This is a genomic window from Rhizobium phaseoli, from assembly GCF_010668805.1.
Lineage (GTDB): Bacteria > Pseudomonadota > Alphaproteobacteria > Rhizobiales > Rhizobiaceae > Rhizobium > Rhizobium phaseoli_A.
This window is the reverse complement of the sequence record NZ_WUFT01000016.1, coordinates 57,672-115,342: the sequence shown is the minus strand read 5'-3', so window position 1 is coordinate 115,342 and position 57,671 is coordinate 57,672. Positions and strand designations below refer to the sequence as shown.

The 57,671-nt window shown below is 59.1% G+C and carries 46 protein-coding genes and 1 pseudogene (1 of these 47 only partly in view); 24 read left to right on the top strand and 23 right to left on the bottom strand.

Annotated features, from left to right (window positions below; genetic code table 11):
- Window positions 1-98: 98 nt before the first annotated feature.
- Complete coding sequence (locus GR197_RS23370; protein ID WP_164013868.1) at window positions 99-614, bottom strand: DUF4405 domain-containing protein; 516 nt, start codon at window positions 612-614, stop codon at window positions 99-101.
- A 301-nt stretch (window positions 615-915) separates the two neighbouring features.
- On the opposite strand from GR197_RS23370, the gene GR197_RS23365 reads away from it, so the two are divergent.
- Window positions 916-1,938, top strand: coding sequence for a class I SAM-dependent methyltransferase (locus GR197_RS23365; RefSeq protein ID WP_164013866.1), 1,023 nt, complete (start codon window positions 916-918; stop codon window positions 1,936-1,938).
- A gap of 326 nt (window positions 1,939-2,264) precedes the next feature.
- Here the strand turns inward: GR197_RS23365 and GR197_RS23360 are convergent, their stop codons facing one another.
- Both GR197_RS23360 and GR197_RS23355 read right to left on the bottom strand, forming a co-directional pair.
- Complete coding sequence (locus tag GR197_RS23360; protein ID WP_164013864.1) at window positions 2,265-2,648, bottom strand: DUF202 domain-containing protein; 384 nt, start codon at window positions 2,646-2,648, stop codon at window positions 2,265-2,267.
- A gap of 21 nt (window positions 2,649-2,669) precedes the next feature.
- Window positions 2,670-3,002 carry a hypothetical protein gene (locus GR197_RS23355; protein WP_164013862.1) on the bottom strand — a complete coding sequence of 111 codons (333 nt, stop codon included), beginning with the start codon at window positions 3,000-3,002 and terminating at the stop codon, window positions 2,670-2,672.
- A 132-nt stretch (window positions 3,003-3,134) separates the two neighbouring features.
- Between GR197_RS23355 and GR197_RS23350 the strand changes: the two genes are divergently transcribed.
- The 4 genes from GR197_RS23350 (at window position 3,135) to GR197_RS23335 (ending at window position 9,605) form a co-directional block, all read left to right on the top strand.
- Window positions 3,135-5,369 (top strand): cation:proton antiporter, encoded by a 2,235-nt coding sequence (locus GR197_RS23350; protein ID WP_246724669.1) that lies wholly within the window; start codon window positions 3,135-3,137, stop codon window positions 5,367-5,369.
- Between the two features lie 294 nt (window positions 5,370-5,663).
- Entirely contained in the window at window positions 5,664-6,677 is a 1,014-nt protein-coding gene (locus tag GR197_RS23345) for an ATP-dependent DNA ligase (RefSeq protein WP_164013858.1), read from the top strand.
- Window positions 6,678-6,970: 293 nt separating this feature from the next.
- Window positions 6,971-7,753 carry a glucose 1-dehydrogenase gene (locus tag GR197_RS23340; RefSeq protein WP_164013856.1) on the top strand — a complete coding sequence of 261 codons (783 nt, stop codon included), beginning with the start codon at window positions 6,971-6,973 and terminating at the stop codon, window positions 7,751-7,753.
- A 7-nt stretch (window positions 7,754-7,760) separates the two neighbouring features.
- Window positions 7,761-9,605: a glycoside hydrolase family 15 protein gene (locus tag GR197_RS23335; RefSeq protein WP_164013854.1), complete on the top strand. Its 1,845-nt coding sequence runs from the start codon at window positions 7,761-7,763 to the stop codon at window positions 9,603-9,605.
- Window positions 9,606-9,797: 192 nt separating this feature from the next.
- Here the strand turns inward: GR197_RS23335 and GR197_RS23330 are convergent, their stop codons facing one another.
- Window positions 9,798-10,835, bottom strand: coding sequence for a phosphatidylglycerol lysyltransferase domain-containing protein (locus GR197_RS23330; protein ID WP_164013852.1), 1,038 nt, complete (start codon window positions 10,833-10,835; stop codon window positions 9,798-9,800).
- Between the two features lie 77 nt (window positions 10,836-10,912).
- Here GR197_RS23330 and GR197_RS23325 point away from each other — a divergent pair, with 77 nt between their 5' ends.
- Window positions 10,913-12,061, top strand: coding sequence for an NAD(P)-binding domain-containing protein (locus GR197_RS23325; protein WP_164013850.1), 1,149 nt, complete (start codon window positions 10,913-10,915; stop codon window positions 12,059-12,061).
- Window positions 12,062-12,297: 236 nt separating this feature from the next.
- Here GR197_RS23325 and GR197_RS23320 read toward each other — a convergent pair whose 3' ends face one another.
- From GR197_RS23320 to GR197_RS23305, 4 genes are read right to left on the bottom strand one after another with little or no spacing between them, the layout of a single operon-like run.
- A complete protein-coding gene (locus GR197_RS23320; RefSeq protein WP_164013848.1) occupies window positions 12,298-13,161 on the bottom strand; it encodes an efflux RND transporter periplasmic adaptor subunit in 864 nt (287 codons plus the stop codon).
- On the bottom strand, window positions 13,158-13,367 hold the full coding sequence (locus tag GR197_RS23315) for a DUF1656 domain-containing protein (RefSeq protein ID WP_164013846.1): 210 nt from the start codon (window positions 13,365-13,367) through the stop codon (window positions 13,158-13,160). The genes GR197_RS23320 and GR197_RS23315 overlap by 4 nt, the downstream gene beginning before the upstream one ends.
- Window positions 13,368-13,373: 6 nt before the next feature.
- On the bottom strand, window positions 13,374-15,443 hold the full coding sequence (locus GR197_RS23310; RefSeq protein ID WP_164013844.1) for an FUSC family protein: 2,070 nt from the start codon (window positions 15,441-15,443) through the stop codon (window positions 13,374-13,376).
- On the bottom strand, window positions 15,440-15,916 hold the full coding sequence (locus GR197_RS23305) for a MarR family winged helix-turn-helix transcriptional regulator (protein WP_164013842.1): 477 nt from the start codon (window positions 15,914-15,916) through the stop codon (window positions 15,440-15,442). Before GR197_RS23305 ends, GR197_RS23310 begins: the two co-directional genes overlap by 4 nt.
- Window positions 15,917-16,341: 425 nt before the next feature.
- Here GR197_RS23305 and GR197_RS23300 point away from each other — a divergent pair, with 425 nt between their 5' ends.
- The 4 genes and pseudogenes from GR197_RS23300 to GR197_RS32470 form a co-directional block, all read left to right on the top strand.
- The gene (locus GR197_RS23300) at window positions 16,342-17,100 is read left to right on the top strand and encodes an ImuA family protein (protein ID WP_164013840.1); all 759 of its coding nucleotides are present in this window, start codon (window positions 16,342-16,344) and stop codon (window positions 17,098-17,100) included.
- Window positions 17,015-18,532, top strand: a complete 1,518-nt coding sequence (locus tag GR197_RS23295) for a Y-family DNA polymerase (protein ID WP_164013838.1) — start codon at window positions 17,015-17,017, stop codon at window positions 18,530-18,532. Before GR197_RS23300 ends, GR197_RS23295 begins: the two co-directional genes overlap by 86 nt.
- Complete coding sequence (locus GR197_RS23290) at window positions 18,529-21,789, top strand: error-prone DNA polymerase (RefSeq protein WP_164013836.1); 3,261 nt, start codon at window positions 18,529-18,531, stop codon at window positions 21,787-21,789. Before GR197_RS23295 ends, GR197_RS23290 begins: the two co-directional genes overlap by 4 nt.
- A gap of 488 nt (window positions 21,790-22,277) precedes the next feature.
- Window positions 22,278-22,421 (top strand): annotated as a pseudogene (locus GR197_RS32470) (zinc-binding dehydrogenase); the annotation flags it as partial.
- Window positions 22,422-22,487: 66 nt separating this feature from the next.
- On the opposite strand, the gene GR197_RS23280 reads toward GR197_RS32470, so the two are convergent.
- Window positions 22,488-24,389, bottom strand: coding sequence for a KUP/HAK/KT family potassium transporter (locus tag GR197_RS23280; RefSeq protein WP_164013833.1), 1,902 nt, complete (start codon window positions 24,387-24,389; stop codon window positions 22,488-22,490).
- A gap of 423 nt (window positions 24,390-24,812) precedes the next feature.
- Between GR197_RS23280 and GR197_RS23275 the strand changes: the two genes are divergently transcribed.
- From GR197_RS23275 to rsgA, 10 genes are all read left to right on the top strand, one after another.
- Window positions 24,813-25,280, top strand: coding sequence for an Hsp20 family protein (locus tag GR197_RS23275; RefSeq protein WP_164013831.1), 468 nt, complete (start codon window positions 24,813-24,815; stop codon window positions 25,278-25,280).
- A gap of 67 nt (window positions 25,281-25,347) precedes the next feature.
- Window positions 25,348-25,647: a DUF982 domain-containing protein gene (locus tag GR197_RS23270; RefSeq protein WP_164013830.1), complete on the top strand. Its 300-nt coding sequence runs from the start codon at window positions 25,348-25,350 to the stop codon at window positions 25,645-25,647.
- A 465-nt stretch (window positions 25,648-26,112) separates the two neighbouring features.
- A complete protein-coding gene (locus tag GR197_RS23265) occupies window positions 26,113-26,904 on the top strand; it encodes a DeoR family transcriptional regulator (RefSeq protein WP_164013828.1) in 792 nt (263 codons plus the stop codon).
- Complete coding sequence (locus GR197_RS23260; RefSeq protein WP_164013826.1) at window positions 26,904-27,863, top strand: N-acetylglucosamine kinase; 960 nt, start codon at window positions 26,904-26,906, stop codon at window positions 27,861-27,863. The genes GR197_RS23265 and GR197_RS23260 overlap by 1 nt, the downstream gene beginning before the upstream one ends.
- Window positions 27,864-27,895: 32 nt before the next feature.
- Window positions 27,896-29,152, top strand: a complete 1,257-nt coding sequence (locus GR197_RS23255) for an ABC transporter substrate-binding protein (RefSeq protein ID WP_164013824.1) — start codon at window positions 27,896-27,898, stop codon at window positions 29,150-29,152.
- Entirely contained in the window at window positions 29,149-30,066 is a 918-nt protein-coding gene (locus GR197_RS23250; protein WP_164013822.1) for a carbohydrate ABC transporter permease, read from the top strand. The genes GR197_RS23255 and GR197_RS23250 overlap by 4 nt, the downstream gene beginning before the upstream one ends.
- 23 nt (window positions 30,067-30,089) lie before the next feature.
- Window positions 30,090-30,923 (top strand): carbohydrate ABC transporter permease, encoded by an 834-nt coding sequence (locus GR197_RS23245; RefSeq protein ID WP_204330356.1) that lies wholly within the window; start codon window positions 30,090-30,092, stop codon window positions 30,921-30,923.
- Window positions 30,924-30,934: 11 nt separating this feature from the next.
- Window positions 30,935-31,888 (top strand): SIS domain-containing protein, encoded by a 954-nt coding sequence (locus GR197_RS23240; RefSeq protein ID WP_164013817.1) that lies wholly within the window; start codon window positions 30,935-30,937, stop codon window positions 31,886-31,888.
- Between the two features lie 303 nt (window positions 31,889-32,191).
- Window positions 32,192-32,458, top strand: coding sequence for a DUF2277 domain-containing protein (locus tag GR197_RS23235; RefSeq protein WP_164013898.1), 267 nt, complete (start codon window positions 32,192-32,194; stop codon window positions 32,456-32,458).
- Window positions 32,459-33,211: 753 nt separating this feature from the next.
- The gene (gene rsgA / locus GR197_RS23230) at window positions 33,212-34,234 is read left to right on the top strand and encodes a ribosome small subunit-dependent GTPase A (RefSeq protein ID WP_164013815.1); all 1,023 of its coding nucleotides are present in this window, start codon (window positions 33,212-33,214) and stop codon (window positions 34,232-34,234) included.
- 437 nt (window positions 34,235-34,671) lie between these two features.
- On the opposite strand, the gene GR197_RS23225 is transcribed toward rsgA, so the two are convergent.
- The 3 genes from GR197_RS23225 to GR197_RS23215 all read right to left on the bottom strand — a co-directional run bounded on the left by GR197_RS23225 (window position 34,672) and on the right by GR197_RS23215 (window position 36,421).
- Window positions 34,672-35,529: a DUF1236 domain-containing protein gene (locus GR197_RS23225; RefSeq protein WP_164013814.1), complete on the bottom strand. Its 858-nt coding sequence runs from the start codon at window positions 35,527-35,529 to the stop codon at window positions 34,672-34,674.
- A gap of 95 nt (window positions 35,530-35,624) precedes the next feature.
- Window positions 35,625-36,020, bottom strand: a complete 396-nt coding sequence (locus GR197_RS23220; protein WP_164013811.1) for a DUF1236 domain-containing protein — start codon at window positions 36,018-36,020, stop codon at window positions 35,625-35,627.
- Window positions 36,021-36,148: 128 nt separating this feature from the next.
- Complete coding sequence (locus tag GR197_RS23215; protein ID WP_164013809.1) at window positions 36,149-36,421, bottom strand: BON domain-containing protein; 273 nt, start codon at window positions 36,419-36,421, stop codon at window positions 36,149-36,151.
- 324 nt (window positions 36,422-36,745) lie between these two features.
- Here GR197_RS23215 and GR197_RS23210 point away from each other — a divergent pair, with 324 nt between their 5' ends.
- Window positions 36,746-37,042, top strand: a complete 297-nt coding sequence (locus GR197_RS23210) for a response regulator (protein ID WP_348643294.1) — start codon at window positions 36,746-36,748, stop codon at window positions 37,040-37,042.
- Between the two features lie 139 nt (window positions 37,043-37,181).
- Here the strand turns inward: GR197_RS23210 and GR197_RS23205 are convergent, their stop codons facing one another.
- From GR197_RS23205 to GR197_RS23180, 7 genes are all read right to left on the bottom strand, one after another.
- Complete coding sequence (locus GR197_RS23205) at window positions 37,182-37,556, bottom strand: response regulator (protein WP_164013807.1); 375 nt, start codon at window positions 37,554-37,556, stop codon at window positions 37,182-37,184.
- Window positions 37,553-39,739, bottom strand: coding sequence for a PAS domain-containing sensor histidine kinase (locus GR197_RS23200; protein WP_164013805.1), 2,187 nt, complete (start codon window positions 39,737-39,739; stop codon window positions 37,553-37,555). The genes GR197_RS23205 and GR197_RS23200 overlap by 4 nt, the downstream gene beginning before the upstream one ends.
- Before the next feature lie 312 nt (window positions 39,740-40,051).
- Window positions 40,052-41,350, bottom strand: coding sequence for a mechanosensitive ion channel family protein (locus GR197_RS23195; RefSeq protein WP_164013803.1), 1,299 nt, complete (start codon window positions 41,348-41,350; stop codon window positions 40,052-40,054).
- A gap of 436 nt (window positions 41,351-41,786) precedes the next feature.
- On the bottom strand, window positions 41,787-42,035 hold the full coding sequence (locus GR197_RS32460; RefSeq protein WP_246724667.1) for a hypothetical protein: 249 nt from the start codon (window positions 42,033-42,035) through the stop codon (window positions 41,787-41,789).
- Entirely contained in the window at window positions 41,999-42,214 is a 216-nt protein-coding gene (locus GR197_RS32455) for a hypothetical protein (RefSeq protein ID WP_246724666.1), read from the bottom strand. The genes GR197_RS32460 and GR197_RS32455 overlap by 37 nt, the downstream gene beginning before the upstream one ends.
- A 146-nt stretch (window positions 42,215-42,360) precedes the next feature.
- A complete protein-coding gene (locus GR197_RS23185; RefSeq protein WP_164013801.1) occupies window positions 42,361-42,879 on the bottom strand; it encodes a metallophosphoesterase family protein in 519 nt (172 codons plus the stop codon).
- A 214-nt stretch (window positions 42,880-43,093) separates the two neighbouring features.
- Window positions 43,094-43,399, bottom strand: coding sequence for a hypothetical protein (locus tag GR197_RS23180; protein ID WP_164013799.1), 306 nt, complete (start codon window positions 43,397-43,399; stop codon window positions 43,094-43,096).
- A 298-nt stretch (window positions 43,400-43,697) separates the two neighbouring features.
- On the opposite strand from GR197_RS23180, the gene GR197_RS23175 reads away from it, so the two are divergent.
- A complete protein-coding gene (locus tag GR197_RS23175) occupies window positions 43,698-43,934 on the top strand; it encodes a BrnA antitoxin family protein (protein ID WP_164013896.1) in 237 nt (78 codons plus the stop codon).
- A 248-nt stretch (window positions 43,935-44,182) separates the two neighbouring features.
- On the opposite strand, the gene GR197_RS23170 is transcribed toward GR197_RS23175, so the two are convergent.
- Complete coding sequence (locus GR197_RS23170) at window positions 44,183-44,638, bottom strand: hypothetical protein (RefSeq protein WP_164013894.1); 456 nt, start codon at window positions 44,636-44,638, stop codon at window positions 44,183-44,185.
- Window positions 44,639-45,083: 445 nt separating this feature from the next.
- Here GR197_RS23170 and GR197_RS23165 point away from each other — a divergent pair, with 445 nt between their 5' ends.
- The gene (locus GR197_RS23165) at window positions 45,084-46,352 is read left to right on the top strand and encodes a metallophosphoesterase family protein (RefSeq protein ID WP_164013797.1); all 1,269 of its coding nucleotides are present in this window, start codon (window positions 45,084-45,086) and stop codon (window positions 46,350-46,352) included.
- On the top strand, window positions 46,353-49,844 hold the full coding sequence (locus GR197_RS23160) for an AAA family ATPase (protein ID WP_164013795.1): 3,492 nt from the start codon (window positions 46,353-46,355) through the stop codon (window positions 49,842-49,844). It abuts the gene before it with no gap.
- A gap of 149 nt (window positions 49,845-49,993) precedes the next feature.
- On the opposite strand, the gene GR197_RS23155 is transcribed toward GR197_RS23160, so the two are convergent.
- The 3 genes from GR197_RS23155 to GR197_RS23145 form a co-directional block, all read right to left on the bottom strand.
- Window positions 49,994-50,872, bottom strand: coding sequence for an NAD(P)H-binding protein (locus GR197_RS23155; protein ID WP_164013892.1), 879 nt, complete (start codon window positions 50,870-50,872; stop codon window positions 49,994-49,996).
- A 166-nt stretch (window positions 50,873-51,038) separates the two neighbouring features.
- Window positions 51,039-53,330, bottom strand: a complete 2,292-nt coding sequence (locus tag GR197_RS23150) for a transglycosylase domain-containing protein (RefSeq protein WP_246724665.1) — start codon at window positions 53,328-53,330, stop codon at window positions 51,039-51,041.
- Between the two features lie 49 nt (window positions 53,331-53,379).
- Window positions 53,380-57,671, bottom strand: partial view of an alpha-2-macroglobulin gene (locus tag GR197_RS23145; protein ID WP_164013793.1) — the 3' portion only. 1,678 nt of this gene lie beyond the right edge of the window; only the last 4,292 of its 5,970 coding nucleotides appear in the window; its start codon lies beyond the right edge, outside the window — the gene reads right to left on this strand; it ends in the stop codon at window positions 53,380-53,382.

The following is a 57,671-nucleotide window of genomic DNA, read 5'->3' as shown; positions in this document are numbered from 1 at the left end:
TCGGGCCCGTCCGTGAAGACACGATGAGTGGCCTTGCGTCAAACCTTGGCAGCAATAACGCAAGAGGAACAGGATCCTGTTAGCATTTGCACTCCCCTTCAAGGCTCGCGGGAGTGGCGCAATAGGCTTTGCACTAATTCTGCCTCATTCTTCCCGGAGCGTGATGCAATCTCTGTCATGGAAAGGTCAGACGATGCCGCCGAAAACCCGTCCATTTGCAGTCCTGTGACCAAGTCTTCGGTCTGCTTTCCCAAAAGGGAAGCAACCTGGGAAGGCGGGTTCTTGAGGATAACGCTGGCGAACGCAATCTGCGGCGGACCCCCAGCCCTGCGTCCTTCCGGATGCGAAGTCGGAATGAAGTAGTAAAGGGCGGCCGCCAACGAGATCGCGAGTGCTACCGCCATCGGAGTGCGGCTGAAGTAGTTGGAGAAAGATCGCCAATTTTTCCAAAGGTGCAGCAAGAACGGCAGGATCAGGACCATGCTTAGCCATTCATGCATGCCATGGAAAGCGCCTGGCCCAATGTGGAAGAAGAGAGCAATCCCGGAGACCAACGACACAAGAAATAGCCCGGTAATGAACGGCGTCGCGTAGCGGTGTAACGAAGCTTGCATCAGATACCTCACGTTTGCACGTAACGAGTGCTCGCATTAGCTGCTGCTCATGAACAGTTAAATACTTGTAAGGTTCCAGGACGCGTGGCCCCCTCGGATCGAAAGGTCCGCCCCAATGTTTTCGAGTGGACCAAGAGTGCGGTTCGCGCTGCAGCCTGCGGGCGAGGAGGAGAAATCGCACAACGTCGGCGGCCGCACCTGATAAGGTTAGGGCGGTAAGTATTGTAGAATATGCCAAGGTACACATAATTCTGCGGCTGGCGCTGCCAGGGAAGAACGATCAGGGCTCCGGGGTATCCCAATGGAAACAATCGTCGAGGACGCCAATGCCGGCGTCGTGTCCCCCGAACTCGTGGTCGATGCACTGTTTGCATGCCGAAAGACGGCGGCGATCAGGGCCGCTATCGAGCTTGATCTGTTTACACATATCGGCGAGGGCAAAACGGCAGCCTTGCTGGCGTCGGCAACAAGCGCCTCGGAGCGTGGAGTGCGCATCCTGTGCGACTACCTTGTGGTCAACGGTTTTCTGACAAAGGAGAGTGGGGAGTACCGGATGACTCCGGCGACCAGAATGTTCCTCGATCGCAATTCGCCGGCCTATATGGGCTCCGCTGTCGAGTTCGTCGCCGCACCCGAAATACTTGATAATTTTCTGCGCGATCCGGCCGCGATCGTACGAAACGGGGGTTCGGCCGGGCTTGCGAACATGTCGTCAGACAATCCCGTCTGGTTGAAATTTGCGCGCGGCATGGGCTCCTTTACCGGGCTCAGCGCCAAAATACTGGCTGGTGAAATCTCCGGCTGGCCGAGGTCTCCCAAAAAGGTTTTGGACATCGCTGCAGGTCCGGGCATTTTCGGGATCGAAATTGCGAAAGCCTTTCCATCGGCGGAGATAGTCGCCATCGATTGGGCCGCCGTATTGGAGCTGTCGCAGCAGAATGCGGAAAAGGCCGGGGTGGCTGACAGATATCGGACGATTGCCGGCAGTGCCTTCGATGTCGAGTGGGGCACGGGTTATGATCTCGTCCTGCTTCCAAATTTCCTGCACCACTTCGATCTGCCGGCGTGCGCCCAGCTGTTGCGAAAGATCATCGCGAGCCTTGCAGAGGATGGTCGGATTGTCGCGGTCGATTTCGTGCCGCACGAGGATCGCGTGTCGCCGCCTTTTCCGGCAGCGTTCTCCTGGGAAATGCTCGCCAGTACCCCGGCGGGCCAGGCTTATACGCAAAGTGAGCTGACTGAGATGGCAAGACAGGCTGGTCTTGCCGGCGTCACGGTCATACCGATGCCGCCAACTCCTTCAAGTATCATTCTGTTTGAATAGCCGGTCGACCGTCGACGCGTCGCCGCGCTCACAGTGCCGCGTCGCTCAGGCCATCAAATCCACGGCGTGATGTGGTGCTGCGCAGCCGAAATGTCTCCGCAACCCGCGTCAGACCTTGATCGAAACGTGTCAATGGCCTCCTGTTCCGGCCTGCCTGTTTGCTGCGGTAAAGCCCGGGAGCATTCAAAACGCGCCTTGGGGTGTTAGCAAACATTGCCCGGTGGCCCCAGAGGTTCGATGTCAATCTTGTTCAACTGACCGCCGTTACGTTGGCGTCGGGTTGAAGAGCTCGCGTCTTCGAAGTGGGGGCACAATCCGGGCACCGTTCACCCCGGGGAGCCCGAGCGCCCGAACCAGACCCCAAATAGTGTGGCAATGGAAACGATGACCAGGAAGCCGCTGACAACTAAAAGCAAGACGCTCGGTATCTTTTTCACGTCAGGCTCCGGTGGGGGCGGCCCCGGTCGAAACTCCCTGATGACGGCAACGATAAAACAAAAGGCACTGAAGGCGACAAGGATAGTGCCAGTCGTAACGATCAGGATCTCCGGAACAACGTCTGCGAGCAATGCTTTCGCGCCGATGCCGCTTGCGAGCGCTGTCAGCCCGGTTCTCATCCAAGCGGCATAGGTACGCTCCGCCGCATAAATGGTGCGGTCTGCGGCAAGCACCGTGCGACGTTCGGGACCCTGGTGATTGTCTTCACTCACTTGATGGCCCCTCGTAGGTCTTTAGCCGATTGCAACGTCGATGGCCGTTCGCTCGATTTCGGCGCTTCGATGGATGGGCGTTCTTGAGGAGGAACCGAGAAGGGCATCCAACTCTTTGCGATCGGCGCCGAACCGCACGATATAACGCGCGGCTTGCTGAACGCCGATCTGATAGCGTTTTGCGAGTTCCTCGGACGAGTATTGCTCGTTGGTCATGACGCAACTCCTTTCGAGAAGAAATTCATTTTGGGCTGCGGCAGTTCCATGGCCTTGAAAATCATTCGCCCGATAGGGGCGGCGCGCTAGGGAATACCCCCTTTCTTTCACCCAGTTGAGATTGGCGATGCTTGCCAAATTGAACCTGGTCAAGCCACGGCGGAAGGAACTGTGAAGGCTACTCTTCGTTTGGTATCGAATTCTGGGGGACGTCTCTTGATGACAACTAGCATAAACTCGCCACGGATATCCCCATGGACGGTGCCGTTGATGGCGATCTGCACCCTTGTCAGCTACAATCTGGCGTGGGCGGCAGAACAAAAATCCTCTGCTCCGTCGGAGGCCTTGTTCCTCATTCAGATCATTGTGCTCGTCGTCGTGGGGAGACTGCTTGGCGAGCTGATGGTCCGGATGGGCCAGCCTTCGATCATGGGCCAGATCATCGGCGGTATTCTGCTTGGACCGTCCGTCTTCGGACTGCTGTTGCCGGGCGCCCAGTCTGCGCTTTTTCCAGAGCAAGACACCCAGAAGGCAATGACGGACGCGGTCGGGCAACTTGGCATCCTATTTCTCCTTCTCCTGGCCGGCATGGAAACAGATCTCGCGCTGGCGATCCGATTGCGACGCGCTGCGGCCGGCGTCTCGCTAACTGGGATCGCCATTCCCTTTGCCTTGGGATTTGCTGCCGGCGAGTTTATGCCGTCTGCTCTGCTGCCAAACGCAGGTGAACGTCTGGTCACCTCGCTCTTTCTCGGCACAGCCCTTTCCATCTCGTCAGTCAAGATCGTTGCCTCCGTCGTGCGCGAGATGGATTTTATGCGTCGCAATGTCGGACAGCTCATCGTCGCCTCCGCGATCATTGACGACACCGTCGGCTGGGTCATTATCGCAGTGACATTCAGCTTGGCCAAAAACGGTACGGTTGATCTTTCCACGCTCGCTCAAAGCGTGATCGGTACGCTCGCCTTCATGGCGTTCAGCTTTACGATCGGGCGGCGCATAGTGTTCGAGATCATTCGCTGGACCAACGACAATTTCAAGAGTGACTTACCGGTTCTGAGCGCCATCATCGCGATCATGGGCGCGATGGCGATCGCGACCAACGCAATCGGCGTTCATACCGTGCTCGGTGCCTTCGTTGCCGGGATTCTGGTAGGTCAGTCACCGATCCTCACACGCCAGATTGAAGGACAACTGCGCGCATTGACGACGGCGCTGTTCATGCCGGTCTTCTTCGGCCTGACCGGCCTTCATACGGATTTGAGTGTGCTTGCCGATCCATCGACGTTGCTTCTTGCGGTAGGATTGGTCCTGATTGCCAGTTTGGGCAAGTTCGGCGGAGCCTTCGTCGGATCGAAGATCGGAGGCTTTTCGAACGCGGAAGCGATAGCGCTTGGCTGCGGCATGAACGCCCGTGGCTCGACAGAGGTAATCGTTGCCTCAATCGGCTTGTCGGTGGGCGTCCTGGACCAGCGGCTCTTCTCGGTCATCGTTGCGATGGCAGTCGTGACAACAATGGCGATGCCGCCAACCCTTCGCTGGGCGTTGGCGCGGTTGCCGATGCGCGAGGAAGAAAAGGAGCGGCTCGCCTCGGAGGCTTTTGAGAAGGACAGCTTCCTGTCGAAGTTCGAACGCATTCTGCTCGCCATCGATCATTCGTCAAACGGCGACCTCGCTGCGCGACTTTCAGGTCACTTTGCTGCGCTGAGAAAGATGCCGGTGACGGTTCTCGATGTCGAAGAGGATGACAGCCCCGCAGAAAAGCAGCCTGATGCGGGCACTGGCTCGGACAGTCGGGCCAAGGAGATCAGTCAGCGCGTTCAATCTACCGCGGAGAAAGCCGTTGAAACTCAGGCGGCGGTGGGGGAGAGCAGCGAGGCGGTTGGTGAACTTCATATCAGCGTCCGCAAGAAGGACGCTGAGCTTCACAAAGTGCTGACCGAGACTTCGGAGAAGGGGCACGATCTCATGTTCGTGGGGATCGAGCCTACGACGGGCGCAAAAGGCGGTTACGCAGATCGACTGGCGTCGATGATCTCGGCCTTCGCCGGCACAACAGCAATCATCACATCGCGTGGGCGTCTGCCAGAAAAAGACGCCGATCTTCGCATTCTTGTGCCCGTCAGCGGCACTGAGCGATCGATGAAAGCTGCCGAATTCGCTCTCGTTGTCGCGAAAGCCACCGGGTCGACGATCACGGCCGTCTACTTCCGGGAGACCAGGCAGGCAACACTGGTATCCCGGGTGAGCGATGTGAGCGACACTCACAGGGCCGCATTCCGAAAGCTCGATCAGATCGCTGCTTTTCACGGGGTTGATATCGACAAGGTCGTGTCGACAGGCTCGTCGCCGGAACTTGCCATCCTCAAACACGCGCGTCGCGGGCGGTTCAACCTCATCATTCTCGGCGTGAGCAGGCGTGCCGGTGAGGATCTGTCTTACGGTACAGTTGCAGACACGCTCCTTGAAACGGCCGATCGATCGTTCGTTTTTGTCGAGACATGAAGTGTGACCGCCGAGGACATTGGACATTCTGGCAGGTGAGCTGGTTAGTTGCTTACCCGGTTTACATCCCACCGGCGACTTCCGTGTGCTAAAACGCAGGAAGTTTTCGACCGATACTATCGGACGAGGGTGCCAGCCTTGGAACCTTCGTCTGCGTTTGGGCATTGCGCTAGGAGCCCATCAGCAGGAGGAACCGGTGCTGCCAAAAACGACGAAAGTTTTGGAAGATTATCGCCATGGCGAGTGGCTGGAGCAGGTTTTACTGTTTGCCAAATCCTCGATGGCGGCCTCGTGATGCGTGCGTCAAGCGAGCCGAAGTTTGGGCTGTCCCTCGAGATCGAACCAATGGAAGCCCGGTCCGCCGAAGGCTTGCCAGAAGGCCCGGGTTGGCAATTCGAGCCCAAATGGGATGGTTTTCGCTGTCTCGTGTTCAAGGAAGGCAGCGCCGCGGACCTGCGGGCGAAGTCGGGCAAGCCACTTGGGCGCTATTTTCCCGAGGTCTTAGAATTCTTTTCAAAACTGCCGGCCGAGCGTTTCGTCGTCGACGGGGAACTGGTGATCGACATCGACGGCAAACTTGCGTTTGACGCATTGCAGATGCGGCTGCACCCGGCCGAAAGCCGCGTCCGGAAACTTTCCGCGCAAACCCCTGCAAAACTGGTCGTATTCGATATGCTGATGGCCCACGATGGTGTTCCTATCCTTGATCAGGACCTGGAGTTTCGCCGCGCTGCTTTGGAGGCCTTTGCAAAGGATGCCGTAAATCCAGGGCGTCTGATCTTATCGCCCTTCACGCGCGATCGCGTTGAAGCAACACGCTGGCTGTCGGCATCGGGTGCTGATACCGATGGCGTCGTGTGCAAGCGCGTTGACGGGCCCTACCTTCCAGGCGAGCGGGCCATGGTGAAGGTTAAGAGGTTGAGGACGGTCGACTGCGTGGTCGGCGGCTTTCGGTATGAGCGTAATAGCGACCTCGTTGGCTCTCTTCTGCTCGGCCTCTACAACGATCAAGGGGAGCTCGACCATGTTGGCTTCACGTCCACGATCACCGATGCCGAGCGACCGGAACTGACGGCGAAACTTGAAGCGCTGCGAGGCGGGGCGGGATTTACCGGCAAGGCACCGGGTGGCCCAAGCCGATGGAGCACAAGTCGGTCGTCGGATTGGGAGCCATTGAAGCTAGAACTGGTTGTCGAAGTTCGCTTCGACCATGTGACCGGCCACCGGTTCAGGCATGGCACGAAGCTGCTTCGATGGCGCCCCGACAAGCGTCCGACGCAGTGCAAGATTAAGCAGGTCGATCAATAATATGGCGACAGGCGCAGCTGCCTGAGCGGCTCGGCGCGCATGAAACACTGGCATGAAGAGCTCTGCTTCCTCGTGCGCTCCCCGGCGCTTTGCGGCGCTGGATACGCCCTGCGAAAGATCGCAGCAGCAAGGTTCGAGACTTGCGGAAGCCTGATCATCCTATAGATCATCCATTCATGACGTCCTCCGTCTTTTGATAGGCTTGACGCCGGTCCGCTGGCTCGGAACAACGCACTTCCTCTTGGCGTTTACTCGGTTGTGGCGCGTGAAGCGCCGGTTGATGGATTCAGCGAATGGATCTCGGGCTGACGAATAAACGTGTTCTCGTCACAGGAGGCAACTCCGGTCTGGGAGCTGCGATCGCGAAAGCCTTCGCCGCCGAGGGTGCAAGAGTTGCGATCAACTATCTGATCAACCCAAAACAATCCGATACGCTCGTGAAGGAATTCACCGCCGCCGGTGGCGAGGCCCTTCAACTGATGGCTGATATCAGCGACCCGGGAGCGGTCGAGGCGATGTTCAGTGCCATTGACGATGCCTGGGGTGGTATCGACATATTGGTCAATAACGCGGGTATCGACGGCGAATACGGGTTCGGCTGGGAAGCCGATCCCGATGCCTGGGGCAAGGTCATCGACGTCAACCTGAAGGGGACATATCTGTGCGCCCACCAAGCCCTGAAACGCATGGTCGCTCAGAGGTCGGGCGTGGTGCTCAACACCACAAGCGTTCATGAGGTGATCGCATGGGCCGGCTACAGCGCTTATACGGCCAGCAAGGCGGGCGTCTCGATGATGTCCAAGTCGCTAGCCCAGGAAGCGGCGCCTCATGGCGTTCGCGTTCTCTGCGTCGCGCCGGGAGCGATCCGCACGCCAATCAATCAGGCGGTCTGGCAGGATGCTGAGGGCTACAGGGATTTACTGACGAAGATCCCACTGGGCCGTATTGGCGAACCCGAGGATGTCGCAAACATTGCCGTCATGCTGGCGTCCGATGCCGCCAGCTACATTACCGGGACGACGATCTTTGTGGATGGAGGTATGACCGACTACCCCTCCTTTGCGCATGGTGGGTGATTGGCACATGGCGAGGCGCATCGAGGACTATGGACTAATCGGCAATATGTTGTCCGCAGCGCTTGTGGGTAGGGATGGATCAATCGATTGGCTATGCCTGCCGCGGTTCGATTCTCCCGCCTGCTTTGCGGCACTGCTCGGCACCCCCGATAACGGCCGCTGGAAGATCGCGCCAGTCGGTAAAAGCGAAACGAGCCGGCGCTACGTTCCCGATACTGCAATCCTGGAAACCCGGTTCGAGACGGCGACCGGCGCCGTTACGCTGACGGACTTCATGCCGATCAACGAAGGCGACTGTCATGTCGATTTGATCCGCATTGTGACCGGTATTTCGGGTACTGTCGAAATGGATATGGAACTCGTGCTGAGGTTCGAAAACGGTCAGGCGGTGCCTTGGGTGCGGCGCAAGGACTACGGCCTGAGCGCGATTGCCGGTCCCAACGCCGTCGAACTCCATACTGACCTGAAGCTCAAAGGCCGCAACATGAAGACGTGTGCGCGCTTTTCCGTGACGGCCGGCGACGCCGTGCCATTGACGATGTCGTACCACCCTTCGAACGATCAGCCGCACTTCGTCCGCGATCGCTTGGAGGAACTCGATCGAGCGACAATCTGGTGGCGGGAATGGGTAAAGCACGGAAGCTTTGAAGATATGCCGGACGCGTGGCGCGCACCTGTCGTCCGCTCGCTCATCACCCTTAAGATGCTAATTTATGCCCCGACGGGTGGGATCGTCGCTGCGCCCACCACCTCGCTTCCCGAGAAGATCGGCGGCTCGCGCAACTGGGACTATCGTTATTGCTGGCTGCGCGATTCAGCACTGACGCTATATGCATTGCTGAATTCGGGATATCGCCAGGAAGCGGAGGATTGGCGGAAATGGCTGCTGCGCGCAGTGGCAGGCGCTCCGGAGCAACTCCAGATCATGTACGGGATTGCCGGAGAGCGCTGGCTGCCTGAGTTCGAAGTGCCCTGGCTGAAAGGCTATGAAGGAAGCACTCCCGTCAGGATCGGCAACGACGCTGCCAACCAGATGCAAATCGACGTCTATGGCGAACTGATCGACACCCTCAACGCAGCGCGCCACGCCGAGCTGCAGCCGCAAGAGGAGGCCTGGCGGCTGCAAAAGGTGCTGCTCGCTCACCTGGTGACTGCTTGGCAAACGCCGGATCGCGGCATTTGGGAGGTCCGCGGGCAGGCGCGTGCATTCACTCACTCGCGCATGATGGCTTGGGTGGCATTCGACCGAGCCGTCGTCTGCACAGAGCGGTACGGTCTTGAGGGTCCGGTGGCGAAGTGGCGTGAGGTGCGTCAACAAATTCATGAGGAAATCTGCACCAAGGGCTTCGATGAGAAAAAGAACAGCTTCGTCCAATATTACGGCGGTGAGACGCTGGATGCGAGCCTACTGCTGATGCCGCAGGTCGGTTTTCTACCAGCCGACGACCCGCGCGTTGCCGGTACAATCGCAGCAGTGGAGCGGGAGCTCCTGCAGGGCGGGCTCGTCATGCGCTACTCCACCAACGGGACCGACGACGGGGTCGGTGGCGACGAAGGAGCATTCCTGGCGTGCAGCTTCTGGCTCGCTGATGCGTATGTGCTCACCGGGCGCCGGCAGGATGCGCACACGTTGTTTGACCGCTTGCTCGGCCTTCGTAACGATCTAGGCCTACTTGCAGAGGAGTTCGACACCGTCGGCTGCCGCCTCTTGGGCAATTTCCCGCAAGCCTTTTCGCACATCGGCCTGATCAACACCGCGCATAATCTTGTCAGCGCGGGAGGACCGGCGCGGCAGCGGGCTGAAAAGACCGCCCCGAGCAAGCCACACAAGGTTTCCCCCGGTGGGTTGTAGGCCACGCCGATACCGCACTGAGACTTTTGCGGGCGTTGCCGCATGGCATGGCGGTTTCTGAGGCGCCACATTCCAACGACGACGGAGTCGGATGCTTGGACCGTGTGGCAAGTGATTGAAGAGACCGCGTCTCGCTGTCGTCACGACCATCGCCGATCCTCCCACAGGCGGACACAAAGACAATCTCGTCTGCTAAAAGGTCTTCAGCAGCCGCAACAGCGCCAGAGTTTCCGTTGGCGTCCCCCGTTTGAAGGCAATGTAAGTTTGAATCTCATTGCCGTGAAACCTGCGTTTGAATGCAGCTTGGCCCTGAACGTTGAAGATCCGGCGGTTAACCAGCGGCGACAGGAAGGCGCGCTGATAGAGGTAACGCCAAACGGTGCTCTCGAGAAATTGGCTTTTCTCGACGCCCGCCAGCGGCGACAAGCCGAGAGTCATGATCTCGGATCCTTCTTGTCTAAAACGATCGGCGGCATATTTCGTGAGCCCGATTTCAGCATGTGCTGTTGTGCCCGGGATTTTTCGCTTGAAAGCTGCCGTGTACCCCACGGCTTTGCCGTCACGAAAGAGTGGGTCGAAATCGAGCAGTGCGATTGGCTTTGAATGGGGTGACAAAAGAACAAACCGCCGCATGCCGGGCGTTAGGGACAGACGAAATGGTCGGTTCAAAAACCGCATCTCGCGGCGCCGAACGATTCTTCCAGCGCGCCAATCGTCAGAAATCTTCGAAAGCTCAGGAGCGAATTCGCCATCTCCGCACTCGTGTATAAAATAGCCGTTCTTATTCAGCCAACGTTCGGAATAACGGAGAGTTTCATTGCGTTTCCCCTTGAACGAGTGGGTCGGCAATGGAAGGGCGCTGTCTTTACCCATTTGATTAAGACGATAACCGTGCGATGCAAGCTCCGCGGCGGTTGGAGCGTGAACTTGAACGAAACAAGGCTTTCCGGATCGGGCGATGAATTGCGCGATGTAATGGGCCTTTCGGTCTGGGCTCGCGATTGGATCACCGAGCGCAAAAACATGACCCATTTTTGTAGCGTAGGCGATGTAGCCGTGTTCATCGCCAAAGTGGTTAAGATCAGGCTGAACCGCCGTGGAGTAGGCCAATGAAAAATCGCCGTACTGGCGACAAAGTGACAGCCGCTGTTCGACCGTCAGGTTTGGCGACGGTATTGCGGGTATGCTCCGATCAAGACAGGAATCGATAAAGTTTCTCAGGTGCGCCATTCAGAACATTTCAAGTCGGAGTTTTGTACCGTCGATGGGTTCTAAAAGAATGTCAATAAGAATCAACTGGATATATCGTGATACCAACAAGTGAGACTGAATCCACCGTAGTCGTGGGCGCCGGTACGGCCGGTTTGATTGCCGCTTTCGAATTGCGGCAAGTTGGAATATTCCCACGGATATTCGAGAGGGCGAGCCGAGTTGGTGATCAATGGCGTGCGAGGCATCCTCAGCTCACGCTCAATACTCACCGGGATCTTTCTTACTTGCCGAGCATGCGATATCCAGTAGGGACGCCGGCGTTTCCAAAGCGCGATGCAGTGGTCGCCCACCTTGAAGACTTCGTTGCCAAAGAATCGATGCCAATCGAATTTGGGGTGGAGGTCGATCACATATCGATCAGCGACGGAGTTTATCAACTTGCGACGAACAAAGGGACGGTCATAGCCCGGAACATTGTCATCGCGACGGGCCGAGACCGCAAACCAATCATACCTGCCTGGACTGGCCTTGAACGTTTCAAAGGCAAGGTCATCCATGCGGCGGAGTTTGGCAGCCCTCGCGATTATGATGGGAAACGCGTTCTTGTCGTCGGATCCGGGAATTCTGGATTTGATATCCTTAATCATCTGGCGAAGCAAAATACGGCCGCTCTTTGGCTGTCGTCAAGACATAGCCCGACGCTCGTGCCAAAGCGCGTTTTCGGTGTAACCGTCCATCGGCTTTCCCCCTTGCTAGCCTACTTTCCCACGCGACTGGTCGATGCAGCACTGGTCGCCACGAGCTATGTGGCTTTCGGCGACCTGAAGCGATTTGGTATAGGAAAGCCGTTGACCGGCGGCGCAACCCGGCTGAAAGAAGGTACAGCACTGGGATCAGATGATGGCGCCGTAAAGGCAATCAAAGCGGGGACAATAAAGGTCCTGCCCGAAGTGCAATCGTTTGACGAGGATCACGTCTATTTCAAAGACGGTCAAGCCTGCTTGCCAGATATCGTTATTTCGGCGACGGGGTACGCGTCTGATCTCGAACGAATCGTCGGCAACCTCGATCTGCTAGATAAACAGGGCCGAACCCTGATCAATGGAGCGCAACAATTATCGCATCTTCCCGGGCTTTATTTTATCGGCATGCGAGCGAGCATTATTGGCGATATTGGAAGTGCAAAAGTTCAGGGGCGCGCAATCGCGAGAGCAATAAGGCGTCGCCTTGCGACGGAAATATGATCCTATGGCTGTGGCCGTTTAAGCGAGCGCATTGCTGTCTGCGCGCACCTTGGATCTCCCTCTCGATCGCGGGAGTGATGTCTGAAGCCAACCGAGCAGCGCGTGGTTCACTTCGCGATCAGCACGAAGGCGGCCTCGTTGAGTTTCGGCGATTTGAAGGTCGAACTGCTGGTATCAGGTCTGATCGCCCTCAATTGACGAATGGTTAGATCTGCCGCCAGCGCTCGAACTCTCTGTCAACTCTTGCCCACCTCGACCGTCGCCGTCAGACCTGCAATCAGCCGGACATCGTCTGGCACATTGTCGATGCTGATGCGCACTGGCACGCGCTGGGCAAGGCGCACCCAGCTGAAGGTGGGGTTGATGTTGGCGAGCAGGCCGGTGCCTGCGGTGCGTTCGCGGTCCTCGATGCCGGTTGCGATGCTTTCGACATGGCCCTGAAGGCTCTGGGACTGGCCCATCAGGTGAATCGAAACCTTGTCGCCGGGGTGGATGCGCGGCAGCTTGGTTTCCTCGAAATAGCCTTCGACACGCAGCGAGTCCGTGTCGATCAAGGCAATCTTGGCGGTTCCGGCGCTGACATAGTCGCCCGGGCGCAGGCTGAGATTGGAGACCGTTCCGTTGACCGTCGCCTTGATCTGCGAGCGTTCGCGATTGAGCGCAGCAAGATCGCGGTTGGCGGTTGCCTGGCGGAAGGCGGCCTCGGCTTGTTCTTCGGCCGTGCGAGCTTGTTCCTTCTGTTGCAGGGATGCTGCATCGCCGAGCCGTTCCTGTCGCTCGCGCTCGCGGTGCGTCTGGTCGAGAGCCGCCTTGCTTCCATCCAGCGCTGCTTCCGACTGGGCAAGCGCGATCGAGAAACGTTCGCGGTCGACGCGGAAGAGGATATCGCCCTTCTTGACGGTCTGGTTATCGGTCACGAGAACGTCGCTGACGAGGCCGGACACATCGGGCGCTATGCCCACGACATCGGCGCGCAGGCGCGCATCGCGCGTCCAGGGTTCTTCCATGTAGTGGCCCCAAAGCCCGCGGCCGACGAAGACTGCGGCGATGACTATGGAAAGGGTGACGATGAGGCGGCCAACGAATTTAAGGGAGTTCATACGAAATACCAGCGAGTGAATGAGGAAAGGGTTCCGAGGACGAGCACGTAAAGGGCAAGGTCGAAGAGACCGCGGTGCCAAAGGAGGGAATAGGCACCGAGCCAGGCAAGGGCCCGTCTGATGACGATGATCAGCAGCAGGCTCAGCACCATGAGAACAAGGAGGCGCGGGACATAGACGCCGTAAACGTCAAATTCTGCAGGCATGACAAATTACTCAGCGGCAAGCGGGAGGAGTTGCAACGCAGCCTCGGCCGCCTGCCAGCTTGTTGGCGGGGCTGCGTCAGGGAAAAGGGCGCGTCTGAGGCCGACGAGGGCGTCGATGCTGTCGGCGCCGCGCGTCCCGTCTTCGAGCGCGATGATTTTGAGGCTGTCGTCGATCGATTGACGCAAGGGATACTGTGGGTCGAGCGCCCGACCGGCCGCGATACGGCCGTGGTAGAGATCGGCAATGCCGCAGAGAACCGAGCTGAGCGATGCGGCGCTCGCGCCATGCAGTCCCTTGCGCTCGCCTTGAAGCATCAGCACGTTGAAGCCAATTCGCACTTCGGCGAAGCCGTCCACCTTCTTCAATTCGCGGTCCTCGACGACGGCAAGACGCGGAACCAGCTGGCCGAGGCGATCGAGAATGCGCCCGGAAAGCCGCTCGTGGTCGGCGCGGCGCTCGCCGGCTGCCGTCTCGGCAAGATCGGTCCAGCCGGCGCGCACGAGGCGCCAGGCGGCGAGTTCTGCGCCGAATGGGCGGGAAATCAGCGTCCAGACCAACGCGAAACCGATCCCGGCAAGGGCTGCGATCGCTTCATTGGTGAAGGTGGTGAAATCGGACGTATAGCGGTCCTGCAGCGCGATGAAGGAGGCGCTGTTTACGGTCAGGAGCATCGCCAGCATGTTGAATTGCGGCTTGGGGATCATCAGCCCAAGCAGCAGGAAGGGCGGAGCGAAGACCAAAACCAGCAACTCGTAGCTGTTGACCATCGGCAGGATGGCGAAAATGTAGACGAAGGAGATGACAATGCTGATGCCGCACCAGATGAACATCGAGGTGATGAAGGGCGCAGGCCGGTCGAGCGCTGCGAAGAAGGAACAGGCAACTGCAGCCATGGTGACGAAGCCCGCACCATTCTGCCAACCGCTGAAGATCCAGAAGGCGCAGGCAATGAGAATGCCGGCGACGACGGCACCGGCTTGAAGAGCGAGCAGCGCGTAGTCGAAATGGCGGTTGCTGGCAACGATCTCGCGATGGCGAAAGGCCGGTCGCCACGGGCCAGGATGTTTGCCGCTCGTGATTTCGTCGCGCAGCGTCAGGCAATCCTGCCACAGATCGACGATCTCTTTCAGTCGCGCCAACGCGCTTGAAAGCAGCAGATCGCCCCAGCGGCGATCCGGGTAGCCCTTGCGGAGGCGTTCGATACGCTGCGTCAGCTTTTCAGCGTCGTCCCCGGCCTGAGATTTCGCGCCGAGCTTCAGCCAGTCGGCGACCTCGTTCAGCAGGCAGATCAGATCTTTAGGAAGCGTCTCGCGCTCGGTCTTCAGTGCATGAAGCCGGTCTGCGAGCGAGGAGAACAGTGGCAGTAGCATGAGGAGACGACCGCGCAACTCGCGCGAATGGCGCACGACATCGCGGCTGCCTGCATCATAGCCGAGCTGGCTGATAATGAGGTCGAGACCGCTCACGTCCGCAGCGAGCCTCTGCCGCTTGAGCGGCGTTGCCGGCGTCGCGCCCTCGCCGCGCAAAATATCGGTTGCCCAGCCACCGGCATCGTCAAGCCATGTGGCGATACGCTGGCCTAACGCGCTGCGGACGCTGATCGGGAAGACGACAGCGCTGACGATACTGGCACAGATGATCCCGATGACAATCTCCTCGGAGCGCGCAAGGGCTGTCTCGAAGATGGTATCAGGTGAACCGACTGACGGTAGCGCGATCAGCGGCAGGGTGTAGCCAGCCAGCATGAAGACATAGCTGCGCGAGGAACGATCCAGCATCGAGATGAAGAGCAGTGTGCCGGTCCAGAGCGCGACGACGATGCTCAAAAGCTCCGGCGCGTTGACGAGGAGTGGTACGAAAAAGACGGCCGCACTTGCGCCAAGCAGCGTGCCGAGCGCGCGGTAGAGGCCCTTCGAACTGGTTGCCCCAGCCAGCGGATTGGCAACGACGTAAACGGCGGCCATGGCCCAATAGGGCCGCGGCAGGTCGAGAGATAAGGCAACGAAAAGGGCGAGCATGGAGGCGAGAAAGGCCTTTGCGGAGAAGAGCCAATCCCGCCAGGAGGGAAGAGTCACGACGTTTCCTCAAACTGCTGTGTAACCGCCGCAACCTGCGACGGGCTAATTTCTTCGAAGGCCTGCAGAACGCGGACCGCCGCCTCGAGGTCGGCTTCACTGACCTTCTCGAGAATCCTGCTGCGCAGATCGTCGAGAACTGCCTCCATGCGGGTTGCGAGGCTTTCGCCCTCCTCGGTCAGCCAGAGACCCTTTGCTCGTCTGTCGATCGGATCATCCTTGCGGACAACAAGGTTGAGCGCCTCTAGCTGATCGAGGAGCCTGACCAGCGAAGGCCCTTCAATGCCGACATGATTTGCCAGCACAACTTGGCGCACACCACCGCCCAACCGCCCGATCCAGACCAGCGGCGCCGCGCAAGCTTCCGAGATGCCGTGGGAGCTCAAGGCATTGTCGACAGCACGGCGCCATTGTCGCCCGGTCGACAGGAGTTTCGCGGTGAAGACCCGCTCAAGAGAGGGAGGTGATTCCATAGCGATTTAGATAGCATCAAAATAGATAGCATTCAAATGATTTTTTGATTAGCAAAGATCAAGACCGGATGCGCCGTCAATCGCCGCGCAGCGTGCAGACGAGAACGGCGGCGGCCCGGTTGGCAACGCCGAGATTGGCGACTGTCCCAGGTGAATATTACTGCCATCGCTGCCGACCGAAGTCGTGTGCCAACCGGCAGCGGTAGGCACAGGCCCAGAAATATTCTGGCAGGATCGACCAGCACTGCAGGTTGCCGACATCCTTGATTCCGCAAGCGAATCTGCCGACTTCCTAAAATAAACGGATAAAATTCCTATTTCGGGTTGATTGACTCTTTCATCATTACGGAACAGATAAAGAACATCTGCATTTGAACGACATGATGTCGGCTCTAGAAACACGACCTGAAAGGGGCCCGTGAACGATGACTGCTGCCCGCAACAGGGTGATCTCCGATCTGCGCGACCGCATTGCCTCGCTTGAAGGCAGCGCGGCAAAAAAGGCCGGCTGTCTTGCCTTCGGGATCCCCGAGATAGATGCGGTCCTTCCGGGCGGCGGCCTCGCCTATGGTGCGCTTCACGAATTTGCTGGCGGTGGATCAGGGACGATCGACGGGGCGGCCGCGGCCCTTTGCGTTGCCGGGATCGTGGCGCGGACGAAGGGGCCGATCCTTTGGTGCATGACGCGTCCCGACCTTTTCTTTCCCGCGCTGGCACAAGCGGGCCCTCACCCAGATCGTGTTGTCTTTGCCGAAGCCGACAGGGAAGAGGAAATTCTTGCGACGATGGAGGAGGGTCTTGGCTACGGCGGCCTGGGCGCCGTGGTCGGCGAGATCGTCCGACTACCGATGACGGCGTCGCGACGCTTGCAACTGGCGGCCGAAAAGACCGGCACGATCGGTTTTGCTGTTCGTCGATGGCGGCGGCAGATGGAGGCTTCAGATTTCGGGCAGCCGACAGCATCGACGTCCAGGTGGCGCGTCAGCGTGCTGCCGTCGGAAGAGCTTCCGGTTCCAGGAGTCGGGCGGCCGCGCTGGCTTCTGGAACTGATGCGGGTGAAAGCGGGTGAGTGCGCAGAGTTTATCGTAGGAGCGTGCGATGCCACGGGTCGTATCCATTTATCTTCCGGATCTCGCGATCGAGAGGATCAGGCGGGCGGATGGAACCGGAGAGCTTTCGGCTGAGCGGCCGCTTGTGGTCGTCGCAAAGAGTGGTTCCAAACGCTGGATCGCCGCCGCCGACGCCAAAGCCAGATTGGCCGGAATTCATACCGGCATGCCGGCGGCGAAGGCGCAAGCCATCGTCCAAGGTCTGCAGATGGTCGACGCCGATCCGATCGCGGATGCTGCCGCCCTCGAACGCTTGACGCTTTGGGCGCTGACGCAATATTCGCCCATTGTGGCGATGGACGCACCCGACGGCATTGTCATGAACACCGAAGGTGCCGATCACCTGCAGGGCGGCGAGCAACTGATGCTATCGGGGATCGTCAATCGCTTCCATTCCAAGGGACTTACCGCGCGTGTTGCTATCGCCGATAGCAGGGGCGCTGCCCATGCATTGTCACCGGTAAGCAATCGCGGCGTCGTGATCGTGCCGTGCGGCGAGGCCTCACTCTTCGTCGAGCGTCTGCCGATCGCATCATTGCGCTTGCCAGCGGAAATCGTCACCAGCCTGCGGACGCTCGGGTTTCAGACGGTGGGTGAACTGTCGGCGACGCCGCGGGCGCCACTTGCGCTTCGCTTCGGCCCGGAGATCGGTCGCCGCCTCGACCAGATCCATGGGCGGCTGCCGGAGCCGATCGAGCCGATCCGGCCGATGGACGTCGTCGAGGTCAGCCGCGCCTTCGCCGAGCCGATCGGCGCGGCTGAGACCATTGCCAAATATGTCTCTCGGCTGGTGGTACAGCTGTGCGACGCGCTTCAAAAGAAGGGCCTTGGCGTCCGACGCGCCGATCTCCTCGTTCACAACGTCGATAACACCCTGCAGGCGATCCGTGCCGGCACAGCCAGGCCCGCCCGCGATGTGGCTTGGCTAACGAAGCTCTTGCACGATCGGATCGAGAAGATCGAGCCGGGTTTTGGGATCGAGAAACTCTCGCTCGTCGCCGTGATGACCGAGCCGCTCGCCGAAACGCAAAAAGCGTCCTCCCTGGTCGAGGAGGAGGTCGTCGATATCGCGCCGCTGATCGACGTTATCGGCAATCGCGGACAACGGGTTTATCGCATGGCGCCAGTCGCAAGCGATGTGCCGGAACGCAGCGTCCAGCGTGTCAGCGCTGTTGCCGAAGCAACCGGCACGTCGTGGGCCTTGCACTGGCCGCGCCCGATCCGGCTTCTCGCCCGGCCGGAGCCAATCGTGGTGATCGCGCTTCTGCCCGACCATCCGCCGGTATCGATCACCTGGCGCGGTAAGCGCCGCCGGGTGAAGCGTGCCGATGGGCCCGAGCGAATTTTTGGCGAGTGGTGGACGAGAAGCTCGGAGTTCGACGCTGTGCGCGACTATTTCGTGGTCGAGGATGAGGCCGGCGAGCGCTTCTGGATCTTCCGGTCGGGTGACGGCGTCGATGCGGCGACCGGCTCCCACAGGTGGTTTCTGCATGGTATCTTCGCATGAGCTACGCCGAGCTTCAGGTCACCACCCATTTTTCCTTCCTGCGCGGCGCCTCGTCGGCGGAGGAGCTGTTTGCCATGGCAAAACTCCTCGGCATCGAGGCGCTCGGCATCGTCGATCGTAACTCGCTCTCCGGCATCGTCCGCGCATTGGAAGCCTCACGGACAACTGGCCTTCGCCTGGTGGTCGGCTGCCGCCTCGATCTGGCGGACGGCATGTCGATCCTCGTCTACCCCACCGACCGTGCCTCCTATTCGCGGCTGACCCGGCTATTGACGCTCGGCAAGAGCAGGGGAGGCAAGGCCAATTGCATCCTCGCTCTCGAGGACGTGGCGCTTTATGCCGAAGGCCTGATCGGCGTCCTCGTGCCGGATCTGCCCGACGAGACCTGCGCGCTACAGCTGCGGAAAATGGCGGAGATTTTCCAGCGCCACGCCTACATCGCCTTGTCGCTTCGCAGGCGGCCGAACGACCAGATGCGGCTGCATGAGCTGTCGGACATGGCGCATCGTTTCAGGGTCAAGACGGTTGTGACGAATGACGTGCTCTTCCATGAACCGTCGCGCCGACAGTTGCAGGACGTCGTCACCTGCATTCGGAACCGCACCACGATCGACGATGTCGGCTTCGAGCGGGAACGCCATGCGGACCGTTACCTGAAACCACCGGAGGAAATGCAGCGACTGTTTCCGCGCTATCCAGAAGCACTGGCCCGAACGATGGAGATCGTCGAGCGCTGCAAATTCTCACTCGAGGAACTTACCTATCAGTACCCGGAGGAGGCAATCGTACCAGGCAGGGACGCGCAGGCCTCCCTCGAGCACTATGTCTGGGAGTGTGTGCCGCAGCGCTACCCGGAGGGCCTGCCGCCAAAAGTCCTGAAGATTGTTCGGCACGAGCTCGACCTCATCCTGGCAATGAAATACGCGCCCTATTTCCTGACGGTCTTTTCGATCGTCCGCTTTGCCCGATCACGGGGGATCCTTTGCCAGGGACGCGGATCGGCTGCCAACTCCGCCGTCTGCTATATCCTCGGCATCACATCCATCGATCCCGAGACCAACGACCTTCTGTTCGAGCGTTTCGTTTCCCAGGAACGCGACGAGCCGCCCGACATAGACGTCGATTTCGAGCACGAGCGGAGGGAGGAGGTCATCCAATGGATCTACAGGACCTACACGCATCAGAAGGCGGCACTTTGCGCCACGGTCACTCGCTATCGCGCCAAGGGCGCGATCCGCGACGTCGGCAAGGCGCTCGGTATGCCGGAGGATATAATCAAGGCTCTGTCATCGGGCATGTGGTCCTGGTCGGCCGAGATGGTCGGAGAACGAAACCTTCGCGAGCTCAACCTCAATCCCGATGACCGCCGCCTGGCGCTGACGCTGCAGCTTGCGCAGCAATTGATGGGTGCGCCGAGGCACCTCGGGCAGCATCCCGGAGGTTTCGTGCTGACCCATGACCGGCTAGACGATCTGGTGCCGATTGAACCCGCCTCGATGGCCGATCGGCAGGTGATCGAATGGGATAAGGATGACGTCGAGGCGTTGAAATTCATGAAGGTCGACGTTCTGGCACTTGGAATGCTGACCTGCATGAGCAAGGCCTTTGCCCTTATCAAAGAGCATAAGGATGACGATCTTGATCTTGCAAACATCAAGCAGGAAGATCCGGCCACCTACGCGATGATCCGCAAGGCGGACACGCTCGGCACTTTCCAGATTGAAAGCCGTGCCCAGATGGCAATGCTGCCTCGGATGAAGCCTCGAACGTTCTACGATCTTGTCATCCAGGTGGCGATCGTCCGGCCGGGGCCGATCCAGGGCGACATGGTGCATCCCTATCTGCGTCGACGCGAAGGCAAGGAACCCGTCGATTACCCGACGCCGGAACTGGAGGCGGTGCTCGGCAAAACGCTTGGTGTCCCGCTTTTCCAGGAAAGCGCCATGAAGGTCGCAATGGTCTGTGCCGGCTTCACTGGCGGGGAGGCCGACCAACTGCGCAAGTCGATGGCCACCTTCAAGTTCACCGGCGGGGTTTCTAAATTCAAGGACAAGTTGGTTTCCGGGATGGTCAGAAATGGGTACTCGCCCGAATTTGCAGAGAAGACCTTCTCGCAGCTCGAAGGCTTCGGCTCCTATGGTTTTCCGGAAAGCCACGCCGCGAGCTTTGCGCTCGTCGCCTATGCCTCGAGCTTCGTCAAATGCCATTACCCCGACGTGTTCTGCGCCGCCCTGATCAACAGCCAGCCGATGGGCTTTTATGCGGTCGCCCAGATCGTTGGTGACGCCAAGAACCACGGCGTCGCAATCCGGCCTGTCTGCGTCAACCGCTCAAGATGGGACTGCACGATGGAACCGATCGAGGGCAGCGATTGTTATGCGGTTCGGTTGGGCCTGCGCCTGGTCCGGGGTTTGGCGGCAACTGATGCGGCGCGGATCGTTGCCGCGCGCGCCGACCATCCCTTCGACAGTGTTGATGATATGTGGCGGCGCTCTGGCGTGCCGGCGGCCTCGTTGGTCGAACTGGCCGAAGCCGATGCGTTTCTCGCCTCGCTCAATCTGCAGCGACGCGATGCGTTATGGGCCATCAAGGCGCTGAGGGACGAGCCTTTGCCCTTGTTCGCGGCAGCGGCCAAGCGGGAGAGTAAGACAATCGCCGAACAGCAAGAGCCGCAGGTCGAGCTCCGGCAGATGACCGACGGCCACAATGTCATCCAGGACTACAGCCACACCGGATTGACCTTGCGCCGGCATCCGATCGCTTTCTTGCGCAAGGATCTCGCCGCGCGCAACATTGTCACCTGCGAGGAGGCGATGACAGCTCGTGACGGCCGCTGGCTGATGACAGCGGGACTGGTTCTCGTACGACAGAAGCCAGGGTCAGCCAAGGGTGTCATGTTTCTGACGATCGAGGACGAGACCGGTCCGGCAAACGTTGTCGTTTGGCCGAAACTGTTCGAACGCCGGCGCCGCGTCGTGATCGGATCCAGCATGATGGCGATCAACGGTCGGATCCAGAGGGAAGGGGACGTCGTCCACCTCATTGCGCAACAGCTCTTCGATCTCTCAGCTGATCTCTCGGGACTTGCCGATCGTGACGAGACGTTCAAGCTTCCGACCGGTCGCGGCGACGAGTTCGCCCAAGGCTCGCCAGGCAGTGCGGATTCCCGGGATCGTGCCGCGATAAAGACACGCGACATTTACATTCCCGACCTCCACATTGACACGCTCAAAGTGAAGAGCCGGAATTTTCAGTGAGGTTTGGCAGGTGGTTCACGGCGTCAGCGGTCGATACATGTAAAGGCGCTGCTTGTCCAAACGGAGGGCTTTATCGAGGTTGTTAATAACGACACAAATCCTCAGGCGATAGTTTATGTAAGTACACCTATGCCTTTGGTATGATGGGAAAAATTAACGGACGTTGCCGCTTCGTCGAAGGCTTTGCGAACAGTCGGGGGATCTGACGAATGTTATAACGGAGCTTGCTGCGTTCCTGATGCCGCACGCTTTCGCCGCTGCTGAAAAATAAAAAGCTCTCGATACCCCGTCAACTCGCCGCTCAATTGTCTACATTCCGTGGTTCGCTCGCCATACGCAAACTTCGTGGCACCGTAGTCCAGTTCGGTAAGGCGTCCGGCGAGATCACCCCGATTGACCCCTACGAACTTGGTCCGCGCGGGCTGCATCTCACATGGCCAATGCTGCAGCATTAGGTTTCGACGCCTGCCGAGACCGCTGAGGCCGCCGCCGATCTGTTTGCGGCCATCAAATCGGGTGTTCTGAGGGTCGACCCTACGCGCATTTATCCATTCGACGACATCGTCGAGGCTCATCGGGATATTGAAGGTCGATTGACAACGGGTTCAGCGGTCCTTCGTGTGACACAGTAGCGAAACGAACCGGGGCCGCGAGGCGGTCGCGCACTCGTCCAGGACGGTTGTGGGCGCCCATCAGGGTTAAAGAACCGTCTGAAGGCCAAGCTCGACGACACGGCCGCTGGGAAGCCCGAAGTAGTCCGTCGCATTGCCGGCGTTCTGGGCAAGGACGATAAACAGTCTGTCCTGCCAGAAGGGCATCCCTCCCTTCTTCGACGGCAGGATCGTTCGGCGAGACAGGAAAAAGGACGTCGACATGATATCGAACTTCAGCCCGAGCTTGCGCACGAGCGCGAGCGCGCGGGGAATGTTCGGCGTCTCCATATAGCCGAAGGTAATGACCAGTCGAGAAAACAATGGGTTGAAGCTCGCCAGGAAAATCTTTTCTTCATCCGGGACGAAGGGCGTCGTCGCCGTCACGACGCTGAGGATGACATTCTGCTCATGCAGAACCTTGTAATGCTTGAGGCTGTGCAGGAGCGCTGTCGGCGCGCCCTCGACGTCACTCGCCAAGAAGATGGCCGTGCCTGGAACTGTCAGCGGCTTCTTCTTTGCCAGCTTGTCAATGATTGACGACAAGGGGATTTCCTCGGTTTTAGTGCGGGCGGTAAGCAGACGTCGCCCGGACATCCAAGTATGCATGATCAGGCCCATCGTGCAGGCGACGGCAACCGGCACCCAGCCCCCGTCAGCAAATTTAGCGACGTTTGCCGCCAAGAAGCCAGCGTCGATGAGAAAGAGCGGCACCACGACAGCTGCCGCGGCGGCCGTCCTCCAGTTCCAGATCCGCAGCATGACGACGTAGAGAAGCACAGATGTAATCAGCATCTCCCCGGTGACGGCGATGCCGTAGGCGGCGGAAAGCCCGCTGGAATTGCGGAAGTGGAGCACCAAAGCGACCACGAAGATGAAGAGGAAGGAATTCACCTGAGGCATGAAGATCTGCCCGGAATGCGTTTCAGAAGTGTGCAGAATCTGGAGCCGCGGCAGCAAGTTCAGGTGCATGGCCTGACGCACGAGGGAGTAGGCTCCCGAAATGACCGCCTGGCTTGCAATCACGGTTGCCGCAGTTGCAAGGCAGACAATTGGGATTTTTGCCCAGTCCGGATGCATGCCGAAGAATGGGTGGGTAGCCATCTCCGGATTTGAAAGCACGAATGCGCCCTGTCCGAAATAGTTTAGCAGAAGGCAGGGGAAGACCAGGATGAACCAGGCAGCAACGATTGGTTTGCGTCCAAAGTGGCCGAGGTCGACATAGAGCGCTTCGGCTCCCGTCACTGCGAGAAAGACTGCGCCAAGCACGGTGATCGTCGTGCCGGCGTTGCTTGCCGCATAGCGAAGCGCATGGGTCGGATCGACAGCCCAGAGAACTGCCGGGTCGTCGAGAATATGGATCGCCCCACTAACGCCCAGCACCAGGAACCATAGCGCCATGACTGGGCCAAACACGGCGGCAACGCCTCCAGTCCCGAAACGCTGGACGAAGAAGAGAAGCGCTATGATTGTTAACGTGAACGGGACGATCCAGGCTGAAAGTCCGGGTGCGACGACCTGAATACCTTCGACAGCCGAGAGAACCGAGATAGCCGGAGTGATAATCGCGTCGCCAAGGAAGAGCGATGCACCGGCGACACCGAGGACGAGGACCCAGACAGGTCTGCCAATGAGGCTATCGCGCGCGAGTGTCATGAGAGAGAGCGTGCCGCCCTCTCCGCGATTGTCCGCCTTTAGGACGAAGGTCACGTATTTGACGGTCACGACGATCGTCAGCGCCCATACGATGAGGGAGAGAATGCCGAGTACATTGTCTCGGTGCGAGCCGGTCCCGGCCGTTGCACGGAGGGCTTCGCGGAACGCATAGAGCGGGCTCGTGCCGATATCACCGTAGACAACGCCTAAAGCGGCAAGGACAAGCGAGGGCAACCCGCTGCGGGTTGCGCGTTCCAGCTCGGGATCTTCTGATCGAAGGTGCGGGTGGGCCACCGAAAGGCTCGCAGTTTGAAGGAGAACGCCGATCGAACGCGCCGGCAGGGAAAACTATCAGAGAAGCGAGTCTTTGCCGACGGCTTCTAACGAGTTTAGCTGACCAGGGGTTCCCACGAAACGCACTGCCCGAATTCAGCAGGCCCGGAGCCCCTCTTCGTCAATGACGCCAATCGACAAGGCAGTTTAAAACGACAAGACCACTGTCTAGAAAGACGCCCTGGAAACCCGCCGACGACGAGCTTGTTCAGTTGGCTTACGCGACTTGCTGCCCGACTGAAAATTTTTCGCAACGACCTGCTTGAAACTTGAATCCCCTAAACCAAATAAAATGCCGCCAGCGGCTAACGACAGGGCTGGCCTTGCTGGAAGCGCATGTTTCCAGCACTTCTGTACCCATGTTGCTTCAAGGAGGATATGGCTATGGCAACATCTTACGACTATGCACCCCTGTTCCGTTCGAGCATTGGCTTTGACCGGGTTTTCAATCTTCTTGAAAATGCTCAGCGCGCGCGCTCACTCAGCGATTGGCCACCCTATGACATCGTCAAGACAGGTGACGACAACTACCGGATCTCGATTGCGGTAGCCGGTTTCGCCCAAGCCGATCTCGACATCACCTTCCAATCCAACCTTCTCACCGTGGCCGGGAAGAAGCAGGAAGCCTCTGCGGAAGGCTATCTGCATCGTGGGATCGCCGGTCGGCCGTTCGAGCACCGGTTCGAACTTGCCGATCATGTACGTGTGAATGGAGCCGATCTCAGCAATGGCCTTTTGTCTATCGATCTTGTTCGCGAAGTCCCCGAGGCATTGAAACCGCGAAAGATTGACATCCAAAACGCTCTGGCATCGTCATCGCCGGCACAAATCGAAGCCCGAAAGGTCGCATGAGTTGAATACGTCAAAGGGCGCCGTCGCGACGGCGCCCTGGAACGTACGGGTTGGAAGGGAGAGAAAGATGAAACCCGACATGTTCGAAAAGCCTGTTTCTATTCTGGTCGGACTTGGTTTTCCGGCCAAGGTTCGTTCGGTAATGGACGCATACCGTCATCTGGTCGAGTGGCCGGCATCGCTCAGGGACAATGGGCATGCCATTGCATTGAAAGCGTGTGCGGCGGCTCTGCGGGGCGAGATCGAAGCGGAAACCGCCCGCGGATTGTTTGTCGCCTGTGCTGAGAAACATGATCTACTGGCGCCAGAGATCGACGGCGCAGCCCTATTCCGTTCGCGACACGATAGGGATCCGCATATTCGCTAAGGGCAGACAACCCTCCGTGGATCGAATTGTAACTACGTCACTGAGCGTCGCCGCGCGCCTGCGGCGGCGCCAGTCACCTGACATCAAACCCGGCCGTCCAGAGCTCCTGGCGTCATCCCGAAGTGCCGGCTCAGGGCTTATCGATGCGCGCCGACTCTCCAAGAGCTTCGCAATAGAGCCTAGCGCCCGGCTAAAATTGCTTGGCCATACGTCAACCGGCGACGCACTCCATCAGACATTCTGACCTCGCGTCGGAAGCGGTTGAAAACGCAGAGCGCGTTCAGCGCTCTCGCGCGATGCCACTGACAAACCGTCTCTGGGATCCTTTTCGGGGGCCAGGGGGACCACGGGATACTTTGACCAGTTGCAACGATAAAATCAAAAAACATCAAGATTATGATTGACTCTGATTGCATAGGGTAGAAAATGTGATCGGTATCGCAAATATTCTCGCAGGAGCTTCCGGTGAATCAGGCAGGCGGAGTGAAGGTCGACCGTTTGGATGCTATCCGCAGCCATCTTTACGCGAACGGCTTTTCCACTATCCAGGCACTTGCCGACACGATCGGGGCATCGCTTGCCACTGTACGCAGAGACCTACAGATTCTTGAGCAGGAGGGGGCAATCGATCGTGTGCACGGCGGAGCCCGCATTGCTGACGGGTCCTCGGTCGAGGTTGCCTTTCAGGAGCGCGAAAAGCGTCATCTATCGGCCAAGCGCGCCATTGCGACTGCTGCCTATGATTTGCTGCATCCGCGCGCGGCAATTTTCCTCGATGCGGGCACCACCGTCCTGCAGCTCGCACGCCTCATCAGGATCAACCCGATCCCGCTCAGGATATTTACAAACGGCCTGACGGTGGCGCAGGAGTTCCTCAACATTCCGAACCTCGACGTGGTGCTTCTCGGCGGCCAGCTACGCAGCGAAAACGCATCATTGGTCGGGCCACAGGCAGAAGCGATGATCGAGACGATCTGGTTCGACCAGCTCTTTCTTGGCGCAAGCGCCATCAGTCCCGACGGCGCCATCTATAGCGTCGATAGCGCCGAAGCCAGCCTCAATCGACGTATGCTGGCTCGATCGGCAAATCGCTTCGTCCTGGCCGACTCATCGAAGTTCGGAACGATGGCGACCTACAAGGTCGCGCCGCTCAACACTGCAAAGGTCATTACCGATTCCGCACTTCCTCGCCATTGGCGCGAGGAACTGGCCAGTTTCGGCGTCGAGGCCACGATTGCGGAGCTGCGGGGCAAATAATGAGCGACGAGCTGATCCTCGGCATTGACGGTGGTGGAAGCAAGGTTTTGGTCGCCCTCGCAGATCGGAGTGGCCGCATCTTGCGCAGCTCCCGCGGCCGCGGCGTCAATCCGATGGACAATCCGAACTGGCTGGAAGAGCTGGAGCAGCATCTGCTTCCTTTCTGCAATGAACCAAAGTTGATGGCGGTCGCCGCGGGGCTTCCAGCCTATGGCGAGGTCGCACGCCTATCCGCCTTGCAACGCGATGCAATTCAACGCGCCTTTCCGACCGCACTAAGCCAGGTTCTCAACGACGTCGATGCGGCACATCTTGGCGCTTTTGGCGGAAACCCTGGGATACTCATTCTCTCCGGTACGGGTTCGATGGCGTGGGCACGCAACGATAGCGGTCGTTCGGCCCGCACCGGCGGCTGGGGCGATCTGATCGGCGACGAAGGAAGCAGCCACTGGATTGGGCGGAGGGCGCTCAACCTCATCAGTCAAAGCCTGGACGGGCGGGCTCGCGCGACTGCTCTGTCGACGGCTTTATTCGACCAGCTCCGCATCGATCCCGCCGATCCCATGAACGGGCTTGGCGACTGGGTGAGCTCGCTCTCAAACCCAAGAGCGGAAATAGCAGCGATTTCAGCTCTCGTGGATCGGGTCGCGTGTGATGGCGACGAGGGGGCCATCGGGTTGCTGGAGCAGGCAGCCGATGAACTCTCAAAGCACTACCGTGCGATCTCCCGGCATTGCGACGCCAATGCCGATTGGACCTATGCAGGCGGCAGCTTTTCCAGCCGGCTCCTTTTGGAGGCGCTTGAGCGGGAAATTGGCAAGCCTCCGGCGCCACCGAGACTTTCCCCCATTGGTGGCGCGCTTCTGGCCGCTGCCCAACTTCTCGACTGGCCCTTGAGTGAGAGCTGGGTCGGGCAAATCGCGGTCACTGCCCAGAGCATTGGCGCGCAGGCGACTTAAACGGAGCATCAAGAACAACGAAGGATGGGAACATGCACAAATTCGTCTTGCGACTAATTGGTACAGCGGCCTTGGCCATTGCCATGCCCGCTTTGGCTGACGACGCAAAGCCGCTCGCCGGCCAGTCGATCACGGTCTTGATGCCGTCGCCCCAGGGTCCGACCATCGCGACAGACTTCGAAGCAGAGACTGGCATTCATGTCGACCTGCAGACGCTCTCCTGGGACGATATCCGGCCTAAGCTGGTGACGGCCCTGGTCGCGGGCACCGCGCCGGCCGACGTCACCGAATTCGACTGGTCATGGACCGGGCAATTCAGTGCCGCGGGCTGGTTCTTGCCGCTGAATGATGTGATCGATGCCGACACCGTCAAGGATATCGGCGTGGCGAAGATCTTCACCGTCGATGGGAAGCTTCTCGGTATTCCCTATACGAACGACTTCCGAGTCATGCTGGTCAACAAGAAGCATTTTGCCGATGCCGGTGTATCGCAAATGCCCAATACGCTGGACGATCTCGTTGCGGCCGCCAAGAAAATCAAGGAAAAGGGCATCGCCCAGTACCCGATCGGCCTGCCGCTTTCGGCAACGGAGGGTGCCTCGACGAGCTGGTATCTCTTGACGAAGGCCTTTGGCGGCGAGCTATTCGACAAGGACTTCAAACCGCTCTTCACATCTCCGGACTCGGCTGGTTATAAGGCGCTGGCTTTCGAGCTCATGCTTCTTAAGGAGGGGCTTGTCGATCCGGCATCCACCGGCCTCAAGGACAGCCAGATCAACGAAAGCATGTTCGGGCAGGGCATCACCAGTATCATGATCTCTGGCGAGCCCGGACGTCTCGGGCAGATGAATGATCCCAAGCAGTCGAAGGTCGCCGGCCAGGTAGAGGCCATCCTGGTGCCGACCGCGAGCGGCGAAACGCGCAGCTTCGGTCTTCCCGAAGCCCTTGCCATACCAAACGTCTCTCCGAACAAGGAGGCGGCGATCGCCTTCGTGAAGTGGTTTACGAGCCGGGACTATCAAAAGAAGAATGCCGCAAACGGCTTTCTGCCAACCCGCACTTCCGCCCTCTCCGAGCTGAACGACGCCGGCAAGCTGAATAGCGGCGATGTTCTGGTGGCGCAGTCCAAAACCGTCGAGCCTCTTTTCCCGCAAGGCACGCCGCCCTGGTACCCCCAGTTCTCGAGTGGTGTGAATACGGCGATCAACAGTGCGGCAAAAAGCCAGATGAGCGTCGATCAAGCGATGGAGGCGGTCGCGGCGGCTGCCAAGCAGGCGATGGCACAATGACTGCCTTGGCGTCCGAGATTTTGCCGAGCAAGCGTGGTGTCGGCTTCAATGCCGATACCACGCTTGGGCTTCTGCTGGTCTCACCGATCGTCATCACGATGGCGGCGCTGGTCTTTTACCCGATGGGGCGAACGGTCTGGGACAGCCTGCACAGGGTCAATCCCATGCAGGCTGGCACCCCCTTTGTCGGACTCGAAAATTACAGCCGGATGCTCTCCGACGGCCAGCTCGCGACGGCCTGGAGCAACACAATCATGTACGTCGTTCTCGCCGTCATCGCAGAAACGGTGTTCGGCGTTCTTGCGGCCGCGCTCATCAATCAGATCAAGGTCGGGCGCCAGTGGGTTCTGGCGGCAGTGATCCTGCCCTGGGCGCTGCCTGGTGTCGTGAACTCGGTCATTTGGCTTTGGATTTATCAACCGGGTGCGGGTCTGTTGAATGGTATTCTTTCTGCGCTCGGGCTCGCATTTGAAAATCATGTCTGGTTCAACGATCGCCCCAGCGCAATTGTCGCCGTGACGATCGTACACGTCTGGCGAATGATGCCGCTGACGATCGTTATTGTTCTCGCCGCCATGCAGAGCATACCCAAGCATCTCTACGAGGCCGCTCGGATCGATGGCGCCACGCGCATTCAGATGTTCGCATGGGTGACACTTCCGCTCGTTCGCAGTGCGATCGCGGTCGCGATGACGAACGCAACGGTAAACGCCTTCAACCTCTTCGATGAAGCCTGGGTCTTGGCAGGTGCGAGCCTCGAAACCAGGCCGGTGCTGGTCCAGATCTACCTGGAAACATTCCAGAACCTCCGCTTCTCCTACGGAATGGCGCTGTCGGTGGTGATCACGCTGGTCTCTCTGCTGATCTCGCTCGTCTATGTCCTTCGCGTCTACCGCAACACACGGTTCGACTGATGAAAGCTGATTTTGCCTATCGACTGATGATCTGGGTCGGTGTCCTCGTGCTGTTGATCTGGTCTTTGGGGCCGATCTACTGGACCATTGCGAGCTCGGCCACGCCGAGCGAAGACTTTTCGGTCCGGCCTATCAACTTCTTTCCGCAGCACTTTACGCTGGATCACTATTCGCGATTGCTCGGCATTAACATTGCGCGGATCGGAGGAGTGGAGGTCTTCAAGCAGTTTCGCGCAGCTTTGCTGAACAGCATCGTGACGTCGGTTGCAGCCACGCTGTTCTGCGTCGCAATATCGGCGCTCGGAGCATACGCCTTCACCCGGCTTGAGTTCCCCGGCAGGAAAACACTTTTCGTTGCCGTCGTTGCAACGCTCGCCATTCCCGCTTACGCGGTGCTGATCCCGCTCTACCAGATCATGATCAAGCTGCATCTCGTCGACACCTATGTCGGCATCGCGCTGATTTATGTGTCGGCATTCCTGCCGCTTTCGCTGTGGCTGCTTCGGAGCGTCTTCGAAGCTCTTCCGATCGCGCTGGAGGAAGCAGCGCAGCTCGATGGCGCAGGCAGGCTTTACATCTTCTTCAACATCGTCCTGCCGCTCGCCGGACCCGGGCTGACGGCAGCGGCGATCCTGACTTTCCTGGGGGCTTGGGGACAGTACCTTGTCCCGCTCATCTTTTCGCCGCAGGCGACCAAGCCCTTGACAGTGCTCATCCCGGAATTCGTGACGAAGAACTTCATCGATTACGGGCTGATCACGGCCAGCGGCTCGATTGCGATCGTTATCCCCGCCCTCGTCGTTATTTTTCTCAACCGTTACCTCGTCAGCGGCCTGCTGGCTGGTTCGGTCAAATAATCGGAGACTTCATGAATACGACCGAAAAGGTTATTTTCGAGCAATTTCCCTATTGGGAAAAGGCCATTGGCGTTAACCTCGCTGTTGACAGCGCCAAGCTGCTTGTCTTTGTAGGCTGCGGCACTTCCTTCAATCTCGCGCTCTCGCTTGCGGCCTATTCCAATATGGCCGGGCGAAAGGCGATTGCTGTCCCTGGCGCCGAATGGGTAAACCGGCCCTCAGCATTCTGGTCCGAGTGGCGTGACACGCATGTGGTGGCGCTTTCTCGGAGTGGTGAGACGACGGAGACAGTCGCTGCAGCGACAGCGAGCCGCGCCGCTGGCGCATTCGTCACGGCTTTAACCGTCGAACCGGAAAGCTCTCTTGCCAAAAACTGCGATCGGCTGGTTTCTGCCGAAACCCATCCGGATGAAGGTATCGTCATGACGGTCTCGGCAAGCCTGATGGTTCTCCTCGGGCTGCAGATGATCGGGCAGCATGTGCCGGGCTCCGTTGTCGGCTCCGCCCGCAAGCTCGCCGGCGCTCTCGATAATGCGCTTCCCGGCATCATCGCAGACAGAACACACTTCGTGTTTCTCGGCGGAGGTCCGCTGTTCGGCATCGCCCTGGAAGGCGCGCTGAAGCTCATGGAAATGAGCCAGGTCATGACGCAAGCCTTCCACCCTCTGGAATACCGTCATGGGCCGATCAGCCTCGTCGACGGAAAAACGGCTGTGGTGATGCTCTACAGCTCGGACCAGAGAGAGGCGGAAATAAAGCTGGTGAGCGAATTGAAAGAAAAGGGTGCGGTCGTCATTGGCTTGGGCGGCCCAGGCGATGTGGAGTTCCCCGTCGATGCCGATCTCTCGCTCGCGGGTCTGGTCCTCCTTCCAGCGCTGCAGGTCCTCGGTGAACGCGCCGCTCAAGCTCGCCAGATCGATACGGGTTCTCCCCGTCACCTGACCAAGGTCGTAAAGCTGGCATAGCGCAGATCGAAGAAAGCCGGCAGACAGCGCTTCGAAAGCCTTCTGCCGGGCTTAGCGTGCTGCCCGACAGAGAAGGGGGAGCCCTTTGGGGCCTGATCGTCATTCCAACCTGATATTCGGCAACCTGGTCACTAAAACGCCAAAGCCAACGAGGGCGACGCCGAAATGAGGACGCTGCTTTAGCCTCGCGGTGCGTGATGCGGCCGCGGCCAAGTGGTCCGTTTGTAAATCAGGCTCAAGCGACTACTTTATGTGAACCAATCCTTCTCTCGGTGGAAGAGAGGAGACGACCAGGAGCAAGTCATGTGCCGAAATATCAAACCTCTGTTCAATTTCGATCCGCCAGCTACGGAGGAGGAGATCCATGACGCCGCGCTTCAATTCGTTCGCAAGCTGAGCGGAGCCACCAAGCCGTCGAAACGCAATGAAGCCGCCTTCGAGCAGGCGGTCCATGCGATCGCGAGGTGCGCCCACGAGTTGCTTGGTTCGCTTGAGACCTCTCAACCTCCTCGCGATCGAGACGAAGTTGCCGCAAAGGCGCGCGCGAGAACCGCGATGCGCTTCGCGTAACAGAGCTCCAGCTTACCTCTCCTCATAACCCGAGCAGATGGGCGCCGCTTGCGCTCGACGTCTTTGGTTAAGGGTCGCCGTACCGCCCTTGTGATAAATGTCCTTTGAAATGATTTTGGGCATCGCTCGAAATCGGTAGGGTAAAGCAGAACGGCACCGGGCCGAGGAGCATTAACACGAACGCTTTCTCACAGCGTATTTTTCAATTGGTATCCAGCCCGGTCCGACGAGTCGCGATCGGAACGATGCAGGTTGATAATCCGCGACGCGTCCTTGGAGCTTATCCCATGTTTCTTTGCAAAGTAGTCGACGTCATAGGGATCGGAGATCTTTCTCCGTTTCTCTGGGATAATTTGAGGATCTTGCCGCATTTCGTTCTCCTTGGCACCTTGTGACGTGCACTCACGAGAATGGCTGCGTCGGATCCGTTTGACGACGGTGAAGTTGGTTTCTGACGCTATTTGCGAGATTTCTACTAGGAGTGTTGCAGGGAGGACTCACGCGCTCGAGGCGGAAGCCGAAAGAGCGTTGATGAACATCCCTTTTAGGTGTCAACTGGGGCGGTCAGCAATTATTCCAGCCTTGCCTAGGGTAGCTATCGCCGCCAAAAGCAGCTTTTTCTAAGCTGCCGGTGATTACGCATGATCAGCACAATGCCGGAAAAAATGTGGTACTACCGCCTAACCGAGACCGCCGGTTTCCACAGGACGGAGATAGCTCATCGAACGCGACACAGCACCCACTCCTTGGTTTTTGAACCTTGAAAGTGAATCTGCATTCCTCAAATCGCAGGGATGGTCTGAATTCTTCTCGGATCAGATTACATTAGCGGAGAGCGATCTCATCCCACGGCGCATTGCCGAGGTTCATCGCAGTCGTCTGAGCATTGTCTCGCCAACGGGTCTAGCGAAGCTGAAGATATCGCATCAAGTCAACACCGGCGAGTTCGCCGTGGGCGACTGGGTGTTGGTCGAGCCGCGCGATCATGCGTTGGTCCGGCGTCTGGAGCGCAGGACTTTGCTGCAGCGCCGGACCGAAGGCCGAGCTACCTTCCAGCTCGGTGCTTCCAATGTCGATACATTGTTGATTGTCACGTCCTGCAATTTGGATTTCAACGTCGCCAGATTGGAACGTTACATCGCACTCGCCAATCAGGCAGGAACGACGCCCGTAATCGTCCTCACAAAAGCCGATAGCACCGAAGAGGTAAGCATCTATAGGCGCGACGCAGCGGCGCTTCAACGCGATCTGCCCGTCGTGGTACTGGACGCGCGATCCCTAGATGCCGCGGCCGCTCTCGCAGCCTGGTGTCAGCCCGGACAGACGATCGCGCTTGTCGGCTCCTCCGGGGTGGGCAAATCGACGTTAGTCAATGCTTTGGCAGGACTACGCGGTGACCAGTCTCAAAAGACCGGCGGCATTCGAGAGCATGATGCCAAGGGCAACCATACGACAACAGCACGCTCAATTCACCCAATGGCAGGGGGCGGATGGGTCATCGATACGCCTGGAATGCGTACCCTCCAGGTGAGCGACGCTGCCGATGGAATCGAGGCACTATATTCAGAAATAACGGAGCTGGCGCCAAATTGTCGGTTCCGGGACTGTAGCCATCAGCACGAACCTGGCTGCGCAGTGCAGTCGGCCGTGGATGCCGGATCTTTGTCTCGTGATCGATTGTCCCGATGGCGGGCCCTATTTGACGAGAATGTGAAGAACACGCCACAGGAAACCGGCCCCCGCGGCAACAAGACCATCCGGAGGAGAAGCCTGTAGCGGGATTACGCGCAGCAGCACATCAAGATTTTAAACCGAGAGCCGGATTCGGGTTGTCTCTCAACCGCTTCGCGTGGTCGGCAGCGTTGATGTTGCCGACCTCTGCAGCTTCTAACGAAGATCCGGCGCGTGGGCCCAAAAGGGACGAAATAGATCAGGGTTCGACGAAAGCAATCCCCAGGTGGCGTTCGCAATTCACCCACGCCAGTGTCTGTGACGAGCAAATGAAATGAGATCAGTGGACTGCAGAAATCTGGGGAACCCAAACTCGCGCTGGAGTTTGGCGGCCGGATGACAGTGCCAAACTCCCGATAATCGCGACAATAGCAATCAGTATGACCACGACGGGAAAGGTCGCGCCGGATGGTTTATCTTCATGATAGATCATTTGATAGCTCCTGCGGCCGGCGGCGCAACGACGCCGCCGGGAACGAAGGTTAGGCCTCGATGATGTAGACAATCGTCAGGGCATCGGGATCGACAATGACTATTCGTCCATCTGCAAGGATGAAAAAGCGGTAGCCTTCGTACTGCGGAACGACCTTCACAATGCGTGTCGGCAGCCGTTCAAGCCGGATCTTCTTCGGGATTTTCGTTCCGACGGAGACGGTGAAGCCCACTTCCTTCACTGGTGCAACATGGACTTCCTTCACCACCGTTCGAATTTCGGTCTGTTGCTCGACCGATATGTTGACGCTGGTTTTGGCGTTAGAAGTCTGATTGTCAGTGGACGTGTTCTTAGTGTTCTTGTTGGTCGTCGACGAGTTCTGATCTGTCGATTGCTTCGACCCGTCACCGCTTTGCGTGGTGCTGGGGTTGCCGCTTCCCTCTGCAGGTTTGGCATTTTGCGTGCTGCTCTTCGAGCCTGACGTGTCCGAGCCATTGCCCTCCGTGCCGCCGGACTTGGTGGTGGCCTTCTGTTCGGTGGTGGTGCTGCCACCACTGGCGTCCGTGCCACCGGACTTGGTTTCTGTCGAAGACTTGCCGGAGGCACTCCCGCTCGTCGAGGTGTTGTCGTTCGAAGGCTGCGCAGTGCTCTTTTTCATATTCGAACCCTGGCCGGATTGCTGCTGCGACGACTGATCCTTGCCTTGTGGGCAGGCTCCCGAGGCGTCTGGGGTGCAGTTGGTGCCCGTGCCGGTGGCGTTAGAGCCGGATTTCGCCTCCGGCTGCGAGCCGGATTGAGCCTGCCCACTCTTCTGGGCGTCCTGCTGTGCTGCTGCCGGCAATGTTGAAAGCGGCGATACGCCCAGCGACAGCGCGGCGAGCATCATTGTGAGATGATTGCTTTTCATAATCAAACTCCGAGGTTTGGGGCACACCATGGTGGCCGCATCTCATGCGGTGCATGCGTACCTCGTTGTTGGTGGCGGTTGGAGCCGCCCGTCTGTTACTGGATGACCTGGATGACCTTTCTGGAGGAAGGTTCGACGATCACACGCTGATCGTTTACGATCGCGTACGAGTACTTCGGATCATCGGGAATTGGCGTCACGACCACGGTCTCCGGCAGGGGCTGCCCCACGACCAGCTTTTCCTTCACCACGACCCGCTCGCTGGGTGCAGGAGCCTGTTGAACATAGGTCACCACTTTCTGCGGGGGCGGATCAATGACGCTACCTGCCACGCCGCCCACAATGCCCCCGACAGCAGCACCGACGGGGCCGCCGACGATTGCACCTGTCGCAGCACCACCTACTGCGCCTGTCACTGTTGACGACTGGGCAAAGGCAGATGTCGATGCAAGCAGCATACCAGCCGCGATTATTACAACCTCGGTTTTCATTTATATTCCTCCTTCAAGGGTCTGTTTCAGTGCGGGACCAAAACTGGCCAGTGCAGGAAGTGTTCCGGGGATGGGACTTCAGGCCGGGGCTTCCGGGACCTTAGTCCCACTGTCTACGCATACCGCTCCTACCGCGGGGGGAGCCGGCTCAGCATCCGGTCCTGGACGTTCTCGAGGCCCACGACCATCGCAGCAATCGCGATCGCTTTTTCTCGGTCCGTGATTTTTGATATGTAGCCCTCGAGCAGAACGATGGGGCCGAGCACCCTCATCTCAATGGCACTGCTATCGATATCGGGATCAGCGGAAAGGGCTGCTGATATCGTTGCGATGGTCGATGCCGCGCTATGGCCTTGCGAACAGCAATCTTGATGGTTGTGGTTGTCGGACCCGAACTGCATTTCCTACTCCTATGCCACCCCCCAATGGACCTTCGCGTTACCTCAACATAAATATGAGGAGCGGATCATAAGGTCGCCAGCCCGACTTAAGTCCGGCCTTCGTACAGGTTGAATGGGCATCAGAGACCAACAGGTCGCGGATCCTCGGCCAAAACCTCCATGAGGAGGTGCCGAGTTCTTTTTCCATTTTGACGCCGTCGCACCGAGGAGAACGCCTTCCACTGCCTGAAGCGGCGGTCGGAGAGATCATCCTGGTCGTAGAAGATGATCCGGACGTCCTGATGTATTCGGTGGAGTCGCTGAAGGAGCTTTGGCCATCGCGTTCTGGAAGCCAGGGACGGTCCGACGGCTCTGCAAGTTCTAACGGAGCACCGGCCCGTGGACCTCATTTTCACCGACGTGGTATTGCCCGGTGGCATGAGCGCCGCAGATGTTGCCGCGAAAGCGAGGGAGCTCCAGCCCTTCGTCAAGGCGCTGTTTACGGCGGGCTACTCCCGCAACGCCATCGTGCACCACGGCCGGCTCGACAAGGGCGTTGACCTCCTGCAGAAGCCTTTTTCACTTGGGGATCTTGCTATCCGTGTCCGAGATGTCCTCGATCGACAAAATCAAACAAAATAGGTCGGCGCTCTTTCTAGGGGCGTTTCACCTACAATCGGACGTCGGAGGCGGGAATAGAGCGTGTCATAGCGCGCCAGGTGAGAGATGAATTGGCGCTGGAGGACGTCATCTTCGCCATCGTCCCCTCCGTCCCAGGCGATCAATCTATCGCAGGGCAATCAAGGGCTTTCGCCATCGTCCGCTGAAGGTCACTCGCCGAGAAGGGTTTTCCGAGCACAGGAGATCCTGTGAACTGATGGGGGAGGCCCTCCCTCCCATAACCGGTGCTGAATATAAAGGGCACCCCGCGGTCGCGCAGGATTTCAGCAACGGGAAAGCTCGGTTGTCCAGCCAGATTGATGTCGAGTACCGCGAGGTTGATTTCGGCGGTGGCGGCGATTCCGCTGGCTTCGGACACTCGGGCGACAGATGCGATGACTTCGCAGCCAAGATCCTGAAGCATGTCCTCGATCATAAGAGCCACGAGACCCTCGTCTTCTACGATGAGAACTTTAATGCCGGAATATGCAGTCATGCCTGTAGTACTCCCGCAGGTATCGACATGCGGCAGACCACACCGCTGGGCTCAAAAGCAAGATCAAACTCGCCGCCGAGATCCCGTTCAATGCAGCGTTCCATCAGCCGGCTGCCGATCCCGCGGCGCGTAGGCGGCGTGACCTGAGGGCCGCCGTACTCGCGCCATTCCAGGACCACGGTCGGCTGAAGGCCGCGCTCCTCTTCCACGCGCCACATGACTGAAAGCCTTCCCGTCTGGGACGAGAGCGCTCCATATTTGATGGCATTAGTCGCGAGCTCATTCAAAGCCATTGTCAGGCTCAAAGCGGTGCGTGAGTCTAGGTTGACGGAAGTTCCGTCGAACTGGACTCGATGAGTTACGTCACCGATAAGAGGCATCAGAACCTCGCGGGCAAGCGCATCCAAGGGGGCGGTATCCCATTGCCGCCGGGTCAGCAAATCATGAGCACGCGAAAGAGCAAGGAGCCTTGCTTCGAACCGCTCGGAATAATCCGCAAGGCTTTCAGCGTATCGAGCCGTTTGCCGTGCGAGCGACTGAACAGTGGCAAGCGTGTTCTTGACCCGATGGTTGAGTTCGTCGATCAGGATTCTTTGCCTGTTTTCCGACTGTTTGCGCTCGGTGATGTCGACCAACATGTTTATAGCGCCGATGAGTTTGCCATCTGCGTCACGCAGCGGGGTGGGATAGGGGATGAATGGCACCCGCCTGCCGTCCGGCCGCTCAGCGATCGCCTCCGCTCCCCGCACCGGACGATTTTCTTTAAGCGCGGTTGCCATGGGGCACTGGTCGTGCGGCAAGGGGGTGCCATCGGTATTGTAGAGACGCCATGTGACGCACCACATATCCCCGACCTGAGGTGTGCGACCCGACATCTCGACTGCTGCGTTGTTGTAAAAGGTTATCCTGCCTGTTGCGTCGGTCGTATAAACGGCGGCCGGCAGCGCCTCGAGAAGATCGCGCATATGCTGTTCGCTCTCGCGAATCTGATCCTCCATCTGCTTGGCGACAGTCACATCGTGCAGGACGCGCACGCCATAGCGAAAGCTACCGGATGCGTCCCGGACTGAAGAACTGTAAACATCGAGGTAGACCATCATTCCATCGGGTCTTGCCGCCCGCTTACGCAGAACATAATTGTCGATTTCGCCGCTGATCTGGCGTGCATAAAGCGTTGCGTCCTCGTCCCGATCGCCTTCGTGCGTATAGTCGAAAAAGGTCGTGCTGAGCAGTTGCTCGCGGGAGCGCCCCAGCATTACGCAAAGAGCGTCGTTGACGCGCAGGAGCCGTCCTTCACTGTCGGCCTCGGCAATTCCTATCGTGGCCGCCTCATAGGTCGCGGCTAAGCGCTCCTCACTGTCGCGCCTTGCATTTTCGGCTTCGTGAAGATCGGTGACATCCATCGTGAAACAGCGCGTATTGACGAACTTGTCATTTTGAAAGCGGCTGTTGGACGTGATCAGCACGTGTTTGATGGACCCGTCCTTCGTGCGCATTCGCGCGGGATAACGGTCTAATTTGTCGCCGCATGCAAGTTTCTGAAGAATGTCTCCAATAACGGGCGCATCTGCGTGAAACTCAGCTATATGCCGGCCGACATATTCCTCGGAGGTATAGCCGAGAAGAGCAAGCTCGGCCTTGTTGGCTCGCTGAATGATGCCGTCGCCGCTGACAATGTGAAGGCCTATCGCGCTATTTTCGAAAAAGTCCTCGAGATCGTCAGCCTTGCGGCCGATATCTTCCTCCATCGCTTTACGTTCGGAAATGTCCAGGAAACAGCTGATCGCGCCCTGGACCGTCCCGTGCTGATCCTTCAGAACGCGAATATTAACCAGAGCAACGAACCGGGAGCCATCCGGTCTTTCGATGACGAGCTCCGCGTTGCGGGTTGGTGTGCCCCTGAAAACAGCCGCCGCCATCGGGCAGGCATCGTGTTCAAGCGCCGCGCCATCGGGGCGAAAAAGGGCATGCGATCCGCAGAAGCGTTCACGCGCCCCGTTTAGGGGCGGAAATCTCCCCCAAAGTTCGGCAGCCTCCGAATTATAGCGTATTAGCCAACCTTCATGATCGCAGAGATAAACGGCCCCTGGTATGGCATTAAGAACGCCCGGGCCGGCGGCCAGCAACGCCTCATACTCGGTGAGCCGCCGCCCGGCGCCCGGAAATTCCTCAACATTTGACATCAGCGACCGTGAATTCCTTTAGCTCTTAAGCGGCCGTCCCTATCCCGACAATCAGCGCAAGCAGCATTTCGGAACGCCCTGCGGCTGATCCCCCTGATCAGGCGGAGCGATAACTGAAGCAAACGGGGGAGGCTCCCATTGGTTCCCTGTGGGATATATTTTTTTACCGCAATATTGCTTTTGCCGGGCATGACCAGGCTGGCAGCCTGGTAACGCCGAGCAGCACCATTTGAAGTGATGACGAGGAAGCAACTGCCGCTGCATCGTCATGCGGCCCCCAGAAAAGTGGCTGGGAGGTCATTGATGCGACTCTTAGTCCCCGCGCGATTGCCTGATCTCAACAGGTGTTCTCATGATGATTTCGCGATGTGGGAACGGGATGGACACGCCGGCTTGTTTAAAGGCGTCCCATAGTGCCATCAGCACTTGGCCCCTGACATTCGTCAGACCGTTTGCAGGATCGGATATCCAAAAGCGGAGCCGGAAGTCGAGCGAGGAAGCGCCAAAACAGGTAAGCCAGCATACCGGTGCCTTGTATTCATTCGCAACGCGGTCAACCGTTGAGGCGGTTGCGATAGCAATCCTTACAACCTCATGCGGATCGCTGTCATAAGCCGTGCCGAAGTCGACATCGATCCTGACGTAATCACTGGAAAAGGACCAGTTGACGACCTGTTGGGAAATGAAGTCCTCGTTGGGGATGAGGTATTCTTTGCCGTCACGGGTGATGACGGAGACGAACCTCGAGCGCAAATCGCGGATCGACCCAAAGGTGTCGCCGAGCGTGATCGTGTCACCTGGCTTGATGGACTTGTCGAGGAGGATGATGATGCCGGAGACGAAGTTCGATACGACCTTTTGAAGGCCGAACCCTATACCGACGCCAACCGCGCCAGAAAAAACGGTCAATGCGGTGAGGTCGATGCCGGTGGCGGACAAGGCGATCACGCCGGCGACCATGATCAGGCCGATCTTTATGAACTTGCTGATCAGGACCTTGATCGAGGGCGAAAGGTCCCCCGACCTCTGCACCCAATGGGAAAGCACATTGCCGATGAGAACCGCGACCCAGATGAGCGCGGCGGCCAAGACGACGACTTTTAGCACAAGCAGGAGCGAAAAGCGCACCGCCCCCAAACTGACAGCCGGTCCATCGAGCGCGGAGAGTACCGGAGCATCAAGCCGGAGTGCGTACAAAGCGAGGTAAGTCCAACTGGAGATCGCGACGACACGCGACAAGGTGGGATTGCGGATGATCTTGGTCAGCACGGAGATAATGAACCATGCCGCAGTCAGCGTCAGGGCAGTCGAAACCAGCCACCGTTGCGAGGGCCAGGTGTTTTGGGTCAGCACGACGCTTGCCAGCCATAACCATGCCGTAAGAAATAACCACTTCAAGCGGCGCATAAAGGCGATTACGACGCGCAACAGGTCCGGATTACCTTTGATGCGCCTCGCTTTCGATTCCAAAGCAGGTTCAGTGCGGGATGCTAACAAGGAGGCGGCAAGGTAACCGAGGGCGATGACCGCGAATTGGTAGAGCGTCCATTCGCTCAGCACGAACGTTCTGAGCCACTGTTCGAACGCGTCGATCGCTTGGCTGACATTCATGGTTCTGGCCCTTGTGGAGCTTCAAAGCAATAAGGCGCCGTCCAGGGTTTTGTTCAATTCATCGTTGGACCGTTGCCTTTTTTCGACACGTCTGGGGGCATTCTAGCCATAAAAAACCGCGAAAACCGCCGTGCAATCGTTACGATGATGGCAGTCGATACTCCCTATCGCTATGCGGGGGCCTATTCGGCATGAGCCAAGCGCGCACGCTTGTAGCCGTACAGATTGCCGAGGAGCGGGACCATATAGCGATCATGCACTGGCATGGAGTGAACTCAATAAGAAGGTGACGCTAAAAGCACATGGCTGTGCGACGGGTGCGCGAGCTTTCGATCGTCGATCCGTTCGGCGCGCGTGATACGACGACAGCACATTCGGGCAGGATGTCTCGGCCTTTCGTCATGGCGCCCGAATCCGCACATCGTTCGTTCTTTCGTCACTGTCGTGCGGCGAGTGAGAGGAGGCTATCGTAAAGGGCGGCTGCAAGTGGGTCGACGTCCGGCGCTTCCTGATCCAGCCGGAATGTCGTCGCAACCAGTTTGCCCCGTCCGAGCCGCTTTTCGACGATGAAAGCGGCCGGGTTGTGAACCCAGCCGACGACGACCCCTGCATGTACCCGACCTTGGAACTCCCAGGGACGGAAGCCAGTCATGAATTGGTGCGGCACGACCTTACTGAAGGACATGTCGAAAAGCCGCCCCCCGGTATATCGGCGAAGACGCCATCTCGGCGCAACCAGGAGAAGTTGCCGACCCAGTCGCCACGCGAGATCGATTTGTGGCGATTGACAAGATTGTAGCCCGGAAAGCTGAAATAGGGACCGGAAACCATGCCGCCGGCACCCGGATCGATCTCGATCGACATCGGGCCGTCACGGGGCGGCGGGGCTGTGCCTAATCAATGGGTCCGATCTCATCTTGCATTCAGTTGAAGAGCGGTGTTTGGCAATGGCGTTGTCTGGCGGCCCATTGGGAAGACATCCAAGGGCGCACTAACGTGAGTCGAGATGCCTATAAACCCTGCGGCGAAGAGGGCCGACGGTTTTTCTCGTTCAATATAGCCTCCAGGGTCACGGGCCGGAGCCCCTGCGCATCGACGCCGACATCGTGCTGCCGGGGGAGCGGCTTCAGCCGCCCATGTGAATGGCCATGCAGGTTGATCGACTTCTTGCCCATCTGGTTCCACGTCCGGAACGCGTAATGGCAGAGAACCAAGAGACGGTGGTCGGTGCGAATTTCGGCATAGTGTTGGACGCTGGTCCAGCCTTCGGCTTGCGTTGTTGTGGCAGGATCGTTGTTCCCAATAATGAGGTGCTTTCGCCCGTGGAGTCGTGACAGGAGCTCGTCGCAATCTCCAGCGCGCGAAGACATGAAGTCGCCAAGATGCCAGACGTCGTCATCATCACACACGACCTCGTTCCAGTTGTCGATCAATGCGACGTCGTGAGCAGCCATGTCCGGGAAGGGGCGGCGGTCGATCCTGAGGACGCGGGGATCACCGAAATGGGTATCGCTGGTGAAGTAGATCATGGCACCAAGATGGTGCCACAGCGGCGAACGCCAAGACTTCCGTTACGTGCACGGGAGGGGCAGTGTCGACCACGCCGCCAGAGCCCGGCTAGCCGCCCACCCTCAAGACGCCCATTTGAAGGTATTCTGCACGGCTCGGGCTGCCCACTCGAGGCCGCCCTCCAAGACGCCCATGCAGCCGTTGATGGGTACGCTTCACCGTGGGGGCCAGTTCTTAAATCCCTGCCCCGTCGAGCTGCTGGGTGTCATCGCCTTCCCAGGGGGAGGGCATCGAGGTGCGATTGAGATTGGCAGAGGGCATGGGCATCCAACACTTCAGTTCCGGCGCCGGATATTCGATGATGCGGCCGGGCGAGGAGTCGGAGGCGCGCCAGCCTTCTGCACCGAAACGATCGCCATTTGACCAATAGGCGAGATCAACTTCTGCCGGTCCCTGTTCGGACGGACGGATCGTGACGAGAATCCGACTCCCATCCTTCGGTGCGCTTGCCATATCGCGCCAGCGGTCTGGCTCGTCCATCTTTTTCCTCCTACCTTGCTGCGGTGCAAGTGTCGCCTCGCCATCGAAAACCGTCAACTCAAACTTTGCACAAACCATTCTGTGGCGAGTCATTCGCAACCGTGCCTTTGATGGCATGTGACGTTTTGCCGACACCATAGCGTTCATTTGAGGACATTGAATTGCCCGGCAGGGCCGGATATGCCACAGCAAGAGTTCGTCGGTTTGGCTCTGCTTGAAAAGACCGATCGCCTGGCGAACCACCTGGTCCCGATTAAGACAGGGTGGTCGCGGACATAGCGAACCATTGGAGAAAGCCGTGACCAAAAGCCCACGCCGCCCCGCCAATCCGCTTGATGCCGCCGAGGCTTTGTTCAAGCCTGCCAAAAAAACGGCCGCTGCACCTGCCATCGACCGACCGGCGCTGCCAACCGTCAAGGAGCAGGTCTCTCTTAAGCTCGACAGCGATGTGCTCGTCTATTTTCAGCAGGATGGCCCGGGTTGGCAGGACCGCATCAACGACGCGCTTCGTGCCGTCATGAGAAACGATCGCTAAGCATCTATGCCGCCGCTGCTTCGATTTGTTCCTTTGCCTTCGGTGTCGCGCGCTCCGCAGGGCGCCCTCTACTCGCGGACATCATCGTTTCTGGCAAAGCTTCGAAGTGGCAGGTCACGATGCAGCATGCGGCATTGAGAAGCTGCGTCGCCTGCCAAAAAAGTGCTGCGCGGGCCTTTCCCGGTAAAGAGAAGGCAAAGGGCCACCAACGGCGGCGGCCCTTTTTGAAGATCTAAGATATTGCTCGATCAGCCAGAAGCCTTGATGCTCGTGTTGCAGAGGCTCCAATAGCCGCCGCCTTTCTGGATCCACTTCAAATCTCCGAGCGAGCCGGCATCCTTGGCTGAATGGTATGCGTCCACGCAAGTGTGCAGACGACCCTTGCCCGGCGTTTCACTAGAGTATTTTTTGTCGACCGCTTTCGGGAACTTGACGCTCTTCGGCGCCGTCGTCATCGGTTTTTCCGGCTCTTTGTCGGTCGTCTTGGCGACATCCGCCTCGTCGGCCTTATCGTCGGCGGCGGCGTCCGCCCCACAGAACTTGGCGCGGAAATCGTTCCACTTGACATCCTTGGCGGAGCCGTCGGCCTTTGCCGCCTGATATTTTGTGCTGCATTCCTTCATGCTCAAGGCGTGCGCTGGCGACGACATGAGGAACGCTGCGAGGAGGGAGCCCGCGGCGGGCAGAAGCAGTTTGTGCAACATGTGATGGCCTCCGATATTGTTGATCTTGGCAGTATTAACTTCCACCGGCGCTATGACACGAACGATGGAAGGATTCCGTTGTAGGCTTGCCTGATGAAAGGCCACCGGAGATGCTTGGCGCGAGATTCCAGCACCCGCTTGGATCGAGCTAGAGCCGGTTAGCCCATGCTCCATTCACTATATAACGCAAAGGCTTACACCTCCTGAATGAACCTGAGATGAACGTCGCCCACACTGGTTCTGGTGCCGCTTGTTGCACCGTTATCATTTGCCCGGGCGGCTTTGTCAGGACATGGCAGATCAGAACATTGTCGGAGATATGGGCAGCCTCGATGAGCGGTCACTGACGCTAGAAACGTGTGGACAATAGAACAAAAGGGGAATTCGTTGTGGCCTTGGCCGTTCCAATCAAATATGAAGCCAGTTCAATGCTTGAGGTACTGATTTGGCCTATCGCTTCCTGCATACTGCGGACATCCATCTTGACTCACCTCTGAGAACACTTGCGCTGCGCAATCCGGAACTATCGGAGCTTATTGGGCTGGCGACGCGGCGAGCTTTCACCAGAGTTGTAGATCTTTGCCTTGAAGAGCAGGTCGACGCGCTGATTCTCGCCGGAGATCTCTACGATGGCGACCAGACGTCGATGAAGACAGCCCGATTTCTGGCCGAGCAGGTGCGGCGTCTTCACGAGGCTGGCATTCGGACATTCATTATCCGGGGCAATCACGATGCGCTGTCAAAGATCACGACAGAATTGGTGATGCCGGACACCGTCAAGGTTTTTGGCGCGACAGCAGAGGCTGTAGCGATCGATCGCGACGCTGGGCATTTTCCAGTGGCCATCCACGGCCTGAGCTTTGCGAAGTCACACGCTCCCCAGAGCCTGCTTGGTCACTACGCTTCCCCTGTTGCTGACGCGGTCAACATCGGGATCATGCACACGAGCCTTGGCGGATCGGAAAAGCACGACCTCTACGCGCCCTGCAGCGTTGGGGACCTCCAGCAGAGCGGCTTTCGTTACTGGGCTCTGGGTCATATCCACAAGCGGTCAGTCGTGGAGAACGCCGGTTCTGTTATCGTGATGCCGGGAATGCCACAGGGGCGCGACATTAACGAGGACGGCCCCAAATCAGCCTCCCTGGTGACGATCATGGATGACCGTTCGGTCATCGTCGAAGAGCGGCCAACCAACGTCGCGCAGTTCGAACGCCTTCTGGTCGATGTCTCGGATGCATCAGATTGGAAGGCTCTTGTCACTCAGGTTTCGATGCGCCTTGAGAGGCTGCATTCGACCGTTGCTGCGGAACATCTCGTCGCCCGAGTTCAGCTTTACGGGCAAAGCGAGCTTGCTTGGCGGCTCCGACGTGACCTCGATCTTCTTCGCACCGACATAGAAACGCGAGGGTCGTTTATCGGCAATGTTTGGATCGACAAAGTGCAGACCTCGTGCACTGCGCCAAGCGAAGGTGCCAGTTTCGCGAGCGGTGCGCTTGCTGAATTGACCGCGATAATCAACGAGGACGTCCTCTATTCGGAAGGCTATCAGCAGGAGCTTGCTTCGATCGCTGACGAGCTTCGTGGCCAGCTTCCGGCAGAAGCGAGACATATTTTCGGGGCAGGCGAGGAAGGGCTTCGAGACACCCTCGCTAGCTTTGCCGGTGATGGTTCGGCAAGCGTAATTGCGCAGCTTCGCGGTGGTCAGGGGGAATAGATGCGGATAAACCGGCTTGACCTCGTCCGCTATGGCAAATTTACCGACGGCATTATTGATTTCGGCTCCCGTCCCGTCGGATCGCCGGACATTCATGTCATCTATGGGCCGAACGAGGCGGGAAAGTCCACGACGTTCGATGCGATCGTGGATCTGATCTTCGGTATCGGCACGACCAGCAAATATGGCTTTCTGCATCCCTTTCCGACCATGCGCATAGGTGCGGAGGTCAATGTCGGCGGAAAAGATCGGGAATTCATTCGCATCAAGCGACAACAGAATACCCTTCTTGATGATATCGAACGCATCTTGCCGGAGTCAGACATTAGATCGGATCTCGGTGGCATCGATCGCGATGCCTTTACCACGATGTTTTCGCTTGATGACGACAGCCTTGAAAAGGGCGGCGAGGGTATCCTTGCGAGCAGGGGTAACCTCGGCGAGTTGCTGTTTGCCGCAAGTGCAGGCCTCGCGGACCTCAGCAAGCAGCTGACAACCATCCGAGGGTGCGCCGACAGCTTCTATAAATATCGCGGAAAAAGTGGCGCCCTTGGAGACCTCAAGGCTCGTCTTGGAGACCTCAAGCAACAACGCGACGCGCTGGACCTCCAGGCGAGCGAGTACCAGCGGCTCGTGTTGGAGTGCGATAGACTTGGCAACTCGTATGAGCAAGCGCTCGCTACAAGGACCGCGACACAGCGCAGGATCGATGAAATCAAACGCACACTCAATGCGTTGCCCGTCTTGTCCCGTCTCTGCGTCTTGAAGGATCGTCTTACAAACTTCGACGAGTTCCCGGTACCGCCGGAAACCTGGCGGCAGGAAGTCCAGGATCTCATAAGGAGCGACATAGAACTTCGGGTGAAGTCGCAGGACGCAGCCCGCGCCATTGCTTGCCTTGAAGACGAGGTTGCAAATATCTCAATTGATCCAGCGGCTATCGCGGCGGCTGGACAACTAGAAGACCTGCAGGAGCTTCGATCTCGCTACGTTACAGCCGACAAGGATATTCCAAAACTCACCTCGCGTGCGGCGGAGCTTTCAATCGCGAGCATTCTGGTTCAGCTCGGAAGGCCGGGAGAAACGTCTCCGGAGCGGCTGCTTCTCGGCGCGTCCACGGTTGGATCTTTGCGAGCGCTGATTAGCGAAAAGTCGGGCGTCGACGCCAAACGGGTCGCCGCCCAGGAAGAGTTGGGCAAGGTCGAACGTGCGTTACGCAGCGAAGCTGCGGCGGATGTCCCTATTGCGCCACCCGAGCTCATCAAGGCACATCACTCGCTCCAAGCAACGCTCAGAGCTCTGCCGAAAGGTAATCAGGAGATGGCGCTGCGGCAACTTTCTCGTCGCCGGGATGCGGCGTCCGGATCACTCGCAGATGCCTTGGCAGCCCTGAGACCCTGGCAGGGGACCGCGACAGAGCTGTCATCATTGGCGGTTCCCACCGGCTCCAGGCTCGAAGGTTGGAAGGTAAAATTCACATTGGCCGAAGATCGCCAGCGGGCATCTCAAGCCGAATTACAGCGCCTCAAGCCCGAAGCATGTCGACTCCAGGCTGAGGTCGACATCCTTCGTGAGCAGGCAGGACGTATCGACGAGGCGACAGCCACAGCCAGCCGGGCATCGCGCGAACGCGCGTGGGCGGAGCATCGACATGCCCTGAATTCGGGCACTGCGGAAAACTTCGAGAGGGTGATGCGCGCCGACGACCAACTGACCGCGCTGCGGCTTATGCACTTCGCGGAGATGGGCAGTCTTAACCAGCTTATGCAGCGTCGTGCAGCAGTCGCCGCAGACATTGAAAGCCAACAAAAAGCCTCGGCTGAGGCCAAGGCAGACATTGAGGTCGTGAATTCGGAAATCCACCTAGCTGTTGGTGGACCGGCCGAGGCTGGCGTCGCCGATGACCCTTGGGAGCTGGAAGAGTGGCTTCGCAAACGCAAGGTTGCGCTGAATGGCAAGGACGATCTGGCTGCTATAGATCAGGAAGTTGCTGAGCTTTGTGATCATCTGGAGCACTCGAAGAGGTTGTTGGCAGACGCTTTGAAGGCCGCGAAGATCACGTTCCCTGCAAATGCCGAGATCGGCGCCTTGGTCTCCGTCGCGGAGGAGGCCCTAGATGCATTTCACTCCGCCGCGGCCGCGGTTGAGCGCGTTACAAAACTTCGCGACGACCTGAAGGAGCGGACACACGTCTTAGAGGCTGCAGATGAGGCAGCCCAGGCGTGGTCAGGCAAATGGGGTGCCCTGTGCGGTGAATCCTGGCTTAGTGAGATTGGAGAGGTTCCAAGCGTCGGGGCGGTGACGGAGATACTGGGGGTTCTCGAGCGGCTGTCATCGGCGGTCGATGCAAGAGACGGTCTTATCGATCGCGTTCAGAAGATGGAGAAGGACAAGATCCTCTTTGAGGAAAAAGTGAACGAGCTATGTTCGTTGCTTGGTATTGCTCTCGACGGGACGCCCAAAGAGCTCTGCCAAACGATCTTCGAGAAGATCAAAACCGCTGATCTCGACAGCGAGCGGGAAGAGAAGCTGAGGCATGATCTCCTTGAACTTCGAGGTGAAGGCCGCAAATTGGACATCGCTCAAGAACGCCTCCTGGCGCGCGTGACGCAGATGAGCGATTTCTTCGGGGTGAACAACCTCGACGAAATCGAGCGTAGCATAGAGCTTGCCGCTCAGCGCCAGGACCTCATAAAGACCATTACCGACGCTGAGTGCGAACTTATCGAGATCACCGGAGCAGCATCGGTTTCGGAAGTGGAAAAGCTGATAGCCACGACCGACCGATCGCAGATGGAGGATGAGATCGCTAAGCTCGTGCCCGTGCTGGACGATCACGATGTCCGATGCCGGGAACTGTTCCACAACCGATCGAAGGCGCAGGATGCGTTAGATGCAATCGGCGGCGATGGGAAGGTTGCTATGCTCGAGGAGCAAAGGCGAACGACGCTTCTCGAGATCGAAGAGAGCGCTCGCCACTATATGGAAACTCGTGCCGGCGTTGCTGCGGCCGAGCATGCGCTACGATTATATAGGGATCGTCACCGCAGTGGCATGATGTCTCGTGCATCCGAGGCGTTCCGCACGATCAGCCGCGGCGCTTACCTTGGAGTAGCCGCCCAGCCGGGTAAAGACGGCGACGTCCTCATCGCGGTGTCGGCTTCGGGAGGATCGAAGGCGGCAAACGAGTTATCAAAAGGAGCCCGTTTCCAACTCTATCTTGCACTCCGTGTTGCCGGTTACCACGAGTTTGTTGCCAATCGAACACCTATACCGTTCGTCGCCGACGACATCATGGAAACCTTCGACGACTTCAGAGCAGAGGAGGCATTTCGCTTGTTCGCGGACATGGGTATGCGCGGACAGGTAATATATCTTACGCATCATCGCCATCTCACTGAAATCGCAAGGAAGGTCTGCCCGAGCGTGCGGCTCCATGATCTCGAGGATGTTGGAAAACGGCACGAAATTAGGTCGGTCGCTGCAGAGTAGTCAATGAGGGGCTTGCCGCCCCATTTGTATACGGCAAAACGAGCTGTCCGCCGACGCCTCGCCCATGGTGCAAGGCATAGGTCGGCCCGCATTGGTGTCACACCATTGAAAATGAGCAATTTGCTCCGCCGCAGCACTGTCGCTCGGCCTCATACAGGCGGAACAAGCGCTCTTAGTGCGTCAATCAATTCGGTCGTGCCATAGCAAACCTCGCCGGCATTCGGCGCGATGTCGACCAGACCACCCTCGTTTTTTGCATCGTTGGCCTTGATCAAGAGGTCGGCGAGGCTCGCTGGCATGGTCCGTTCGAACGTCTCTTTCCATCGCGACCGGGGCACCGCCTGTGCGTGAACCACCCGGCCCGACAGTTGGCTTACCGCCGCGGCGACATCATTGGCGCTATATCTGCGTGGCCCTTCGGCATGGATGACCTCCAGGTCTCTGCCGCTGTCAGGTCGCAACAGGAGGTTGGCGGCAATCACCCCGAGGTCCTGAGCAGCGATCGTCGGCTGTGCCATCCCAAGCGGGTCTTGAAACGTCGGCAAACTGCCGGAGGCAACGGCCATTGGGAAAACGCGCGCCCAATTGTGCATATGTTCGGCCGATCGCAGCACAAGCACGTGGGCATCGAGCCCGCCGAGCCGGATCTCCAGGCCGTGGAAAACACTGGGCATGCCGATGTCATCGGCGACGTGGGCTCCGTAGTCGGAAATGGCCAGCACCCGCTTCGGGCGCGCCTTTGCCAGCGCATCAACCACGCTTTCGATTGATCGGGTAAGATCGCCGGCCGGGTCCTTCGCCCGTGGCGATACCGGGACGATAATCTGCACGGCATCGGCATCGCCGATCGCCTTTGCGAGGGAACCGGCATCCTGCAGATCGGCCATCGCAATCTCGCAACCAATCTCGCTCAGTCGCGCGGCCTTTGCCGTGTCGCGCAGGATCGCCCGGACCGGGACGCCTGCCCGGCGCAGGGCCGACGACGTTGAAAAGCCGACGTTGCCGGTGGCTCCGATGATTGCAAACATGATATAATCCCTGGTTATGATCTCATTTCTTGCTGAATCTCTCCCAAGATCCCCGGCTCCCTGCTGCAAAGCGATGCGCTCAGGGCGCCGATCCGGCCGCATCCGGCTGACACGCAAGCGGTAATGACATCTATGGAGCCAAAGGATAAGGCACCGCGACACACCCTCATTGCACATACACCGGTACGACCGCAGATGTTTCATCACGGTAGGGCAGGCGGATTTGGAAGCGGTGTTCCCCGCTCTGGATGGGCCAGAAGACAGGCTTGTCGGGGTCGGTGACGGCGAAGGGCTGGCCGTCGACATACCAGACGATCTGCGGCACATGCGGTTGAACATCAGCCTTCAGAGGCAGCCGGTCGAATGCCGCCGGCTGTTCCGGATTGCGCCAGATCTGACTGTTGCGGGCCGGTGTCGAGATGGCGAGACGGATCTGTGGGTTGGAAGCGTCGGCGTTGGCGAGTGAATAATTCGGGCTCCTTTCGCCTGTTGCACTGATCGGCTCTGGTTTGAGGTTAGTGTCCGCGCCAGCCGATCGTGCAGCTACCTTCGGCATCTCGTCGGGCTTTAGCCATTCCACCAGCGTCTGGCTGCAACTATTGTCATTCGTCTGTCCATTGACGACACAGACCTGCATCGGCTTCCGGTCGGGCGGCGTCGGGAAACGAGCGTCGGCGATGTCGCCCGGCTTATTGCCATGCACCCTGTCGAGGATGGCGTGTACGAGGCGGGCGGCACTGCCGGCGCCGGTCATCCGGCTCATCGTGCCGTCATCGCCCCGTCCGATCCAGACGCCAACGATGACCTTCTCCGAATAGGCGATCGCCCAGGCATCCCGATAGCCTTGGGAGGTGCCGGTCTTGATGGCGACGGGGAAGGGATATTCCAGCGTGCCATAGCGATGGAAGCTCGGCAGCCGGGCCTGCGGATCGGACAGGAAGGAGGTAATCAACCGGGCGGTATCGAGCGAAATGACCCGAACGGATTGCGGCTGTGGCTGCTCGCGCGCCCAGCGCAAATCCTGCATCTGGCCGTCATTGGCGAGCGCCCCATAGGCCCGCATCAGCCTGTCCAGGCGGGTCGGCAGCGAGCCGATTGCCATCGACAGCCCGAAATAATCGGCTGGGGTTTCCAGGTCGTGCAGACCGAGATCGCGCAAAAACCGAAACGTCGTCTCGAGACCGATGCTGCGCAGCAGATTGGTGGCGGGCACATTGCGCGAATTGGCCAGTGCCTGGCGCGGCAGCATAGGCCCAAGGAATTCGCGATCCGCATCGCCGATGCCCGATGCGCCTTCCGGCAGATCAAGCAACATATCGGTTGGCTTCAGCAAGCCGCGCTCGAAGGCCAGCGCGTAGACGAAAGGCTTGAGGGTCGAGCCGGGCGAGCGCTGCGTCCGGGTGTAGTCGAAGGCGCCGGCATGCCTGTCGTAATAGTTGCTCGAACCCACCTGGGCGAGAACTTCGCCTGTTTGGCGCGACACCACCATGGCGCCGACTTGCTGCGCGCCCGCAGAACGCCAGTGATCGAGATATTGGCGCGAAAGAGCGGTAACGTCGGCCTGCAGGGTGAGGTCGATCGTCGTGTGGATCAGCGGTGTGCTGGTGGAGGCTGGCGTAATCTGGCCGTTCTCGATGAGGTCGTGAAACCGCAATATCAGGTGCAGGGCATCCGGGCGGCGGGGTATGTCGGGCATCCGCATCTGATCGAGCTGGCGATGGGCGATCTCTGCCTCGTCAGCCCTGATGATCTTCTGTTTCGCCAGCGCGTCCAGCATTTGATGGCCGCGGTGAATGGCCCGGCGCAAGCCCTCCGGCCGCAGCGGGTTCATCCGGGTCGGCGACTGCGGGATGGCTGACAGCAGCGCGATTTCGGCCCAGGACAAGTCTGCCACCGGCTTGTCGAAATAGAGCCGCGCCGCATGGGCGATGCCGTGGCTGCCGTTGCCGTAAGGCGCCAGCCGCAAATATTGCCCCAGCATTGCGTCGCGGCCGTAGCGCAAGGTCAGCAGGACGCCGGTGCCGGCCTCAAGGGCCTTGTGGATGAGCGTGCGCGATTCCGGCCGCTGCATCCGTGCCACTTGCATCGCAACGGTCGAGGCGCCCGAGCGGCGCCCGACGGTATCGAGATTTTGCCAGGCTGCGCGGCCGACAGCATAGGGATCGACGCCGATATGGTCGTAGAACCGCCTGTCTTCGAGGGCAAGCGTTGCTTTGACGACGCGGTCGGGCAATTGCTCCAGCGGCCAATAGCCGTAATCGATACGCCCACTTGCGCCGTCGGCATGGCCGATCTGAGCGAGGAACGCGCCGCCGCGATCAAAGAGTATCGGCGTCGGCGCAGGCGCGATCAGCTGGGCGCGCTGATTGATGAGATAGCCATAGACCAGGACGCCGGCTGCGAGAACCAGCGAGGAGAAACGGACAAGCGTCGATCGGCGGCTTCTCAAGCGTGTCATTGCCCGGCTGGCTGGCTCCTCGTCTGATATCTGTTCCGATTGTGAAGGCTCACTTCGCCACCACGATTTGTACGGCGGCACTCATTCCCTGAACGCCCTTTTGATACATGGTTTCGGCAAGGGCCTGGGGCTGCGTGTAGGAACCGGGGATCAAGGCGCGCGTCCGGTAGGCAAAGGTGTAGTTGCCCTTCGGCAGCCTCTCGGAAGCACAAAATACCTGATCGTCGCCATAGGAAACCCAATCGGTCGGCAAGGTCGGCGCGACTGCCGGTGTCGCCTCAGCCGGGGCGGTGGCAATGTTGGGGTTGAGAGGATCAAGCCCGGCTGCAAGCGGGAGGGTAAGGGCGACATGGGTGCGATCTTCCGAGACGACCAGTTCGATCCTTTCCTCCAGCACGTCGCCGACCTTGAGCTGGATCGCACCTGTAGCATCGGGGACCAGCTTCTCCAGCGGCGCGTTGCCCGTGGGGACCCGGTAAAGCGTGCGGGTAAGGGCAAATCCCCGGCTTTCGGCCTGCGCGGTGTAGCCGGCTTCGGCAGAAAGATAGGTGATTTCCACCAGCGCCAGAGCGGTCGTCGTGCCGGTATTCTGGATGGTGACGGCGCCCGGATCCAGGGTGACCTGTCGCAGCACGGGGGTATTTGCGTCGAGCGTCAGGTTTTGAACATTGCCGTTCTGGGCCAGCGTCAGCGGCAAGGGCGTCGTCGGCCTTTGCCATGCGGCGGCAAGCGCGCGGATCGCAGCCGAAGTGGCATTGGTCGAGCCCCAGCCATCGCCTTCGCCGAGTTGCAGCAAGGCGGTTTTCAAAGCCGGATAGCGCGGATCCGTTTCCGAGGTCAGAGCCGCGGCGCGCACCATTTCGGCGAGACTGCGGGTTTCGGAAGGCAGGATGATCGGGCTGCCCCCATCCTCGGCCTGGCCGTTATAAACCAGCTGGCCATTGCGGGAGAGGATGCGGACGCGTGACCACATCGTGTCGGCCAGACCGCCGACAAGGTGTGGGTCGGCGTCGGGCGCACCCGCTGCCGCCGCCGTCATTCTGGCGACGCTGGCATTCGGCATCAACGCCGCCGAGCGGGCAAGTTCGGCTGTATAGGCTGCGTCGAGCTTGCCGCCTTCGGCCAGTGCCGTCAGAGCCTCGACCCGTTCGCGTATCTCGTCGCCGCTGAGCAGATGCGGATAATCCGAACGCAGCGATAGTTTCAGTACGCTCGCAAGCCGATCCGACAAAGCCTTGTCAGTGGGCACGCCCGCCTTATCGGCCGCAACCAGGAAAGAATAGGCCCAGGCCGTCAGCGAGACATTGCCCTTGCTGTGCGGCCAGAAGCCGACAAGGCCATCGGCGTCGACCGCCTGGCCGATTGCCAGCACCGTGTTGTGCACATCGCCATCGATGCGTTTTTCAAGGTTTGTTGCCGCCAGGATCGGTGCGAAACTTTTGAAAGCGATGCCGGAGGAGGCGAGCGATATGCGTTGTTCGGTGGAGCCATAGGGCGATTCCACCAAAGTGTTGAGCCCGGCAACCAGCTTCACCAGTGCCGGATCGGCGGTGAACGTCATCGCACGCTGATATGATCCGGGGCGCACGTCTTGCTGGGGTGGCGGCAGCGTTTTCGAGCTGCCCGCCGGTATCTCGACGATCTCGTAATGCTTGGTCGGGATGCGGTCTGGTTTCAACGGCAGCGTGATTTCCACGGCGTCGCTGGCGTGGTCGGCGACACGCTCGACCCCGAAACGCAATAGCACGTCCTCCTTGCCGGGCTTTGGCTCGGGTACCTCAGCGAGAACGCCGATGTGAGCCGGCTTGTTCTCTTCCCAGGCGAAGGAAAGATCCTTGCTGCCCTCCAGCGTCAATCCATCGGAAGCAATGGATGCAGCACCGGCGCCGCCACCGCCCTCGATGACACGGGCAATGATGTTGGCCTCGAATTGGTCGCCATAGCGCAGGAAGCGGGGCAGGGCCGGTTGGGCGACGATTTGCTGCCGGATCAGCATTTCGCCGGTGCCATAGCCGAAGCGGTCGGGACCGCTGACGGCCTTGGCGCGCAGCTTGAAGACGGTCAGCGAGTCCGGCAGTTTCACCTTGATCTTTGCGACGCCATCCGGGCCGATCTTCACGGCGGGAAGATAGATCGGTACCGGTGTAAAATTCTTGCGGACGGAAATATTGTTGTCCGTGCCCCATTCCTCTCGCTCGTCGCCGCCCGGCACCTCGTCCAGCGGAATGATGCCGAAGGCCATGTTGCGGGTGTCGCGCAGCGCCATGGTGGATTGGCGCTTGACGATAAAATTCGGCAGCGGGTCCAGAGGCTGTTCCGGTGCCAGCGACAGCACGGCCTGGTCGATCATCCAGAAGGTGGCATCGCCCGCGATCGGCTGACCGGTATCGTCGGCCAGATGCAGCGTGACCTCGACTTCGTCACCAGGGCGGGCCTTCTTCGGATAATCCAAGGTGAGATTGACGGTGTTCTTCACCGGCTTCACCGTCACCGTCTTCGTCGCGGCGATCGTTACAGGCTTGCCCTGGTCGAAGGGTGCGTTCGGCGTGGGGATGCTGGTCTCCAGCCGGCCGCGCAGGATGAGGAAGTGCACGGGAATTTGCGGCGTATATTCCTTGCGGACGGGCACGGCATAATGGCCGTATCCATCGGCGATATCGACCCAATCATAGCGGAAATTTCCCTCAGGCTCTTCGACGACAGCGAGCGCGCGGGCCGTCTGGAAGGGCGACTGGATCAACAGGTTGGCGGTTTCGCCGGGAATATAACTATCCTTGTCTGTGGTCACGACCGCGGTGCGTGCGGGCGCCTGTGCCCAGGTAACCGGCGTGGTGCCGCCGACGAAGAAGTCGACGCTCACCTGCTGCCGGCGGCCGATCCGGTCGCTGGCCTCGAGTTGAATGACATAGACGCCTGCCTCCTTCGCCTCGAGCGCCAGGGTCTGGATATCCCTCGTGCTGGTAATCTTGCGCTCCAGCACGGTGTCGTCCATGACCTGCGTGACGTATTTTGCCGAACCCTGGCTGAAGTCGCTCGCCTGCAGGGTCGACGTCCAGTTGCGGTGGATCAGGCGCGCCGTCATCTCCAGCCCGGCGACGGGATCGCCATTGCCGTCGACCGCCAGGATCTCAGGCTCGATGGCGCCTGGATTTGGCACATAACGCGGCACCTTCAGGCCAAGCACGAAGGGCGGGACGGCAAAGACGTTGGTGATGCTGCGCACCTGCAGATCATCGTCACCGGTAACCGTTGCCTCGATCATATAGCGGCGGGGTTGCGCCGTCGGCTCGATCGTCGTGTCGAAGCTGATGCGCGAGGCGCCGCCGGCGTCTGTGCTGCCGTCTCGTTCGAGCGCCGGCGAGGATTTAAATTCATCGCCGCCGGAGTAACGGGAATCCGTCGAAAAAAGGAAGCCCTCGTGGCCAGGTGGCGTCCAGTTGTAGGGATACTGCACGGCGCGCCAGCGGATCGGACGATCCGCCAGCAGGCCACCGGCGAAATAGCGGGCGATCAGATCAACGTTGAAGGAGGAATCGAGTGGTACGGTTTGCGGATTGTTGAGCACGACTTCAAAAGTCGGCAGGCGATAGGCCTCCTTCTTGAAGGAGATGCTGCCGCATTGGACCGTATTGTCGGCCGGGCTCGCGGCGCTGCTGTCGCTATCGGCGGTCTGAGCCGTGTCGGCCTGGCTATCGTCAGCCTGCCCATCATCGGTCGCGTCATCACCCGCCTGGCCGTCGGCATTCCCGTCCTCACCGGATGTCTGCGCCGGTTGAGATTGGTCGGTAGCCCCCGCCGTGCCGCCGGGTTCGAAATGAACTTCATAATCGCCCGTTGCCGGCGTCTCGGCGTCGAATTTGTGGTAAAAGCCGCCGAATGCGTCCAGCCGCACCGGTATGCGCCACTCCTGTTTGTCAGGGCCGGTAATCACGATCTGGCCGCCTTGCGTCGGCAGCGTCAAGTGGCCGCCGAGATAGCTGCGGACATAGCCCTTGATATGCACGGGCTCCTCCGGGCGGTAGATCGGCCGCTCGGTGAAGACATGGCAAAGGGTGCGGCTCTGCTCGGTGCGGGTGTCCGTCGGATTGGTCGTCCAATCCAGCCAGGCGGCCGACGGCTTGGTCCAGTTGTCCTGAGCATATTGGGCCGGGGCATGATCGGGGTCGACGACCAGGGTATCCAGCCCCTTCGTCACGATGACGCGCCGGATCTTCGCATCGGCGCGCTGCTGCAGCTCCCAAGAAAAGAAGCCCTGTGCGTCTGTCGTCCCCGTCGCCAGCGTGACGAATTTGCCGTCGCGCAACCCGTCGAGGCGGATCTGCGCGCCGCTGATCGGATTGC

What these genes read in the sequence shown, in the direction of transcription:
- GR197_RS23370 (WP_164013868.1), bottom strand. Translation starts at nt 614, where the DNA reads ATGCAAGCTTCGTTACACCGCTACGCGACGCCGTTCATTACCGGGCTA.
- GR197_RS23365 (WP_164013866.1), top strand. Translation starts at nt 916, where the DNA reads ATGGAAACAATCGTCGAGGACGCCAATGCCGGCGTCGTGTCCCCCGAA.
- GR197_RS23350 (WP_246724669.1), top strand. Translation starts at nt 3,135, where the DNA reads ATGGCGATCTGCACCCTTGTCAGCTACAATCTGGCGTGGGCGGCAGAA.
- GR197_RS23345 (WP_164013858.1), top strand. Translation starts at nt 5,664, where the DNA reads ATGCGTGCGTCAAGCGAGCCGAAGTTTGGGCTGTCCCTCGAGATCGAA.
- GR197_RS23340 (WP_164013856.1), top strand. Translation starts at nt 6,971, where the DNA reads ATGGATCTCGGGCTGACGAATAAACGTGTTCTCGTCACAGGAGGCAAC.
- GR197_RS23335 (WP_164013854.1), top strand. Translation starts at nt 7,761, where the DNA reads ATGGCGAGGCGCATCGAGGACTATGGACTAATCGGCAATATGTTGTCC.
- GR197_RS23330 (WP_164013852.1), bottom strand. Translation starts at nt 10,835, where the DNA reads ATGGCGCACCTGAGAAACTTTATCGATTCCTGTCTTGATCGGAGCATA.
- GR197_RS23320 (WP_164013848.1), bottom strand. Translation starts at nt 13,161, where the DNA reads ATGAACTCCCTTAAATTCGTTGGCCGCCTCATCGTCACCCTTTCCATA.
- GR197_RS23315 (WP_164013846.1), bottom strand. Translation starts at nt 13,367, where the DNA reads ATGCCTGCAGAATTTGACGTTTACGGCGTCTATGTCCCGCGCCTCCTT.
- GR197_RS23305 (WP_164013842.1), bottom strand. Translation starts at nt 15,916, where the DNA reads ATGGAATCACCTCCCTCTCTTGAGCGGGTCTTCACCGCGAAACTCCTG.
- GR197_RS23300 (WP_164013840.1), top strand. Translation starts at nt 16,342, where the DNA reads ATGACTGCTGCCCGCAACAGGGTGATCTCCGATCTGCGCGACCGCATT.
- GR197_RS23295 (WP_164013838.1), top strand. Translation starts at nt 17,015, where the DNA reads ATGCCACGGGTCGTATCCATTTATCTTCCGGATCTCGCGATCGAGAGG.
- GR197_RS23290 (WP_164013836.1), top strand. Translation starts at nt 18,529, where the DNA reads ATGAGCTACGCCGAGCTTCAGGTCACCACCCATTTTTCCTTCCTGCGC.
- GR197_RS23275 (WP_164013831.1), top strand. Translation starts at nt 24,813, where the DNA reads ATGGCAACATCTTACGACTATGCACCCCTGTTCCGTTCGAGCATTGGC.
- GR197_RS23270 (WP_164013830.1), top strand. Translation starts at nt 25,348, where the DNA reads ATGAAACCCGACATGTTCGAAAAGCCTGTTTCTATTCTGGTCGGACTT.
- GR197_RS23260 (WP_164013826.1), top strand. Translation starts at nt 26,904, where the DNA reads ATGAGCGACGAGCTGATCCTCGGCATTGACGGTGGTGGAAGCAAGGTT.
- GR197_RS23255 (WP_164013824.1), top strand. Translation starts at nt 27,896, where the DNA reads ATGCACAAATTCGTCTTGCGACTAATTGGTACAGCGGCCTTGGCCATT.
- GR197_RS23250 (WP_164013822.1), top strand. Translation starts at nt 29,149, where the DNA reads ATGACTGCCTTGGCGTCCGAGATTTTGCCGAGCAAGCGTGGTGTCGGC.
- GR197_RS23240 (WP_164013817.1), top strand. Translation starts at nt 30,935, where the DNA reads ATGAATACGACCGAAAAGGTTATTTTCGAGCAATTTCCCTATTGGGAA.
- GR197_RS23235 (WP_164013898.1), top strand. Translation starts at nt 32,192, where the DNA reads ATGTGCCGAAATATCAAACCTCTGTTCAATTTCGATCCGCCAGCTACG.
- GR197_RS23225 (WP_164013814.1), bottom strand. Translation starts at nt 35,529, where the DNA reads ATGAAAAGCAATCATCTCACAATGATGCTCGCCGCGCTGTCGCTGGGC.
- GR197_RS23220 (WP_164013811.1), bottom strand. Translation starts at nt 36,020, where the DNA reads ATGAAAACCGAGGTTGTAATAATCGCGGCTGGTATGCTGCTTGCATCG.
- GR197_RS23215 (WP_164013809.1), bottom strand. Translation starts at nt 36,421, where the DNA reads ATGCAGTTCGGGTCCGACAACCACAACCATCAAGATTGCTGTTCGCAA.
- GR197_RS23205 (WP_164013807.1), bottom strand. Translation starts at nt 37,556, where the DNA reads ATGACTGCATATTCCGGCATTAAAGTTCTCATCGTAGAAGACGAGGGT.
- GR197_RS23200 (WP_164013805.1), bottom strand. Translation starts at nt 39,739, where the DNA reads ATGTCAAATGTTGAGGAATTTCCGGGCGCCGGGCGGCGGCTCACCGAG.
- GR197_RS23195 (WP_164013803.1), bottom strand. Translation starts at nt 41,350, where the DNA reads ATGAATGTCAGCCAAGCGATCGACGCGTTCGAACAGTGGCTCAGAACG.
- GR197_RS32460 (WP_246724667.1), bottom strand. Translation starts at nt 42,035, where the DNA reads ATGTCCTTCAGTAAGGTCGTGCCGCACCAATTCATGACTGGCTTCCGT.
- GR197_RS32455 (WP_246724666.1), bottom strand. Translation starts at nt 42,214, where the DNA reads ATGTCGATCGAGATCGATCCGGGTGCCGGCGGCATGGTTTCCGGTCCC.
- GR197_RS23185 (WP_164013801.1), bottom strand. Translation starts at nt 42,879, where the DNA reads ATGATCTACTTCACCAGCGATACCCATTTCGGTGATCCCCGCGTCCTC.
- GR197_RS23180 (WP_164013799.1), bottom strand. Translation starts at nt 43,399, where the DNA reads ATGGACGAGCCAGACCGCTGGCGCGATATGGCAAGCGCACCGAAGGAT.
- GR197_RS23170 (WP_164013894.1), bottom strand. Translation starts at nt 44,638, where the DNA reads ATGTTGCACAAACTGCTTCTGCCCGCCGCGGGCTCCCTCCTCGCAGCG.
- GR197_RS23160 (WP_164013795.1), top strand. Translation starts at nt 46,353, where the DNA reads ATGCGGATAAACCGGCTTGACCTCGTCCGCTATGGCAAATTTACCGAC.
- GR197_RS23155 (WP_164013892.1), bottom strand. Translation starts at nt 50,872, where the DNA reads ATGTTTGCAATCATCGGAGCCACCGGCAACGTCGGCTTTTCAACGTCG.
- GR197_RS23150 (WP_246724665.1), bottom strand. Translation starts at nt 53,330, where the DNA reads ATGACACGCTTGAGAAGCCGCCGATCGACGCTTGTCCGTTTCTCCTCG.